The sequence below is a fragment of the Paucilactobacillus oligofermentans DSM 15707 = LMG 22743 genome (genome assembly GCF_001434315.1).
Classification (GTDB): domain Bacteria; phylum Bacillota; class Bacilli; order Lactobacillales; family Lactobacillaceae; genus Paucilactobacillus; species Paucilactobacillus oligofermentans.
On the sequence record NZ_AZFE01000031.1, the window covers coordinates 485793 to 543463 of the forward strand.

The window sequence follows — 57671 nt, forward strand, 5'->3', positions numbered from 1 at the left end:
TCACTGTATAGTGGCGTGCATTTTAATTTACTTAAAAAGTTTACGATACTCACTAAAGCCAGCATCATCTAATTCATTTACGGGGACAAATCTTAAGGCAGCCGAATTAATACAATACCTCAGCCCACCTTTATCCTTAGGGCCATCATCAAAAACATGACCCAAATGAGAATTAGCTTCTGTACTTCGAACCTCAACTCGTTCCATTCCTAATGACGAATCACGAATTTCTTCTAATGGCATAATTGGTTTAGTAAATGACGGCCATCCACAACCAGCATCATATTTATCGGTTGAAGAAAATAGCGGTTCACCGCTTACCACATCCACATAAATCCCTTCACGATCAAATTGATCATACTCACCTGAGAACGGCGCTTCGGTGGCGGCATTTTGTGTAACTTCATAGGCTTCTGGCGTTAATTTTGCTTTCAAATATTGTTCATCCATCATGATCACCTCTACTTACAGCATATTCGGAAAGTTATTAAAAAGCCATTTAGTTGCTCAATATGTTCTCTTCATTTATTAAACATGCTCAAACTCACAACTTCCTAACATATAACAAAAATTCACCAACGATAGAAAATAACTATCATCGGTGAATCTTCGTTATCTCATGGACGCTAAACGCGAGTTTTCGCACTCTTTTTTCTAAACACCCAGTTTTCTGCTTGCCATCCATTTAATCATCTCAGGATCAGCATGTGAGAAGAATTGGCTTTCACCATCATTTAAAGTCGCAATTTGTTTTTTATCTTCTTCAGTCAATTCAAAATTAAACACGTCCAAATTTTGTTGCATTCTTTCTGGTTTCGTCGATTTAGCTAAAACAACAATATCTCGTTCAACTAACCAGCGCAAAATAACTTGAGCAATTGATTTGTTATATTTTTTACCAATCGAACCTAAGATTTCATTGTGGAAAATATCATTCTTACCTTCCGCAAATGGTGCCCATGCCTCAACCATAATTCCTTCTGCCTTCAATGCGTCAACATTAGTTACTTGTTGTTGGAATGGATTAATTTCAATCTGGTTCATTTGTGGGGTCACGTCATTAAATTCTGCTAAATCAACTGCCCGATCAACACCAAAATTAGAAACACCAATTGCTCGAACCTTACCATCTTTTTGAAGTTCTTCCATTGCTCGCCAAGCACCATAAACATCACTATATGGTTGATGAATTAATAGTAAGTCAATGTAGTCCAATCCCAAACGAGTTAATGATCGTTCAAAAGATGCTTTAACCCCATCATAACTAACATTTTCAACCCAAATTTTGGTAGTTACAAAAAGATCCTTACGGTCAACGCCTGAAGTAGCAATTCCCTTACCAACGGCTTCCTCATTTAGATAACTTTGTGCAGTATCAATATGACGATATCCAGCTTGGATTGCATCTCTCACCGCATTCTCTGCTTCGACTAGATCGGTAATTTGAAAAGTACCAAATCCTAAAATTGGAACTTCAACACCATTACTTAATTTAACTGTTTTCATTTTTCTTGCCTCCATTTATTATTTCTCCGTTAGTGTAAACCTTGAAGTGAGCTTCAAGGCAAGGGCTTTATAAATTTTCTTTCCAAAGTGGATCTGGCATAGTTTTTCCGTCTGCAAACAACGCTAAATGTTCATCATAAGTATCAATTTTAAAGCTTAATAATTTACGCGTATCATTGAGTTCTTGGATTTTTTGGTCAATTACTTCTAGTTGATCATTTAAAATTGTTTTTTGTGCTGCTTGCACATCTTGAGTTCGATCCATTTGGGCCAGGGTTGCAAATTCAATTAACGACTCAATCGTTAATCCCGCATCTCGTAATTTTTTAACTAAATAAATCCAATTCAAATCACGCACTTGATAATCACGGTAACCACTTTGATTTCTCGTAACTGGTGGCATAACGCCAATTCTTTCATAATATCTTAGAGTATCAGCCGTTAAATCAAACTTTGTAGCAGCTTCTTTTATATTCATACTTTACTCCTCCTATTGTTCACAAGTATAAACCTTATAGTTAACTCCAAGGCAAGAATATGTTTTCTGAAACTCGTTTAACAAGCCATTTCAATCGCCTTCCACATTTTCTGAAACGTGTGAAAGTAATCAAATTACTTACCTAACGCAAATAATCGCAGTACCCAAAAATCGAAGTTTCCCGAAACGTGTTCAACGATCCAGTTCCGTTGCCTAACGCAAAATAATCCTAATCTGAAGTTCCAGATTAGGATTATTTTTTTGTTAGTGCTCTCGAACTAAACAGCCCGTTTCACACTCTAATTATTTACCAAATTTTCACTCGTTGATCCTCAGCTAAAAACATTGCATCCCCAGATTTAACATTAAAAGTTGAATAGAACTCATCTAAATTTTTAACTTGGATGTTAGCTCGTAACTTGGCTGGTGCATGAACATCTACTGACAATAGTAATTGCATATATTGTTCCGTCGCTTTCATCCGCCAAATCGTTGTCCAATTAACGAAAAAGGCCGCGATATCTACGTCTGATTCTGCTTTTGCCGCTTCTAAAGCACAACTCAAGCCACCAGCATCCGCAATATTTTCTGAGACGGTAAGCTTTCCATTCACTTTTTGACCGGCAAATTCAATCCCATCAAATTGATCAATCATTTGTTGGGCCTTATTTTTAAACTGATTGGAATCTTCTTTAGTCCACCAATTATTCAAGTTACCATATTCATCAAACAACGAGCCATTATTATCAAACGCATGGGAAATCTCGTGTGCAATCACCGCCCCAATGCCACCATAATTTTCACTACTGCTTTGTTTTATGCTATAAAATGGTGCCTGTAAAATGGCAGCTGGGAATACAATAATATTTTTAAATGGATGATAGTAAGCATTAACCGTCGCTGCACTCATTTCCCAACGATCACGTTCAACTGGTTGATTCCAACGGCTGAATACGTCTTCCGTTTCAATCTTAGTAAAGGCTAATAAATTCGTCAATAATGGTTTGGTTTCATCAACCATTAATCGATCATATAATGAATCTACCTTATCTGGATAACCAACTTGAATACCTAGTTTACTTAATTTTAAAACTGCTTTTTCTCGGGTTGCTGGACTGAGCCAAGTATTATTAGTTAATCGTGATTGATAAACACTAATCATCTTTTCAACCATTTGATGAACATCATTTTTCGCCGTTTCGCCAAAATACTTGCGGCCATAATAGTCACCAACAACTTGGTCAAATTCACCCTTTGCCAAATAATAAGCATACTTACGTTGATTCATTGGTTCTTGACTACCAGATAACGTCCGACTATATTCGCCACCGATGCCACGTAACTCATCCGTCAAATAACCAGCTAAACCACTCACTGTTTTAGCAATCATCCAACCCTTAAACTCAGCAAAATGACTCGCCGTCAAAATATCACTAATGGCTTCAAAATATTTTGGCTCGGTAACAATTATTTTTTCAGGTTCTGCACTAATAATTCCTTTAACAACTATTCCTAAATCGATTGCTTGTGTATGTGCGGTAAATTCAGTAAACGTTTGTGGATTATACATTTTACTATAATCCGCTGATTCTTCCGCACTCTTCACATTCGGTACTAACAAGGCATCAAAAGCCACGGCCTGATCAATAATTTCAGTCGCTTTCGTTGCATCATAACCCACCCCTTGTAATAGTTTTTCCATCATCGAGCGATAAACTTGTAACAGCGATTCTTTTTGCGGATTATCCGATTCATAGTACGTTTTATCAGGCAAAATCAGTCCCGGAGCCGCAGCAAACAACGCATTCATCGTGGCATTTTTCATATCTGCATCAATATCAAAACTAATTGGACTTGGCAATCCACTTAAAATAAAATCAGCCCAGTTATTTTGATAATCAACAAACGAAGTTAAGGATTCAATTCGTGATAACACTGATTTTAATGGTGCGGATCCTTCATTTTCACGACGGTTAAAGTCAGCCGCTAATTGATATAATTTTACTGATTGTCCAAGCGCACCAGTTGCTGATTTTTGCTCTACAAAGCCATCAAAATCATTCATCATTAACTGATCAATTTCATCAACTAAATCATTAAAGCCACCAGTTGCTGGTTTATCAGCAGGGATTTTGGCAGTCTTAATCCACTCACCATTTACCGCTTTATATAAGTCATCTTTAATTTGTTCTTGTTTGACTGTCATTTAAATTCCTCCATCGTTATTTTGTTATCTATTATACCCGTGGCCACGATTTTCGTATATTAATAACCACAATTTAAGCGTTACTACTTGACACTTTAAAAGTAACAGGCTATATTAACCATACAAGTTATTTAAAAAGTAACAGGAAAGAAGGATCTTTATTATGACAACATATGCAATCACAGGTACCACTGGTAAATTCGGTCAAGCCGCTCTTAAAACTCTAGTTTCACTCGTTCCAGCAAGCGACATTATCGCTCTTGCTCGTAACACTGAAAAGGCCGCAGCCATTGTTCCAACAGGTGTTAGCGTTCGTAAGGGTGATTATACTGATCAAGTATCATTAACTGCTTCACTGCAAGGAGTCGATAAATTGCTCTTCATTTCATCACAACCCGGTGCTGAGGTTTCTCGGGAACAACAGCACGCTAACGTTGTCGCAGCTGCTAAAGATGCTGGCGTAAAGTACATTGCTTACACTAGTTTTCCAGATACTCCACATGCTACAACGCCATTAGCATTAGATCATGCCTTTACGGAGCAAGCTATTATTGACGCCGGAATTACCCATTCATTTCTCCGTAATAACTGGTATTTAGAAAACGAACTTAGCACCATTGATGGTTCAATTGCTGGCAACCCATTCGTTTATGCTGCCGGTGATGGCAAAGCTGGTTGGTCACTTGAAAGCAATTATGCGGAAGCTGCCGCAAAAGTATTAGCTAACGACCAGCCTAAAGATATTTATGAATTCAGCGGTAATCTAATTACTTATGCTGACCTTGCTGATGCAGTTAAATCCGTATCTGGTAAAGAATTCGAAGTAATCTCTACTGATGACCAGTCATATACTAACGGCTTAAAAGCAGCAGGTTTAGATGATGACACGGCTGAACTTGTTACTATGTTCCAAACCTTAATTCACGATGGCAATCTTAACGTTCCATCAACTGACTTAGCTGATATCCTGGGTCGACCATTAAATTCAGTAGCCGATGAGCTTAAATCAATTATCTAAATCATGCAAAATGTAATACAATGGGATTATAAATAAACCGAGGTATTAATCATGAAGTATTCCCACAAATTAAGTGACGCTGTGCATATCTTATCGTATGTCAAAATCTATCACGACGCTGACTTATCCAGCAATGCGATTGCCCTTAGTATTGAATCCAACGCTAGTCTAATTCGTCGATTAATGGCCTCGCTTGTTCGTGGTGGCTTATTAGAAACTCGACCAGGTTCAGTTTCACCCAAACTCACCCGACCAGCAAATGAGATAACTTTGTTAGATGTCTACAATGCAATTGAAGTTGATCATAACTTCTTACATGTTGATGAAAAAACTAACCCCAATTGTATCGTTGGTGGTAATATTCAAACCGCTTTAAATAAAGCATACAGTCAAGTTCAAACTGATGCTGAACGCAGTATGCAAAGAATCACCTTAGCCTCGATCATTGATGATATTCTCATTCATAATAAATAAGTTCTACTAAAAAATCGGCCTACAATTTGTAGGTCGATTTCTTTGATTACATTTAAAATTAATTATTATTTTTAGCCATTTACATTTAAAATCCACATAAAGCCAACAAAGACAAAAAATAAGACATACATTAATGGATGAACTTCTTTGCCACGTTTAGCAGCAATCATGGTAATTGGATACATAATAAATCCAAGCGCAATTCCATCGGAAATACTATAAGTTAGCGGCATCCCCAATACAATCAAGAATGCTGGAATCGCAATTTCTAACTTAGTCCATGAAATATTTTTCAATGATTGCGCCATTAATACCCCTACAATAATCAAAGCTGGAGCAGTTACTTGCGTAGTGACCACTGTCAATAATGGCGAGAAGAAAATTCCTAAGACAAACAAGATTCCCGTGGTAATTGCTGTAATTCCCGAACGACCACCCACTGCAATCCCAGCTGATGATTCCACATATGCGCCAACTGGTGAAGTTCCTAATACCGAGCCGGCTAACATTGCTGTTGAATCTGATAACAATGCTTTACCAACCCGTGGCATCTTGTTATCTTTCATAAACCCAGCTTGTTGCGCCAAACCAACTAAGGTTCCAGCCGTATCAAAGAAGGTTACCAATAGGAACGTCAACACCACGACCGCCAATTGTAAGGTATTAATATCACCAATATGCATCACTCCGACACCAAAGGTTGGTTTCAAACTAGGTGCACTAGCAACTAAGCTGGATGGTAAATCAATTAATCCGGTTACAATTCCCAATAATGAGGTCAAAACCATTCCAATAAAAATGGCTCCCGGAGTCTTACGAACCATTAAAATGGCTGTCACAATTAGGCCAAAGACAGTGAGCCAGGTTGTTCCCACACTTAACGATCCTAAACCAACGACCGTTGATTTATTAGCAACAATTAAGCCACCATCATTAAGACCTAGAAAGGCAATAAACAAGCCAATTCCACTTGAAATCGCAAATTTTAAATCCGTTGGAATCGCATCAATAATTAACTCTCGTAATTTAAAAATCGTAATTAGCAAGAAAATTAACGAAGCAACAAATACGCCAGCTAATGCCGTTTGCCATGGAACTTTCATGCCAATAACAACTGAATATGCAAAGAAGGCATTAATTCCCAACGCTGGTGCCGTTGCAATTGGATAACGAGCTAAGACACCCATTAAAATACAACCAATTGCACTAGCTAAGGCAGTTGCCGTAAAGACCGCTCCCTTATCCATTCCCGCAGCACCTAAAACACTCGGATTAACAAATAAAATATACGCCATTGAAATAAACGTCGTAAACCCGGCCAAAATTTCTCTCTTATAGTTAGTATGTAACTCATCTAACTGAAAATACTTCGTAATTGCTGACAAACCAATTCCCTACTTTCAAATAATATTAAAAATTAATTATACATTTAAAATCCACATAAAACCGATAAAAACAAAGAACAATACATACATTAATGGATGAACTTCTTTACCCCGTTTAGCAGCCAGCATTGTAAGTGGGTAAACGATACACCCAATCGCAATTCCATCAGCTATACTATAAGTCAGTGGCATTCCAATCAAAATTAAGAACGATGGAATGGCAATTTCTAATTCACTCCAATTAATTTTAGCCATTGATTGAGCCATCAACACACCCACAATAATCAAAGCTGGAGCCGTTACTTGGGTAGTGACCACTGACAATAGTGGCGAAAAGAACATCCCAAAAATAAATAACACACCAGTAGTAACGGCGGTTAATCCCGAACGACCACCAACTGCAATCCCAGCCGATGATTCAACATAGGCACCCACTGGTGAAGTTCCTAAAATCGAGCCAGCTAACATCGCCGTTGAATCTGACATCAATGCCTTACCAACACGCGGCATCTTGTTATCTTTCATAAACCCTGCTTGTTGTGCTAAACCGACTAAAGTTCCAGCGGTATCAAAGAAGGTTACTAATAAGAAGGTTAAAACAACTACCCCTAATTGCAACGTATTAATGTCGCCAATATGTGCTAATGCAACCCCAAAAGTCGGCTTCAAACTTGGAGCTCCTGCAACCACACTGGAAGGTAAATCAATTAATCCAGTAAAGATTCCTAATAACGCTGTTAGGAACATTCCGACAAAAATGGCACCCGGAATCTTTTTAACCATTAAAATTGCGGTAACTAATAATCCAAAAATGGTTAACCATGTGGTACCCACATTCAACGTACCTAAACCAACGACCGTTGACTTATTGGCGACAATCAAACCACCACCATGTAACCCAATAAAAGCAATAAACAGACCAATTCCACTTGAAATCGCGAATTTTAAATCGCTGGGAATCGCATCAATGATCATTTCTCGTAATTTAAAAATCGTAATTAGTAGGAAAATAATAGCGGCAATAAATACACCAGCTAATGCAGTTTGCCAAGGAATTCCCATTCCGATGACCACTGAATAAGCAAAAAATGCATTCACGCCTAACCCAGGAGCGGTTGCAATTGGATACTTAGCTAACACACCCATCAAAATGCAGCCAATTGCACTTGCGATGGCGGTTGCGGTAAAAACCGCACCCTTGTCCATTCCCGTTTGCCCAAGCACACTCGGATTAACAAATAAAATATAGGCCATTGAGATAAATGTAGTACAACCGGCTAAAATTTCGCGCCGGAAATTAGTCTTTAATTCATCTAATTGAAAATAATTTTTGATTGCTGACAAGTCAATTCCCTACTTTCTTAATTAAATACGAACAATAACACTAATTTATTTTATATCATTCGTAATTTGATTACAAGGAATCTTTCACGATTTGTCCAATTATCTCAAAAAAATTGTAAATTGTTCACCGCCTTTACATTTAATAGTGCTTTATACATATATTTAAAGTACAATTAAATCCGTTAACCACGCAAAATTTAATTGGAGTCGAACATAACTTATGAAAATCAAAGTACTATTAATCGCGTTAATGGGCATTGTTATCGCGTTTGGAATATTTGCCATTTCTTCGCACGCAAGTGCAGTCAAGCAGGCTAGTGAATCATCAAGCCGCAATCGTACCAAACAAAACTCAAAAAAAGCCGCTAGTCAGTCTATTAAAAAAGCTGCCGCTAGTAGCTCAACAGCTGAATCAGAAAAACAAAATGATAATATCATCTATCTCACTTTTGATGATGGTCCTGATGACGCGACAACCCCACAACTACTTTCAATTCTAAAAGAAGAAAAGATTCACGCTACTTTCTTCGTTACTGGTCACGGTTCTAATCAATTAATTAAACAAGAATGTGCTGACGGTCATAAAATCGGCTTGCACACGATGACACATGATTATGGATCCGTTTATGCCTCACCAGCTGCTTACTTTACTGATTTACAACAAATTAGTGATCGTGTCTTTCGCTTAACTGGCCAACGTTCAATGATGGTTCGTGTTCCTGGTGGCAGTGCAAACCAGGTCAGCCATGGCTTAATGCCCCAAATTTTACCGCAACTAGTTCATACTGGTTATAAGTATTTTGATTGGAACGTTTCTTCTGGTGATGGTGGCTTTGAAGCTACTCCTGAAGAACCTTATCAACACGTTACTACGACCTTAGTTCCCCATTCTAAAAACGTGGTCCTAATGCATGACACCAAACAAAACTCCATCGATGCCGTCAAACGAATTATCGAATTTGGTAAAGCCAATAATTATAAATTTGAAACTTTAAACATGGATAGCTGGGCACCACAACAGATTGTCGTTAACTAAATTAAAATGCGATTGTCGTTTATGCCGCTAAAGACGAACAATATAGTCAGAGCTATTTTAAAAGGAGCCTAAAACGTTAATCGTTTTAGACTCCTTTTACCATTGGGATGGATTCCACATTCGCCCATCTAATTCACCTTGTAATTGTTCAATTCGTTGATACTGCTCAATAAATAATTGCTTTAATTCGCGATAAAATGCTTGATCAGGATATGTTTTGCTTTCACTTATCAACACATCTAATTCATGCTCAACCCATAATTGTGTATCCATATCAATCCTCATCTTGCTTAAATTGTTCCACATTCCAACTTAAATCGTGACGTTGCTCTTCATTTTCTTCTAACACTGATAATAATTTAGCTACTTCAGGATTATCTGCGACTCGTTCATTTAAACCCTTAACAAACCAATTAACTTGACCGTTAAACGATGCAAACTGTTCATTAGTAACATATTGCTGATATCGTACTAATAATTGCTGCTTATCAGTTTCTTTTAAATAAGCAAACTGGTGAATTACGACTGGAGTTAAGTACTTCATCCCCATCCGATTAGCTAACATTTCATATGGTCGTAAAACTTCTGACATGGCATATTTTTCCGTTCCACCAGCTTGAAAATCCTTGGACGGTGATCCAGTGGAAACAACTAGTCCTAGTTCTTTACCACTTAAATCAAGCTGATTAACAGAAAATACTTCGTCCAACCATTGCTTTAGGATTGCCGGGGCACTATACCAATAAAGTGGGAACTGAAAAACAATTCGATCAGCCTTGATTAACAGCAATCGTTCTGATGCTACTTCAAATTCTTGTTTAATCTCATGCCATTCATAATTATCAAACCCAGCTAGTCCTTCTTTAAAGAACTGTTGCGTGGTTGAATTATCAATTTCTGGATGAGCTACGATCACTAAAGTCTTCATTTATTAAACCTCTGGAAAAATCAATTCAATTTGGCCCTTACGGGTTGCGAAATTAACCCGTAAGATATCTTGTTTCAAAATTTTTTCATACTCACTCAACACATCAGCAGGTAGCGGGGTTCGTTCCGCAAAAATAGCAACCAATTCTTCGACGGAAATAACATCAGCAATATTAATAAAAATATTAATACTACTAATGACATCTCGCAATAAATCAGTTAACAGACTATTGGGTTTTCCAGCTTGGTCAGTGACCACAATTTGCGAGTTACTAATATGATGATGATTAACACTAAACATTTTAAGCATTCCAAAAACATTAAACATACTTTCACCTCTAAATATCGTTGAAAATAATATACCATTAACTGTATAAAAATGCTTAATTATCGTTGCTATAAATTTTTAATCCCTGTGCCAATAGTTCTTCAGTCGCAAATTCACTCGTAAATCGCTGTAACGGAACTTCGGCATGACGATCCTTAAATGCCATTTTTTCTTCCGCCACAATCATGACCATCAAATTATTTTCGGTTAATAATAGCTGACCAGGCTGCTTAAATTTACCCTTAGTATGCTTACCAGTTAGCCACGTGTGAATTTTAACATCACCATGATCATCAACTTTTAATTGATATGCACCAGAATTATCTGTATTTACTGGAATACCAAAATATTTATTGACGTCGTATTTATCCTTCATTTTGTTTCGCCAATAGTGCCCTGGTTACTTGATATAAAAAGCCTTCTTGTAATGCCCGTGCCCAACTACCTTCGTCCACTTCTTCAGAGGTTACGATGAGCGTCAACATTGCCTTCAAGATATCAATTGTATCAATTGCTAATACTTGATCAACAATTTTTTGATTCATTTTGATTCTGATTTTTTGTGCTTTTAACGTTTTTTTATACTGCTTATCAAAATCATCACTTGTTTTAAACTCACGAATAAAAGTTAAGATGGTTTGATCGTAGATTGGATAACCCATCTGTAAATTGCCATCCTCGGTATTGGTTGAGGTCCAGCGAAACTCTTTGTTTTGCATATTTTTAAAATATTCAAGATATTCATTCAAATTCATCAACGTCACCACTTTCCGTTATAAAACTCACTTATTGCGCTTATTATAACATTTGTTACACATTAGATTGATGATTTGAACTATAATAGTGGCAAATGTTTCCAATTAATAATTTGGAGGGCTTACCATGATAAAATCATTAACAACTAAAGAACTTAAGGAATTAGATAAATTTACAATTCAAAAAATCGGTATTCCATCATTAGTTCTCATGGAACGTGCCTCACTAGCCATTCGTGATATCACTTTAGCGCAGCATTATGACTTGTCTAAAGTTGTAATTGTGGCCGGTTATGGTAATAATGGTGGCGATGGTTTGGCCGTCGCTCGCTTATTAAAGATAAAAGGAGTTAACGTTTCCATAATTAATGTCGGTAACGCAAAACACGAAAGTTCTGAACACGCTACTCAAAGTAAAATTTGTGACTACTATAAGATTCCTACAACTAGCCGTTTAGCTTCATTGTCTTCGGCTACGCTAGTCATTGATGCTATTTTTGGTGTTGGCATCGACCGTCCTGTTACTGGTGAATATCTAACCGCAATCCAAGCAATTAATCACTCAGCTACTACGGTCAGCATCGACGTCCCTTCTGGCCTAAATTCTGATACTGGGATTCCGCTAAATGAAGCCGTCCACGCCGATTTAACCATTGCTATCGCCTTTAACAAATTAGGCTTTAATACCAATTCTGGCAAAGAATATACCGGTAAAGTAATTGTTGCCGACGATATGGGGATTTATTACTTCTAACTTAAATAATCACTGTAACCTTTCATAACAGGCTACAGTGATTATTTTTTTATTGCATTTAAACTTTTCGATTCATTTTGCTATTCATTTTAACTTCGTAATATCTTAAAATTCTGGTAATTACAAAGGTTAAAATAAAGTACAAGATCATTGTGATTACAATCGGAATCACACCACGATAAGTATCAGCTTGAACAATCTTCAATTGATAAATCATATCTGAAACCCCGATAATTGAAACAATTGATGTTTCCTTAATCAAGGAAACAAATTCATTCCCTAAGGCTGGCCAAATATTACGAATTGCTTGTGGTAATACCACACTAAACATCGTATCGTTCGAGTTCAAGCCAAGGCTCCGAGCGGCTTCATCTTGACCCTTATCAATTGAGAGAATCCCCCCACGGATTACTTCACAGATATAAGCCCCACTATTTAATGAGACCGCAATAATCCCTGAAATTACCGCTGGAATATTTACAATTACACCCAATCCAAAGTAGACAAACAAAATTTGAACCATTAATGGTGTGCCACGAACAAATTCAACATACGCGGTTCCAATCCATTTGAAAAGTTTAACTTTCGACAACCGCATGAAGGCTAATAGCACCCCAATTAAGAAACCAAGCACAACTGAAATTGCACTAATTCCGATTGTATATTTGATTCCTAAAGCAAAGTACTTCCAATAGTGCCACATCGAAGTGTTAGCTGTATTGGTGTCCATATATGAGCCAGCCGTTTTCAAGTAACCAGAAATCAAATCATTTGATTTAATATCAGTAATTGATTTATTAATTTCGTTAGTTAAACTAGTTGACCCTTTAGCAACTGCGACCACATCATTAGTTTCATCTGAACCTAAATCAAATTGACCGTCAACCGCAACAATACTCGAATCATTTGCCGCATAAGCTTTCGCAGTTGGTTCATCAAGTACAACTCCTTCGACTTTATGTGACTTCAATGCAATCACTAAGTCTGAAACAGTATCCATGCCTTTAACCGTTGCACCTTTACTATGCGATTTAGCTAAATTATATGGTAATGAACCAGTTTGAGCACCTAACTGTTTGCCACTAAATGAGTTTCGATTTTTATAAACCCCTTTATCTGATTTATTAATCAAAATATATTGACCGGCTTTATAGTATGATTTTGAAAAATCAACACTTTTAGCCCGCTTAGCCGTTGGGTTAACCCCTGAAATCACAATATCAACTTTACCAGTTTGCAAAGCGACTAGTAGTGAATCAAACGACATCTTTTTAATTACTAACTTCACGCCCATATCTTTGGCAATCTTTTTAGCAATTTCAACATCCATCCCAACAACTTTACCCTTAGCCATAAATTCATATGGTGGATAATCAGGACTGGTTCCTAGAACAATTTCACCCTTGGCTTTGATTTTTGCCAATGAATCATCACTTACAGTGGTTGTAGCTGAAGATGAACTACTTGTAGTTGTAGTATCAGCTGCTTGAGCCACACTGGTAAAGGCAGGCGTTAATACCATTAACATTGCCATCACTGTAAATATTAGTTTATAAATCTTCTTCATTATTTATACCTCCATTTTAAAATCCAACGTTGTTAAGTATACATAAAAAAACGCATCTATTCAACTAAATGAATAAATACGCATTAATTATGAATTTTTAATTAGTTTTATAATTTACTTTTTACGATTATTTAACTGCGCCAACTGTCCTTGGAACTCTTTACGGAATGTATCAACTTCTGAATCTACCGTTTCTGAAATTGTATAATCAGCGCGTTCCCCATGTTCGCTAAAGTCTAACCCGATTCGTTCTTCTTGTTTCGAAACTCGCATTACAGTCATTTTCTTAAGTCCTAAGGTAATGATGGTCACCATGATCGCTACAAATACCACGGTGAAGCCCGTTGCAAATAATTGTGTGCCCAACAATTTAAAACCGCCACCATAAAACAAACCATTATGAGTGACCGCAGTATTAACTGATTTCGTCGCAAACAAACCAGTGGCAACACTGCCGATAATCCCACTAACTCCATGTGCGCCAAACGCATCCAACGTATCATCAACACCAAATTTTATTTTCAAATAATTAATAAAGAAATAACTGGCGCAAGTTCCAGCAATTCCAATAAAGAAGGCCCCAGTAATCGTGACATACCCGCAAGCTGGCGTAATCGCAACTAAACCACATAATGTCCCCGTACAAACGCCAACCAAAGTTGGTTTACCAGTTCTAAAAACATCGATCATCATATATGAAATCATTGCCGAAGCAGCAGCAACAGTTGTCGTCATCGTTGCCTGTACTGCCACCGTTGAAATTCCAAACGCACTACCTGCATTAAATCCATACCAACCAATCCACAAAATCGTTGTTCCTAACAGAACCCAGGGTAAATTATAATGTTCTGGCTCGTGGTAGTCAGTACGTTTTCCTAAGAAAATTGAAAGCACTAAGGCCGTAATTCCCGCATTGATATGAACCACGGTTCCACCTGCAAAATCCAGCGTGCCCAGTTTAAATAAAATACCATTAGCGCTCCAAACCATATGAACCATTGGATAATAAACTAAAATTGACCAACCTATAATGAATAAGAATAAAAACTTGAATTTCATCCTTCCCACCACTGCACCAACAAATAGTGCTGGGGTGATAATCGCAAACATCATTTCAAACAATGAATATAAACCATTGGGAATTTTAGTCGTCGTTGTCGTCATCTTCGTCATATCAAAATTTTGGTGAAAAAATTGATGGAAATTACCAATAATTCCAAAATGATCACCACTAAACGACAAACTATAACCACAAATAATCCAAAGTAAGATAGCTAGTCCAGTAATAAAAAATACGGAAAGCATGGTATTGACAACATTTCGTTTTGAAACTAGACCTCCATAAAAAAAGGCTAATCCCGGAGTCATAAACAATACTAAAATACTTGCTAAAACTAAAAACGCTGTATTGGCTTCATTCAAATGCTTATCTCCCTTACCATTAATTTAAAAACATTGTTGATGTCATGAAATATAACATCACTCCCGTTCATAGTCAACAACATTCAGTTAAATAATCGTAAAAAGTCAATATTTAAGAATTTAACCCGCTTTTAATCCCACAACCATGTAATATCTTATAACATAAGAATGATATATGTTCACTTTTTCTAATTACAAAAAAATATCGCCACTCGAATTGAGTTAGCGATATTTTTTTAAATTGCACATGATGTAGACGTTCATATACAATATTTTATTAATTTAGAATCCCATAATATGTGAGAATGCTGGAACAACCAAGTCCACAACAACCCCGATAATAACAACGGCGATTGAAGCCATTGATCCTTCAACAGAACCGATTTGGATAGCTTTAGCTGAACCAACAGCGTGTCCGGCAGTACCTAAACCAAGTCCAGTACCAATACGTGATTTGCCAAGACGGAAGGCCTTGATCAAGAAGTCACCTAAGGCATAGATGATAACGGCGTTCAAGATAACAGCCATAGCTGTAACTGAAGCATTACCACCAATAGCAGTAGAGATTGGAAGTGCGATAGCAGTTGTAGCTGCTTGTGGCAACATAGCGGCAACGGCAGAGTGATCTAATCCAAACAATGTTGAAATTCCTAAGATACAGAATAATGAAATTGTTGAACCAATAACCAATGCTAAGATAATTTCTAACCAATATTTTTTAACAATATCGTTACGTTTGTACAAAGGAATGGCAAACGCGATTGTAGCTGGGTTTAGGAACCAGAAAATGATATCCCCACCTGGCTTGTAAAATTTAGTATAGACATCAATGGTTGATTTGCCCATGGCCATCCCCATTAATACAAGGACGAAAATACCAAGGACCATACCAACGAACAATGGTTGGAATAAGAAGAAGCCCTTACCAATTTTAAATAGCCATTGGCCGAAAAGATAAACCATCAATGAGATAAAGATACCAGTAAATGGTAATGCTAATGCAACATCCATGTTATTTCGCCCCTTTCTGTGCTTCTGCTTCGAATTCTTCTTCACTGATTGGGTTTTTACTGATCTTGTTTTTTAAACCAATTAAAAGCCATGCAGTGTAGGCTGTAATAACTAACATTAGTACTGTTGAAATTATAACCACGATAACAATTTGAACCCCTTGCTTAGCCATCAAATCAAGACTAGTTGCTAATGAGATTCCAGAAGGTACGAACATGAAACCAATCAAACTAATCATTAAGCTTCCAAAATTATCTACCCATTCGAGTTTGATAATTTTTGTTGATAATAAAACATATAAAATAACTAAACCTAAAACTGGTGTTGGTACAGGAAAACTTGGAATCGCTGTAGCAAGCCAATTAGAAATTAAACTAGAAATAAATAAAATTGCGGCGAAGATACCCATTTGGGTAAGAATTGGTGCTGACTTCTTTTCTTGTTGCTTGTCTGCCATGTTAATAACCTCCTCTAATTTGTTTGTTAACACTTGTTAACATTTACAAACACATTATATAAAAAAAGAGCTGAAATCGGTGATTTCAGCTCTTAAATAGCACATTTCAAGTGCAAAATACCCTGACAGCATTTCAGAATACCTCGGTTGTGTTTAATTTCACATACTTAATGCTCTTTTCATTTCTGCAATAAACGATCGACTCACCGGAATCTTACTACCATCATTCATAGTAAGTTCATAGGTATGATTGAAACTAGGCTCTACCGACGCAATTTTATCAAGGTTCACTAAATAACTCCGATGCACTTGCAAAAAATGTTCTCGGTCTAAGCTCTCAGCAAATTTAACTAATGTTTGCTTAGTTCTGAACAATCTTTGCGTAGTATTCACAATAAGATCTCCATTTTCGACATATGCGGCAATAATGTCGTTTTTAAGAATAACTGCCGTCTTCTCATCTTCAGTAATCGAAATGCGCGGATTAGTAATTCTGGTTAAATCACGAACGGGTTCAATTTCACTAACTTTATCAATGGCTTCATTAATTCGTTCTTGTTCAAATGGCTTCAACACATAATCAACCGCACTGGCATTGAATGCGTCCAGTGCATATTGATCGTATGCCGTTGCAAAAATAATCTTAGGGGCATTCTTCCGTTCCTTGAGATCATCGGCTAAATCAAAACCATTTTCATTACCTAATTGAATATCTAAAAATAGTAAGTCAATTTTAAACTCACTAATGATTCGAAATGCTGAATCTATTGTATCAGCTTCATGAACTGATGAAATTTTCACGTTATCTTTAACTAAAAAAACTAGTTCTTCGCGCGCCAAGGCTTCATCATCAACGATTAAGACGTTCATCACTCATCCTCCCCTTCTTTAAATGGAATCCACGTTGTCACGCTTGTTCCAGTTGGTGTTGAATTAAATTGCAACGAACTTGCCTTACCATATAGGCCAACTAATCGTTGATTTAAATTCTGCAAGGCGGTTCCACTACCATGAGCGGAATCAACTGCTTCAACTCCTAATAATGATAATTTAGCTGGATCAATCCCGCTCCCATTATCAGTGACTTGAATTTTTAACTTATCTGATTCTGGAGCAATTAAAATTTCAACTAAATTCCCATTTTTACGATTTGAAAACGCATGTTTAATGGCGTTTTCTACTAATACTTGAAGCGTAAACGGTGGTAGCTTCACTTTATTAGAAACTAATATTTTTTGATGAACTTCAAATTTATCTGGAAACCGTGTTTGCTCTAAGGACAAATATGCTTGAACATGTCGTTGTTCTTGCACTAACGTAATTTCGGTTTCTCTAACCCCCATCAAATTCGAACGAAAATATGTGCTTAACTGTAATAATAAACTACGCGCTTGTTCGCTATCTTTGCGCATCATTGCCGAAATTGTATTAATCGCATTAAAGAAAAAGTGTGGATTAATTTGAGCTTGTAATGATTTGATTTCAGCATCCTTAACTAATTTAGACTGAGTTTCAGCAGCTCCTAGCGCTAATTGACTTGAGAAAATCGAGCCTAAACCAACCGCTAGTTGTTCTTCAACCGCAGTCATCATTTGCGCATTCGTATAATACATTTTTAAGGTTCCCGCAACTTCATCATTGATCCACAACGGAATAATCACAGCTGCTTCTAATGGACATTTAGGATAAGCACAACCAATTTCTTTTTTACTATACGCAATTTCCAACTCACCAGTACGAATTGAACGCATCGATAATTTAGTAATCATTGGCTCACCTGCCAGATGATGATCACTACCCGCACCCACATGTGCCAAAATCATATTCGTGGTGGTCAAACTAATGGCCGAAAAATTGGTATAATCTAAAATAATTTCAGCAACTTTTTGAGCAGAGGCCGAATTTAGCCCCGTACGGAAATACGGCAGCGTTTTATCGGCCAGTTCCAAAACTGCATGCGTTTGAATCGCTCGAGCCTCTTGTTCTTGGTTTAACGACGTTTGAATAATCGATAAAAAGATATACGTTCCCACTGAATTAACAATAATCATTGGTCCTGCAATAAACTTAACCAATTCCCAGCCAGCTGGACTAAAAAAGGCAATAAACATCATTTGAATTACTTCCATAAATAAGCCCACAAAAATGCCTTGTGATGGCGTAATGAAATCGATGTGCCCCTTTGACATGGTACTTTTAAATAAGAATCCCGATGAAAAGCCAATTACTGCGGAACTGACAATATAAAACCAGCCAGTTGACCCGCCTTGAATCACTCGATGAATTCCGGCCACAATTCCAACCACGGTCCCAACTTCGGGACCACCAATAATTCCGGCAACCGTAATTGCCAAAATTCGTGTATTCGCGATTGAAAAGGTTTCTGGTAAATTAGTTAGAATGGCTGACGACACCACGTTATTATTGGCATCAATCTTAACGCCGGTTAAATTTGAGATAATTGCAAATAATGAAAAAATAACAATTAATTGAATTTTAGCCGACCAATCTTTTCGTTCATATAATAATTTTCGAAACGGGCGAACATTGACCAAGATAAAAGCGAGAATAATCACAATTCCCACCCGTTCTAATAATAGTAATGATAAATTAAGCATTAACGTGCCCCTATTGATAAAAATAGGGCTGCGACAATTGTCACGAACCCTTAAAATTTAGTTTATTTTGAAGTTTTTGAATAAATAAAATCAGCTGATGGTACTCGGATTAATGTATAATAGCCAACCGCGTGACCACTACGAACACCAAGGCCATTTAAAAATGTCTTTTTATATTTAATCGTCATTTCAGCACTGAAAGCATGTGCGGTCTGCGCATCAAACTCTGTAAGCTTTTCCTTGTTCCAAGGATACACCGATGCATCAATATTGACTGGATCAGTTCCGCGCGAAATAGTTCCATTGCGGCTACTAATCGTGGTTTCGCTACCTTCTGATAAATACGTATATGACACAATTGGTTGTGCCCCATTTTTACTTTTTTGTGCAGTTACATAATAATAGCCATCTTTAACTTGTTTCAATTCTAAGCGATTATATTTAGTGGTAATATCAACATCGGTTTGATTAGTCATATCGACTGGTCTAAAGAAACTCAGCCATGACATCACTCCAATAAATAGGAATGATAAAATTAACAATCCTACATACTTCACAAATAGCCTTTTATCAAATGATTTGTGTGTACTAATAATCAGCATTAGCTGTTTAACTCGAATAAAGTGAATTATCCAAACAAAAAAGCAAATTGCGACAATCCATAATAATATTCCGACCCAATTCCAACCCATGAACATATTCATTTCCCCTATCTCGTATATTCTTCTTATATTATGCCATAGACTGACGATAAAATCTTGTATCGCTTATCCCTATTACCAAATTTAATAATTTAATTTAGCCTTCACTTCTTTAACTTGTTTATTTTTAAATAAAAGCGCTACAATATTCCATAACAAGTAGCTATCAATTAATAGGAGCGTAGACAAATTATGAGTAATGAATTAAGTGATTTTGCAGAACAAATTATCCAATTCGAAAAAAAGAAACACCTTGCCGATAATGACATAGCTTTTAGCACTCAAATCTCAGTGGAACAAATTCATAACATTAAATCAATGAAAACTCAGCCCACTAAAGACGAAGTCAATGCTCTAACTAAATTTATGCGCAATTACAAGTAATTACTACACTAATAAAATCCACTATAGTTCGTTGTCGCGTACTGACAATGAACTATTTTAATTTAAGGAGTATCCTCATTTATGGAAATATCATTCCCTTTTGCGACCCAAAACGACTTACCAAAAATCGTTCAAATATATAATCAAGCCGTTCCGACCCGCCAATCAACGGCCGATTTGGAACCAGTTACGGTCGCAGATCGACAAGCTTGGTTTGATTCACATAACCAACAACATCGGCCTTTATGGTTAATTAAAGCTGATGGTAACACGGTCGGCTGGATTAGTCTTGCTGATTTTTATGGTCGCATTGCCTATGATCACACTGTTGAAATTAGCATCTATCTCGATACTGATTATCGTGGCCATCACCTTGGAACCCAAGCGCTTAAATTCGTCGAAAGCCAAACTGGTAACTTTGAAATCAAAACCATTCTCGCTTATGTTTTTGGTCATAATCACCCTAGTCAAAAATTGTTCAAACAATTTAATTACGAACAATGGGCTTTTTTACCAGAAATTGCCGAAATGGATGGTATCAATCGTGATTTAGTTATTTTAGGTAAAAAGTTCTAACATTTTTCATGTACCAGTAATTATCAACTTTGACTAAGTTGATTTTTATTTATTTTTTAATAAACAGGATATAAAAGTAACTGTCTGTGATGTTAAATTTTAAACGATTATCGAATTACCGATAAATTAGGTTTTACCACTAACCCAAATTACACTTTCCGTCACATTCATCTATACTATTCAAACTAGTTTGTACCATACAAATAGTTGACACAGAGCCATATTGCGTGCTACATTTAATTCACTGATAACCTTAAGAATTCCTTAATCAATTTTATTCTTTCTTAGGTTATTCCGAAATCTAGTACTTAATGGATTTTACGTTCAATTTAACAAAAAGGGAGAGGTTAATTATGAAATCTGAAACAGAACAAGATTTACATTATAAGATGTATAAACAAGGTCGCAAATGGGCTTTTGCTGGTGTTGCTGCTTTATCAGTTGGCTTGGGGGCCACGGGTGTTGCTGCTCATGCTGATACAACAACCCCTCCTACTAACAATGATACCGAATCTACTTCAAATGATGATGAAAACATTACTAATAGCAACGTTACTGTCTTAGGCACCACAACTGATGATGATATCACTACCGTCGCAAGTACTAGCGATTCTGACGCAACTATCTCTAACGCTGCTGCTGAATCTAATGCAGCTGTTTCTAGTGCAGCTTTAGAAAGTACCGCAGCCACAATTTCAGAAGTTGCAGCTACAACTGCCACTGCAATTAGTGATACTCCAATCACTGCAGCCACCGCTGAAACTTACAGTACAGTTGCATCAAGTGCAGTTGCTCCAGAAACACCTGCTAATTCTGAAGTTGCATCAAGCGCTTCACAAGCAGATTCTAATAGCACCACCGAAATAACCAGTGAAGCTACTTCATCAGCAGCTGAAATCCCTGCCGTTGAAGATTCTAATGTCGTTACTGAAGCTATTGCTCCACAAGCTGATATAACTACAGTCACTAATAATCAACCCACTTTTAGCAACAACGATCGTTTACAAAACTTTATTGAAAGTGTTCAAACTGGGGCCATTTCTGGTTGGGATAAATACGGCGTCTTACCTTCAGTCACCGTTGCTCAAGCAATTTTAGAAAGCGGCTGGGGCCAATCCGACTTATCAACCCAAGCGCATAATCTATTTGGAATCAAGGGTTCATATAACGGTAATTCTGTTAATTATCCAACTCAAGAATATATTAACGGCGCCTACGTTACGATTTATGATTTGTTCCGGGCCTATGAAAATAATTCCCAAAGCGTTGAAGATCATGGTGCTTTCTTATCTGAAAACTCTCGTTATAACAACTTACTTGGTGACCAAGATTATGCTTCATTTGCTTCAAAATTACAGGCCGATGGTTATGCAACCGATCCAAATTACGCTTCATCACTGATTAGCTTAATTAAAATGTATAATCTAACTCAACTTGATACAATTGCTTTTTCAAATTCGTCAATTAATGGTTCAACTTCAGGCTCTTCAAGTACCAACGATTCTGCAAACTATGAAAACACTTCAACCGGTGCAAATAATAATAGTTCAGATTACTACACGGTTAGACAAGGAGATACCTTATCTGGTATCGCTAATAGCCATGGCACCACAACAAGTAAGCTAGCTTCATTAAATAACATCAGTAATCCAAACTTAATTTACGTTGGCCAAGCCTTACTAGTTACTTCTACTTCAACAAATATTGAAACCAATAATTCAACGAGCTCAACCGATATGAAGTATATCGTTCAAAGTGGCGATACTTTATCTAGCATTGCAGCCGATAACAACGTCTCAGTTACTAATCTTGTCACATTAAACAATATCGAAAATGCTAACTTGATTCATATCGGTGACGTTTTAACGATTAAAACCGCTAACGCTACGACCAGCAATACTTCCACCACTAAAAGTGGAACTTATACCGTTCAAAACGGCGATTCACTTTCAGCAATTGCAGCTAAGTATGGTATTAGCGTCGCTACGCTAGCCTCATTAAATAATATTACGGATACTAATCTAATTTTAACGGGACAAGTACTAACATTAGGTAACGTTGCAACTGATCTGTCATCTACAACTAATAACAATTCATATACCGTTCAAAGTGGCGATAATTTATATAGCATTGCGGCCGATCACGGAACAACCGTTGCAAATTTGGCAGCTATCAATGGTATTTCTAACATTAACTTGATTACAGTTGGACAAACGATTAATTTTAGTAATAAAACATCGTCAATTAATTTATCAAGTAGCACTGCCAGCTATACCGTCGTTAGTGGCGATTCACTATATACAGTCGCTCAAACTAATGGATTAAATTGGTCAGAATTAGCTTCTAAGAACAACATTGTAAGTCCATACATCATTTATCCTGGACAAACATTATCACTATAATTACCTACAAAAATAAAAACGCAAATTCTCGATTGAGAATTTGCGTTTTTTAATTAATAATATTTTTAATTGACCTTAACTTCACCACTATTAACGTTTTTAATAAAGAATGCGATCACAAACGACATAATCATAAAGACAATTACAACTAAATATGGCAAATGATAATTCATATCAAGTAACGCACCTGAAACTAATGGCCCAATCACATTTCCGACACTTGTAAGTGACATATTCATCCCATTAATCAACCCTTGATCAGAAGTACTCATCTTGGTCAACAACGTCGTAATCGATGGCCGTAAAATATCATAAGCCGTAAAGACAATTAACGTTGCGATGACAACTTCCCATTTCGAATGGGCAAGGATAATCCAGGCAATCCCGATGATACTGAAAAAGAAACAGGCACGAATGATTCGTGCTTCCTTAAACCAAACCACCAGTCGATCAAAGAATAACACTTGAATAATAATGGAAATTATTCCGTTAAGCGTTAAAACTAACGCGATGTTGCTCATCGTAAACTTAAAGACTTCATTTACATACAAACTATAGATGCTTTCAAACCCTTGTAGTCCAAATGCCGATACCAAAATCATTGCAAATAGCACTAACATTGGGACGGTCATCGTTTTTAAAAAGACATTAACTGATTTATGTTTCTCTTCAGGTGCGTCATCCTCATGCATCGCCATGGATTTATCACTTGGCAAAAATGCCCACAATGATAATGTTCCTAATAGCCCCAGCAATGCAGATAGCCAAAATGGCGTTTTAAGACTGATATTAGCTAAGATTCCACCTATCCCAGGCCCTAAGATTAATCCCGCACTAAAGGCCGCAGATAACCAGCCAATCACTTTAGCACGTTCTCGTTTAGTCGTAATATCTGCGGCTAATGCCATCGAAGTTGGTACATACATTGCAGCTGAAAGTCCCCCAACAGCTCGTGAGATATCAAACATCAATAAATTATTAGTTACCGCAAATAAAATTTCAGATAACATATACAGCAGTGAACCAATCACTAAGATTTTTTTACGACCGATTCGATCTGAAATTCGACCAACAATCGGTGAAGCAACGAATTGAACCAACGCAAATAACGAGGTCATTACACCCATATCAAAAGCCGTAAGATGTAAACTAGTTTTCAAGAACGGCATAACCGGTATGACTAAACTAATTCCTAGACATACTAAAAATTCACTGACCAGCAAAACTAAGATTGCTCGTTTTGTTTGTTTCTTCATTTCTTCACCTCAATTAATAATTTAAACACGTACAGAATAGTCTATCAAATAACATCTAATAATGTAAACCATTATGCCTATATATTAAGGTTTAATGGGCAAACATTAAAGACTTAATATTAAATCTTTAAAACTACGCATTTTGTTTGTGAAATTTCGCTTTTCATGGTTTAATGTAAGCGATTACAAAATAAATATATTGGGGAGTTTATTATGACAGAATTAAATGGAAAAGTTGCATTTGTTACCGGTGGAGCTCAAGGAATCGGAGAAGCAATTTCTAAACGACTTTCAAATGATGGTTTTGCAATTGCCGTTGCTGATTTAAAGGTTGAAACGGCAGCCAAAGTTGCAACCGAAATAAACAACAATGGCGGAAAAGCCATCAGCGTTCAATTAGATGTTGCTGATCGCGATAACTTCTTTGCTGGAATTAAGCAAACCGTTGCCGAATTAGGTCGGTTAGATGTTCTTGTTAATAACGCTGGACTCGGACCAACCACTCCATTAGAAACCATTACTCCTGAACAATTTGATCAGGTTTACCATGTTAACGTTGCTGGTGATATTTGGGGAATGCAAGCAGCCATTGAGCAATTCCTAAAACAAGGTGACGGTGGTAAAATCATCAACGCAACTTCACAAGCCGGGGTAGTTGGTAACCCTAACCTAACCCTATACAGTGGTACTAAGTTCGCCGTTCGTGGGATTACTCAAGTAGTTGCTCGTGATTATGCTGATCAAGGAATCACAGTGAATGCTTATGCTCCTGGGATTGTTAAAACACCAATGATGATGGACATTGCACATCAAGTTGGTAAAAATGCTGGTAAAGATGACGAATGGGGGATGCAAACATTCGCCAAAGATATCGCGATGAAACGTCTTTCAGAACCAGAAGATGTTGCAGCTGGAGTTGCATTCTTAGCTGGTCCAGATTCAAACTACATTACCGGACAAACCCTTGAAGTTGATGGTGGAATGCAATTCCACTAGTAACTAGTTAATTAATTTAATATTTAAAAAGGCTCAAATTCAGTTAATGAATTTGGGCTTTTATTTGGTAATATTTTATTAATCACGACCATACAAATCTGGTGTAATCACTAACGATTCTGCTAGTAAAACTTCCTTATAAATATCAAACACATAACTTTGATATTTAGCTTCGCGTTGTGAAATCATATCAAGATATTTTCGTTCTTGTAAAAAAGCATTCATAAATGCCCGCATTTCAAGTTCTTGCTCATCTTCATTAAAATCAGAGCGATGAACCGCTTCTAGCCAAGCATGTACAAAATCGCGTGTTTTCGTTCGTTCATTTTGTGTTGATAAATCAAATTTAACCGAACGTTTAACATTTTTAGGTAAATACATATTATCCACCGAAGCGAGGGCTCGTTGGACCATTTCTTTTCGAATTAAACTAACTTCAGCCAAAATTTCGGTTTGTGATGCCGTTTTATCTAAAATAAATCGGAAGGCAATCGTTGGAATAAGCATACTCAAAACAATAAACACGCAGGCCGACATAATTACTAAATTAAACTCACTACTTTTAATATGCATTTCTGCAACGGTAAATGCTAATGATAAAGTCACCGCCCCATGAACCCCGGCTAAGGCAAAAATCAAAGCATCTTTTCGCAACATCTTCATTCGAAAACGACTATATACGTAGCGCGTCATCGTATTTAACAGATAAAAAGTAACCCCCACCATTAACCAACCACCAGCATGATTCATAATGGCACCATCATTAATAATGCTAATAAACATGAACCCTAAAATTACGAACACCACACTATTGAAAATTTCCGTGATTAATGAAATTAAATCAAAGCCCAAGCGAATTTGGGGTGGATTAACTAATCGGCTTCGCTGTGCTTCAGCATTATGAACTAGGCCTGCACTAACAACAGCAATAATCCCTGAAACATGAATTGCTTCTGCGGCAAAATATAATAAAAATGGCGTAATTACATATAATACATTTTGGGCATTCAACGAATTAAATGAAGTTCGTAATAATTCTTGCCGAAATAAAATTATTATCCACGCCGTCACCATCCCAAACAGGACTCCGCCACCGGCTGAATAGATAAAATTGATAATTGTTTCACCAACATTAATATGCCCATTGGTGTACCATAACGCTGCCATATTCAATAAAATAATTCCTGAAGCATCATTAAATAGCGATTCTAATTTTAGTAGCGTAAATTCTTTTTTAGGTGTTTGTAGTCCATTAGTCACTGATTCCAATGCGGTTGCATCGGTTGGCGTACTAATCGCAGCCAACATAAATGCTAATGCAATATTGATATGTGTTAGTTGCCAAACACCAAAACCACCAACTAGCATCGTAATAATTACCAAGCTAACCGTTACTTGTAAAATCCGTTTTAGCTTTTTACTAACTAAATTAAGGCGCATCGCTTGGCCTTCAAAAAATAACAGCGGTGCAATAATTAGTCCCATAAAAATTTCTGAATTAAAACTATCCAAACTGCCCACGGCTGCCGGAATTAAAAATAATAATCCACCAATGATCATACTAATATAATTAACTGATATTTTAGGTATTAGTTGTGCAATTAAGATACTAACAATTGATGCCAGGAGTAATACAAAAACTAAAATCATTACGTTCATAGTAATTATGTTAATGGCGTCTATCCGTTGTTAATTGGCCATCACCTTTCGCTTACTTAGTCTCAAATATCTTACTTTTTTTAACGACGGACTGTCAAGAATCTGCCCTTGATAGTTAGCTTAATTTCACGCGACTTAACTAGTAGTATTCCATTATTTTTACCTAAACAAAAAACCGCAATTACCTAAAACCCACTAATACTAGGTTCAGTTAATTACGATTAAAATTTTTTTACTACCAGCCAATTTCATCTGCATTAGCCGGCAAGCTAAGTTTTCCTTGGTATAACTCTTCAAATGCTTGATCAAAAATATGAAAAGTTTTATTCAATTGTGCTTCTGTAATTACTAGCGGCGGTTGAAAACGTAGTACATTACCACGTAAACTTATAATAATAGCTCCCAGCTCAAAGACTCGATAAATCAACTTAGTAGTTGCTTCATCATCGCCCTTACCAGTTTCTGGACTAATAATATCAATTCCACCATCTAAACCATACATCCGAACATCACCGATAAAATTATATTTCTTTTGAGCACTTTCAAAATATTCTTTAGCCAAAGCACCTAATTTAACTGACCGTTCAAGTAGATGTTCATCTTCAATCACGTCAATTGTGGCCAAAGCGGCAGCCGTTGTTACCGGATTACCCGCCGTCGTAAATGTATGTGCTGGTGACCCAAGCGAGTTCATGATCTCATCTTTTCCAATTACTGCACTGAGTGGTAATCCCGAAGCTAGTGACTTACCAACTGACATCAAGTCGGGTTCAATTCCAAAATGCTCAATTGACCACCATTTTCCAGTTCGACCCATTCCTTGATTAACTTCATCAACGGCAAATAAAATTCCATTTGCTTTAGCAAAATTATAAATTTTTTTCATATATGCAGTTGGTGCTTTGATGATACCACCGTCACCTTGGATTGGTTCAATTAAAATTACAGCTACTTCATCAGCCGGTAGGTAAGTCTCAAATGGTTGCTTAAAAGCTGCAAACATCCGATCAACAAACTCATCATTAGATTCACCACTTAATCGTTGCCATGGATCTGGATAGGGCACCTTCACAACACCAGGTAAAAGTGGCCCAATTTTTCGGCTCATATTCAAGCTAACGGCTGAAACTGAAATTGCACCATACGTTGAGCCATGATATGCACCCGTAAAACTCACAATATTTTGGCGACCAGTATAGGCGCGAGCAAATTTAATGATTGCATCGTTAGCATCAGATCCAGAGTTCCCCCATGCTAGTGCCACATCACCACTAATCGGAGCCAAAGCAGCCAATCGTGGTGCTAATTCAGCTTCTGGAGCACTGGCAAAATACGCTGGAGTATATTGAATTAATTTAGCAGCTTGTTCTTGAATCGCTTGAACTATATGTGGATGCGAATGCCCTGTATTAGTAGACGAGGCACTAGCTAATAAATCAATATAAACGTTACCATCTACATCAGTTATTTCAGCCCCAGAGCCACTTTCAATCACAATATCATAATACTTAACTCGGGCAGCTTTTGATAAAACAGCTGTTTCTTTAGCTAATAATTGCTGACTATTCTTTTGTTGCCCCACTATCTACATCTTCTTTCTGTTTTGAAAGATATGAATGGTTAGCTCCATAAGCAAAATAAATAATTAAGCCTACTAGGAACCAAATTCCTGCATATATCTTGGCATCGTTTCCTAATCCCCAGAAAACAAATAATGATCCAATAAATCCTAGGGCTGGCATAACCGGATAAAATGGCATTTTAAATCCTGGTTCTGGAATGTCTTTTCCTTCACGTTGACGCAGACGATAAATTCCTAACGAAACAAACATAAAAGCAATTAACGTCCCAGCAGAAATCAATTGTGCTAAGAATGCAAATGGCAACAATGATCCTACAACGACTCCGATAACTGTTAATGTGAATAGCGCATGATTCGGACGGTTCTTTTTGTCCAGTTTACCCATCCATTTTGGTAACATTCCATCTCGACCAAATGAGTATAGCAAACGAGAGCCTGCCATCGTCATTCCAATTAGGGCTGTAAACATCCCTAATACAGAAATTGACTGTACTACAGCCGCAACTACTGGATGACCAGCATGGCGGAGTGCCCAGCCAACTGGTTCAGCGTTATTTGCATAATTAGAATACTTAAACATCCCAACCAATACTAACGAAACACCAACAAACAAAGCAGCCGCAATCGCTAGTGAGCCTAGGATTCCACGAGGCATGGTTTTTGAAGGATTTTTAGCTTCGGCAGAATTAGCAGCAATTGCATCAAATCCGATATACGCTAAGAAAATTTCTGATACACCAGCATAAATTCCTTGCCAGCCCCCAAAAGCACCGTCACTTGTTTCATGATATTTAGGAATAAATGGTACATAATTGCTGGCCTTAATTGCTGTTGCGCCAACAATCAAAAATAAAATAATTGCTCCGACCTTTAAAATAACTAATCCATTTTCAATTCGTGCAGCTGAACTGACCCCACGAGAAAGTAATAATGCGACCAAGATAATTGCGACAGCTGCCACAATATCAATCACCCCACCATTTGTTCCAAATGCATTTGAAATTGCTTTAGGCAAAGTAATCCCTAGCGGCGCAATTAAGCCACGAAAATTAGCTGACAATCCTGATCCAACGAAAGCGACGGCAATAAAGTATTCTGCCAATAAAGCCCAGCCAGCGATCCAACCAAAACATTCACCAAAAATAACATTAATCCATGAATATGCAGAACCCGCAAATGGCATTGCAGAAGCCATTTCAGCATATGCAAAGGCCACTAAACCTGCGACAATTGCTGCGACTAGAAAAGATAAAACTACGGATGGACCCGCATGTTGTGCAGCCACAACTCCCGGTAATGTAAAGATTGCTGTTGAAACAATTGTTCCAACCCCCAACGCAATAAAATCACGCACTCGTAATGATCGTACCAAGTGAGAATCTTTAGTTTTATAAACTGACGGATCTTCTTTACGGAAAATCTTTTCTTTCAAGCTAGCCATGTCATTCCTCCTACTGAATAATGTAATTAAATAAAACTATGTTTATGAATATATTTTAAATATATGTAAATACCAAATTAAATTAAAATCCGATTAATTTAGTTTAACAAATTGATATTAAATGTCAATGAAACATTATTTCAAACTGCGGATAACAAGCCTGTAATGGATATTTATTAGCCAAAATGTTTTTCTCATCTTATTTTAATCGTTTTAAAAAAGCCGCAATGCAAAGGTTATTTTTACATCACGGTTATGGAAGATTTTTTAATTAAGTTTAACAATTTTAGTTCCATGTACTTCACTAATCATTAATTTTTTAACGACTTCATCAACATTTTGATAGTTAATTCCACCGCCTGGCAAAATTACAATTCGTTGATCAGCATAATTAATTAACGTTTTTAGCCATTCATAATGTGCTTCAATCGGTTTGTTCATTGCCCCACCATGCGTCAATATTCTTGTAACACCTTGAGCAGCTAACCAATCAACCGCTTCAAATTGGCGTTCAAGTGGGATTAAATCAAAGGCCATGTGAAACGTAATCTGGATTTCACCTGCAGCAGCAATCAATTGTATCATTGCTTTTTCATCTATCCAATTGTCAGTTGTCAAACAGCCTACGACAATTCCATCAGCCCCAAACCGCTTAGCTTTTATTATCGTTGAACGCATACGTCTAATTTCAGCGTCATCATAAATAAAGTTACCTGCACTTAGGCGAATCATCGTCATCACTTTGACATCAAATTGATGAGCATGTTGTACAGCCAATTTAATCACATCATCTTTTGGCGTAATTCCCCCAACTGACAAATCATCACAAAGTTCAATTCGATTAGCCCCATTTGCGATTGCCACGGGTACATTATTAAAATTTTCAGCACAAAATTCTTTAATCATGATTTATTCCTTTTTATAAATTTCATCTGTAAACAAGTATAAATTAATCTCACTCATATTTCGAATTATATGTTGGCTTCAACGCCTAAGTACTAAATTTAATTGCATTTTTATGTAACTTATTCCCCATAATAAATTAGTTTCGTTTCGCACACTTTTTGAGTTCAACCAGCTCTAAAATAGAATAAAAAATGAGAAAACACAACTAATGTCATGTCTTCTCATTTTTTAAATATCTAGCTAATTTATTTAACTTAACTAACAACGTGCTTTTTTAAATTTTTATCTGCCGTTGCTAACATTAACCGAATTCGATTTAATTGATTAACAATTGATGTTCCCGGATCATAATCAATGGGAGCAATATTAGCGCCAGGAAACTGGCGACGAAGTTCCTTGACCATCCCCTTGCCAACAATATGATTAGGCAAACAGCCAAACGGTTGCATACAAATGATATTAGGCACATTATTTTTTAATAATTCAATCATTTCACCAGTTAAGAACCACCCTTCACCAGTCTGATTTCCTAATGATAAAATTTTACTAGCATCATCTGCGACGGATTTTATACCTGCCATCCCATCAAAACGAGTTGACGCAGCCAGTGCTTTTTGCATTGGCTGTTCGCACCATTCAATCATTTTTAAGACGGTTTCCGCAAAAATTCGTGCCTTCGCAGAAGCTCCTAATTTTTGATAACGATAAATTTGATTATACAATGAGTAGTTCATAAACCCAACAATATCTGGAACTACCACTTCAGCCCCTTCATTTTCTAGTAGATGAACAATATCATTATTAGCAATTGGCGAATATTTAACTAGAATTTCACCAACTAGTCCAACTTTAGGCTTGATAACTTCGTTTAATGGCACTGTATCAAAATCTTTCACGATTTGTGCAACATTCTGCTTAAACTCAGAGAAACTACCTTTTTCAACACTGGGACGAACTAATTCCAGCCAATTTTCGTGCATTTTGTCAATAATTCCTGGTTCTTTTTCATAAGGACGCGTCCGATATACAACTTTTTCAAATAAATCGCCATATAAGAAGCCAATTGCGACTCGTTTCAATAATGGTAAAGTCATTTTAAATCCTGAAGTGTGTTCAACCCCTTGATTTCCCATCGACATTGAAACTACTGGCACTTGTGAAAATCCAGCATCTTTTAACGCTTTACGAATAAGCGGAATATAATTAGTAGCTCGGCAACCACCACCAGTTTGAGTCATCATAACCGCAGTTTTATTTAAATCATATTTACCACTTTGAAGAGCTTCCAACATTTGACCAATTGAAATAATTGCTGGATAGCAAGCATCGTTGTTCACAAATTTTTGACCAACATCAATTGCTTGATGATCTTCCATAGGTAAATTAACTACTTTGTATCCAGATGCTTGTAAGGCAACATCGACTAATCCATGCTGATGAACTGGTGACATCATCGGCATCAACAAAGTATATCCAGCCTGTTGCATTTCTGGAGTAAAACTAATCGGCGTATCCAATTCGTGTTGCTTTTCAGGTAAAACATGAAGCCGATTACGCTCAGTAACAGCCGCTTTCAATGAACGTAGACGAATTTTGACAGCGCCCATATTAGTCCCTTCGTCAATTTTTAGTACTGTATAAAGACGATTATATTGTTCCATTATTTCTTCAATTTGATCTGTATCAATTGCATCTAACCCACAACCAAATGAATTCATTTGAACGAATTCAAGTTGTGGATTTTTAGCAGCAATACGAGCGGCGGCATAAAGTCGCGAATGGTAAACCCATTGATTTACGACTCGTAATCCCTTTACATCACCTAAATGAGCAATTGAGTCTTCTGTTAAAACATGAAACCCTTCTGCGGTCATCAATTGTGAAATTCCATGATTAATTTGTGGATCCAAGTGATATGGACGTCCCGCAAGTACAATTGCCTTTTCATTTTTATCATGTAGCATTCGCATAACATCTTCACCACGATTGCGAATTTTTAATTTAAAATCTTCAAGCGCCGCATAACCAGCATCTAACCCTACAATAATTTCCTTTTTCGTAATCCCTAAGTGTTTGAACGCCTTATATAAGTTATTTGCGGTCGATTTTCTATCAGCTAAATTAAGATATGGATCAATATAATCAATATCCCCATTACGAATTTCATCGACATTATTTTTAATTACATCCGGATAAGATTGCACGATTGGACAATTAAAATGATTTTGCGCATCACTATTTTCATTCACTTCATATACTACTGCCGGATAAAAAATCCGTTCATAGCCATCTTCAATTAACTTAGCAATATGTCCATGAACCTGCTTAGCTGGATAACAAACTGTATCACTCGGGATTGTTTCCATACCTTTTTCGTATTGAGCTTCATTTCCCTTATGCGATAACTCTGCTCGAATACCAATTTGATTAAAAAATGTCTGCCATAATGGATAATTTTCATACATATTTAAAACCCGTGGTAACCCAATTCGACCATGAACAGCTTGCTTTTTCTTCAATGGACGATAGCTAAACAATAATTTATATTTTTCTTCAACTAAATTAATCTTACCGTTATCTTTATGTGTTCGGAGTTTCAGGCCTCGTTCTTCCCCACGTTCACATCGATTACCCGTAACAAAACGACGTCCATCATTGAAAACGGTAATTGTTAACTCACAATTATTTTCACAACCACCACAGTGCATATATTCTTTCGTAGCAGTTAAATTATCCATTTGCTCTGGATGAAGCAACGTTGTTTCATCCCCTGCTTGATAATTTTCTTCTGCAATCAGCGCTGCCCCATAAGCACCCATTAGTCCCGCAATATTAGGACGAATAACTTCCCGCCCGGAGATCTTTTCGAAGGCTCGCAATACCGCTTCATTGTAAAAAGTACCTCCTTGACAGACAATATGTTCGCCTAAATCTTCAGGACGTTTAATTTTGATAACTTTATAAAGTGCATTTTTAATAATCGACATCGATAAACCGGCTGCAATATCACCAATAGATGCCCCTTCTTTTTGGACTTGTTTCACTTTGGAATTCATAAACACTGTACATCGTGAACCTAAATCAGAGGGATATTTAGCTAAAAGAGCAGCCTGTGCAAAATCTTTGATATCATACTTCAACGAACTTGCAAAGGTTTCTAAAAATGAGCCACAGCCAGATGAACACGCCTCATTCAATTTAATCGTTGATAGTGAATTATTTTTAATCGTCATGGCCTTCATATCTTGACCACCTATATCCAAAATAAAATCAACATTAGGTTGGAAAAATTGAGCAGCTTTATAATGAGCCACCGTTTCAACCTCGCCAACATCAACCATCAAAGCATTCTTAATTAAATGTTCACCATAACCAGTAACCGTTGTTTTTCCTATTCGAACACCTTCAGGTAATTTAGCATACATATCTTTCAAAATTGCCTTTGTTTTTGCTAATGGGTCACCATCATTACTATCATAGTAAGTATAAAGTAACTTATGATCTGTACTCATTAAAGCTACTTTGGTTGTGGTTGAGCCTGCGTCAATTCCTAGGAATGCCGTCCCTTGATAAGTACTTAAATCACGCTTTTCAACTTGTGCTTTCCCGTGGCGTTGTCGAAATTGCTGCAATTCTTCGTCATCCACAAATAGAGGATCCAAATGATGCGTCGGTTGCATCACTGAATGATCCCCATTAATTAATAACTCTAATAAATCAGCTAAGGTTGTGGCTTTCTCATCTACCGCATACAAAGCCGCTCCTTTAGCAACAAATAATTGCGGATCCTCTGGAAAAATTACCTGCTCTGGTGGTAACTGCAAGGTCGTAATAAACCGATATCGTAATTGATCCATAAAGTACAAAGGTCCACCTAAGAAAGCAACGTTACCTTTAATTTTGTGTCCCGCAGCTAAGCCCGAAATTGTCTGATTAACCACTGCTTGAAAAATACTAGCCGCAATATCTTCTTTATGAGCCCCATCATTAATCAATGGTTGCACATCTGTCTTTGCAAATACACCACAACGAGAAGCAATCGGATAAATTTTTTCAGCATTTTGCGCCATCACATTCAAACCATTGGCGTCAGTTTTTAGCAAAGATGCCATCTGATCAATAAATGCCCCGGTTCCACCAGCACAACTACCATTCATCCGCTGTTCCAACGAAGCACCAAAAAATGTTATCTTAGCATCTTCACCGCCCAGTTCAATACTGACATCGGTTTCTGGAATTAATTCTTCAACCGTTTTCGTACAAGCGATTACTTCTTGAACAAATTCCAATTTGAGTAAATTAGCCAACCCAATCCCACCGGAACCAGTAATCGTAAATGAAATTGGTTCTTTACCATCTAATTCTTCAAGTGCTTCCTTGATCACCCGTTCACTAGCTGCGCGTACATCAGAAAAATGACGTTCATATCGTGAAAATAACGTCTTCCGTGTTTCACTATCCATTACAACTAACTTGACCGTCGTTGACCCGACATCAATACCACCAATCAATTTTCGGTTACTCATACCAATCTCCCTATCACTTAAAATTATTTGATTAAATCAATTATTTTAAAAGCTCAATATTTTAAATTAGCATTTAGACAATATTCAAGTCGCTAACTGTTCTCCAACAACAGCCAAGATATACAACAACTTGTCTATTAAAATTAAACCTAGTTTAATCCCTTATGGATTGTGTTTCAATGAACAATATTTTTAAAAATGTATTTTATTTAACATAACTATTGATTTTGTCGGTTATTAATTAAATTTTCTGGTAAACTGAGATTAAATTTGAAAAGTAGGTAACTAATTCATGGTCAAACACGAGGATTTGCGTGTCATTCGAACTAAAAAAATGGTCTTTACTGCGCTTATTAAACTAGTTAATACAAAAGGGTTTGATAATTTAACAGTACAAGAAATTGCTGATGAAGCCATGATTAATCGGGCTACTTTTTATGCTCATTTCAAAGATAAACAAGACTTATTTGATCAAAGCTTTAATACCGTATTAAGTTACTTCGATGAATTTAAGCATGCTGAAATTTTTCTTGATAAAAACACCGTCAGCTTGCCAGCATTAGAGCACACCTTGGCTAATATCTTCCAAAATATCGATAATAATCGAGCACTATTTTTTTTAATTGTGGATAGTTCAATGCGTAATCAATTAATTGAAAGCCTTGAAAACTTAATTCGTGACACTACTACTGGCTTCCTTGATCATCTTAAAATCACCCAAAATGGCAATATTATCCCAAATGAATTCGTCTTTTCTTACATGACTTCAACTTTCATGGGAACCCTTAATTGGTGGTTAAAATCTGATGAAAAATTCGACCCCGAAACTCTTGCGCACTTCATAATTCAATTAATCGAAAACAGCCATTTAACTGTCTTGGGTGTGAAATTAATTCAAGATTAAAAAGATTGAATACCTATTAATACAGGCATTCAATCTTTTTTAATTTATCTAGTTACGCTGATTCACCATATTTAGCTGCAAATGGATCAATAATTTCATTAATCAAAGCTCGATTAATAATTTTACTAGACCATTTAATTGGAATTTTAATTTCTGGCGTTTGACTAGCAACCATTGCACCAACAATTGATGCAATGGTGTCAGTATCATCGCCCAAATTAACTGCCGCAATGACCGCTTCTTCAAAATCAGAATGATTAAATAGTACCCATATTGCCGCTTCTAAAGTATCAACTACATAGCCAGTACTTTTAATTTCATCGGCTGGTAAATCTTTGAATCCACCATCAAAAATTCGTTCATAATATTTAAATTCATTTAAGTATAATTGATCCAAACTCGAATTAGTAAGTTCATCTTGCACTTTCATCAAGGCATCTGCTAATTCAGACCCCATCATTAATTCTCGTAAAATTTCAACATAAATCAAGCTACCCACAATCGCACGTGGATGGCGATGAGTTAAGGAAGTGTACTCCATAATCATTCCAAAACGTGTATCTAAATCTGCTTGATTTAATAACTCAATTGCCAACGGTGCAAGTCGCATGATTGCTCCATTACCATTAGCTTTTTCATCATCTAATCCACATTCAAGTGGTGCAAAATCATGGCGTTCATAATTTTGGACGGCTTGATTCGTTGTATTACCAATATCAAACGGTTCACCACCTGGTGTATATTTTCCATCGTAAACATAACTCGCAAATTTAATCATTAAATCTTGATAGTCGCCATCTTCAGTTAAATTTTTAACTAATGCCAAGGTCATTGAACTATCATCTGACCACGAACCGGCCGGCTGATCCCATGTACCATCACCAGTCATTTCGTCAATAAAGTAAGTATCACGCTGACTAAATTCAACTGGCACGCCCAATGCATCCCCAATAATTCCAGCATTTAGGATATTTTTAATTTGTTGTTGCTTCATAATTTCACCCCATTATCCCCAGCAATAATTATAATACAAGTTTTATCTATAAAGAAAGTAATGTTCCCCTAAATCGATAAAAATTTAGTACCAATTGCCTGAGTAAAAATATTATCATGGTCAACAACTATCATCGTCGGCTGATAATCATCAATTAATGCTTCTATTTCTTGGCGTGCAATTACATCTAAATAATTTAGTGGCTCATCCCAAATATAAATATTAGCCGCTTCACACATTGACCTCGCTAATGATATCTTGCGCTGCTGACCCATACTCATATCCTGTAGTAACACATTGAAAGTTTCACGTTCAAATCCTAGTTTTCGTAACATATTTAATATTTCCGATAATTCAATCTGATAGAAATTAGCATAGTCTTTTAGAGTACCCGCTAAATCATCAAACGTTTGGCTAACATAAGAAACTTTCACATTAGTGGTCCAATTGACTTGACCCTTGCTCCTTAAAGTTGGCTGATCCAAAATCGCATGTAAAATTGTTGATTTACCACTACCATTTACTCCTTGTAAAATAATGCGTTGACCAGGTTCAATTGAGATATCAAACGGTGTTTTTAATAACGTTCGATTATCACGTTTTATTTGCAGTTGTTGCACCGTCAAAATAGTTTTTCGACAGGCCATATAGTTCATTGATAACGCATTAATCGTCTCAACATTTTTTAAAAGTTCCTCTTTTTCAGCAATTCCGGCTTCTGTTCGCTTTAACGTGTTCCGTGCTTTTTTCATTACTTTGGCTGCTTTATGACTAATAAATCCCTTATCTAAGTTAACTTGTTGATTTTGATGATTACTTTTATTTTTACTTTTTTCAGCATTTTCAGCCCACGACTTTGTTTGCGCCGCAGATTGTTGTAGTTGTTTTACTTCACGTTCAATTTTAATTTTTTGATTAGCTTCATTTAAATTATTCTGATCAAACACTGTTTTCCAAGTATCATAATTACCCTTTAGTAATTGTATTTGCTGGCGATCAATTGAAATCACGTGATCAATCACCAGATTTAAGAATTCTCGATCATGACTAATAATAATAAACCCGGTTTTTTGTTGTAAATATTTAGCCACCACTTGCCGTCCAGCCGCATCTAAATGATTCGTTGGCTCGTCAATCAAAGCAAATTGATCTGGCTGACTAAAACAAACGGCTAATAATAATTTTGTTTGTTGACCTGGGCTTAACTCAGAAAATGGTTTCCACAAAACATCATCAGTCAAACCTAATTGATCCATTTCAATTTGGACTTTCCATAATTCTGATTCATCAATCTGTAAAGATTGCAGCACCAGCGTCTGCGTGACTTCATTTAAATTATCAACTTGTGCTGGAAAATAATTAAACTGTAAATTGGCTTCTACCAAACCTTGATATGCCAATTGTCCACGTAAAATTCTCAGCAACGTTGTTTTCCCACGACCATTGCGGCCAATTAAGCCTAATTTCCATGTTCCATCAATTGATAAATTCACATTTGAAAATATTTTTTCTTTTGCACCGTCATAGCTAAATGACATTTGTTGTATTTTTATGGTTCCCATCTATTTCACCTCATTGGCTCAATAAAAGAATTATTCTATTGGTTTTACTCCGTATTCATAATAAAATACGTTATTAAATAATTTAAGTTATCAATGTAATCGCCACGAATAATCCCCACTCATTGAGTACAGATTTATATTCTTAATTAACGAATTACATTTTCAACTTAAATCACATCCTTTTCTGTTTAGAAATTGAGTATAGCTAAAATCACAGCAAGATTCAACTAACCAGTCGTAATTATCATTATTATATAGTATACTGAAGACAGGTTGCCAAAACTCACCAGATTGAAATACATCTGGTTGCGTGTTTAACACGCCACACTCTAATACTGAGTGTTTAATTGCGATCACCCTCGACTAAATACGGTGGTCGTTTTTTTGTGCAATAAATTATGTAAATAACTTTTAAATTATGTTTAGCATTATTTAAAAAGTAGAATTCATATTTTATTCACATATTATTGTTATTCTAATTATAGATTAATTGTTATCAACCCAAGGAGGAAACTATTATGAACCCCGAAGGAAATGCAACTAACCTTAAAGTATTTAAAAGAATTCGTAAATTATTATATATTAGCTTTATTACATGTGGCCTAACCATCTTTTTCTTAACTATTTTCACAAACCAATTAACAATCTTTAGTAAATCAGTCGATAGTAGCTCATCCACCTATTCTTCAACAAATAGAAATATAGTTTCTAATAGTTCGCTGCCACATCCTATTATTTCAACTGCCCCATCTACTATTTATGAAGATGATAGTTTAGCGGCCTTTGGAATTCCATTGGATCATAATAATGCATTAGGTGCAGTTCCATCAAAATTTCATATTTTTTCTAAGAGTACTACCCTCTCAGCTGATACTAACGGTAACATTGCTACATCAAGCTTTCATGGTCAGACAGATTTTGGTACTCGCAATTACAATTCCGATTTGTTTTATATTAAAAATATTAATTCCCCAATTTTGCCCAACGCATTTCGTGCTAACAAAAGTAAAGTTGTCCTTTGTTCTTTAACTAATGTTTTAAATAACAATAATAACGTGTCAATCAATGACGTAACTATGACGAATATTTCAAGCACACATGTTAATCAAGATGCTGTTGGTAATGAATACATTGACATGGATTATGAATTCAAACAACTCATACAGCGATCCACTACTTATGCATCTAGACCTGATAACTCAGAAGTAATTTATAATTTTAATGATATGAACAAACGAACTATTGATGTTTCAAAAATTGTTAAAAGTAATGCAAGTGTTGCTTACATTTCAATTCCTTTTTCATATTTAACAGATCCACAATCGATTTATATTCGTGGCTTAGCTGAAACTAATAATCCAACTATAATTATCAATGTAACCGATGTCCCCAAAAATGGTGAGTATTGGTTACCAACCAAAACAGAATTATTTTATGGAGAAAACATTTCTGCCTTACCTAATGCTGAACGAACAGATTTTGGGCTTTCTAACTTATTGTTTAATTTCGGTAACACATCTAGTACTTTAAACTTTTCTGGCCGTTTTATGGGGAGTATTCTCGCTCCGTCATCAATTATTAATGCTCATGCGAACATCGACGGTAACATAATTGCTAATACTGTCAATGTAGTTGGCGGCGAAACCCATAAATGGGATTTGCAACCACCAATTGATAAAGATTGGGACTGGGACGACGAACCAGATCCAAATCCTGTCCCTGAACCAGATCCTACTCCTGAACCAGATCCTACTCCCGAACCAGATCCTACTCCCGAACCAGATCTTGATTTAAATCTAAACCCCAATATTAATTTAGATAATGTTTTTAATATAACTTCTAAAGAATTAACAACATCTATTAAAAGCCCATTACCAAGCCTATATAATTTACCAACAGAAAGTTCAAATAAAAAAAACATTAATAAAAATCACACTTCTGATTCAGACCTTCTACCAAAAACTGATGAAAAAATTTTTTATCTTTCTTTATGGATCATCTTGTTACCAGTAACCTTACTACTGATAACTTATATAATTTATCGTAAAATTAAATTAAAAAATAAATAGTAACAATTTCGTATATACTATTTGAACGAATCAGATAATTAATACTGATTATTCCAAACATGTGAAACATCATCCTTAACATCAAGGATGGTGTTTTTTATCTACGCTTACTCTAGTAGTGATATACTACCTATATTAACTACTTAAAGGAGTCCGCAAATGAATAACTCATCAGAAAAAATTCGTATTCGGGATTTAATTGCATTTATTCTCGGATCAGCCTTATACGCTTGGTCACTAATTAACGTTAATATTCCTAATAATTTAGCTGAAGGCGGCATCTCCGGTATTACCTTAATTCTGAGAGCTTTATTTGGTTTAAACCCAGCCTACACAACTTTAATATTGAATATTCCATTATTAATTATCGGCTATAAGCTTCTAGGTCGTCGTTCAATTATTTATACATTGTTTGGTACCATTAGTTTGTCATTTTGGTTATGGTTTTGGCAAATTGTTCCGATGAACCCACCCTTGCATCATGATGCCTTAATTGCTGCCATTATTGCCGGTATTCTTGGTGGCCTCGGGCTCGGAATCATTATGAGATTCGGTGGCACTACCGGTGGATCTGATGTTATCGCCTTGGTATTAGAACGCAAATTAAATCTTCCAATGGGAAGAACCATTTTCGCTTTAGATGCATCAGTGTTAGTACTATCCCTAGTTTATCTAGACATCGTTCATATGATGTACACCTTAATTATGGCCTTTGTATTTGCGCAAGTGCTTAACTTCACTCAAAAAGATGGTTACTCCGCACGAGCCTTTTTAATTTTCTCAGCTAAATCAGTCGAAATTTCCGATGCTATTATGGCAAAATTAGAACGTGGAACTTCCCTATTCGATGCACAAGGTGGTTATACCAAAAATCAACAACAAGTTGTTTACACCGTTGTCGATCCATCTGAAGTTTCAACCATGTACGAATTAATCAAAGAAATCGATCCATCAGCGTTTATTACTGTAAGTGATACTTCCGAAACTCTAGGTGAAGGATTCTCATTTAGTAAACCAGATAAAAGCTTATGGAAGAAAATTATGGGTTAAATATCCCAAACAAAATGAGCTGCGATTTAATATCGCAACTCATTTTTAATTTCATCTAATAAATCATTACCTCAGCAACTAAAATTCCACCACCAAAGATTAATAAGAAGACTACAACTGGCCAAACGAATCTGAACCAGTGAGAATATTTCATATCAAGCATTTGTAATGTCGCCATTACTAAACCAGTTGGAGCTAGGAATAACATTGCATACTGACCAATTTGATAAGCTGTAACGACAACGAATCGAGGAATATCAACTGTGTCAGCTAATGGTGCCAAAATTGGCATTGATAGCACTGCTAAACCTGATGAAGATGGTACGATAAAGCCAAGAATAAAGAAGATAAACATCATTACAATGATAAAGATTGGTCCACTCATGCCCTTAACTAAGGTCGATGAAAATTGTAACATCGTATCTGAAATCATTCCTTCATTCAAGACAATGTTAATCCCACGAGCAAGTCCAATAATCAATGATACTCCAACTAAACTTGAAGCACCTTCAACAAAGGCATCAACGACCCCTTTTTCACCGATACCCATTTTACCAGTTCCAGTAAGGATCATAATTAAAATAGCAAACGTTAAGAATGAGGCCGCCATGGTTGGGAACCACCAACCTTGAGACATAACGCCCCAAACCATTAGTGGGAAGGTAATCACGAATAATACCAAGATGATCTTCTTCCGAACTGTAAAGACCGCATTTTCACCATCATCTGATACCACCGACCACATTTTGTCAAAAGATGCATGATCTTCATATGAGTATGAGGATTTTGGATCGGCTTTAATTTTTTTAGTATACCAATGGAGGTAGAAAATAACGAACATCGCAGCAATTGCGCAACCAAAGATCCGCCAATTAAGTCCCTGTGTAAAGTCAATCCCCGCAGCATTTGACGCAATTACAACTGAGAACGGATTAATCGTAGAGAATGCCGTCCCAATTGAACTTGCCAAGAAGATTGCCCCCACACAGACTATGGAGTCGTACCCCATCGCAATGAAAACCGGCACCAAAATCGGATAGAAGGCAACTGCTTCTTCTTCAATCCCACAAAGGGTTCCGCCTAACACCATTAAAACTGAAACAAAGAAAATTAGTGCAAATTCATGACCCTTAGTTTTTCGAGTTAAAGCAATCAATCCTGATTCAAACGCACCACTAGCCTTAACAACCCCAATTAAACCACCTAGAACAAAGATAAATACCATGATATCAACGGCTTCAATTGTTCCTCGAACCATACTGTTAGGGACAGCAGCTGCACTCGCAGGACGTTGTTTCAAACGTTGATACGTATTAGGAATGGAAATCGGATCTGTAATTCCACCAGACGTAAATTGCTTAATATCAATTTTAACGCCTAATTTATCTAACTGTTGCTGAGTTGCTGGAACTTTTTCAGTTTTTCCACCTGGATTTTTAATTTGTAATTCTGAAGTTGGTTTATTATAGGTCAACTTAGAATAACTACCAGCCGGAATTAGCCACGTTGCTGCCACGGCTACAATCGTCAAAACAAACAAAATGACGAATGCGCCTGGCATTTTAAACTTAAATCTTTTTTTCTTTCTGACCTCGGTCATGATTTTCACCCCTAATTAATATTTATTTAAACCATAAAACGTGACCCTAAAGAAGCAGGTTAAAATAAGCATCTCTAGCATCACGTTTATGTCACGTTATATTATTATTTAACTAACGCACCAGTTTTAGTGATTAGTGTTCCTACTTTTCCAGCTAAAGCCTCATCAAGATGATCGAGTGAAGTAATGAGTGCTGAACGATTATCTCCTGCATTAACAAAGCCCATGCATGCTTCAATTTTAGGCAGCATACTGCCTGCTGCAAATTGACCTTCGTCGATATAATTTTGCGCTTCTTGAATACTTAAGTCACGTAAAACTTTTTGATCTGTTTGGCCGTAATTAATATAAACATCATCCACTGTGGTTAGAATAATTAATTGATCGGCGTCTAAATCACTCGCTAGTAATGCACTCGAACGATCCTTATCAATTACCGCTGGGACTCCTTTTAAACAACCATCCGTTTTGACGACTGGCACACCGCCACCACCACCAGCAATTACCAGATTATCATTTTCAAATAACTCACTAATGCTATTTAATTCGATAATTGATTTTGGTAATGGTGAAGGAACTACCTGACGATAGCCACGCCCAGCATCTTCTTTAAAAACATAACCTTTTTCATGTTCGATACGTTGGGCGTCTTCTTTACTGTAGAAACTTCCAACTGGCTTAGTTGGATTTTGGAAAGCGGGATCAGTTGGATCAACTTCAACTTGCGTCACTAATGACACAACATCTTTATTCATCCACCGCTGATGAAGTTCATTTTGCAAACTTTGTTGTAAATGATAGCCAATATAACCTTGGCTCATCGCTCCACATTCTGGAAATGGAAACGCTGCGGTTTGATCATGTTCAGCGGCAAAATTCATCCCCAAGTTAATTGCCCCAACTTGAGGCCCGTTTCCATGACTGACGACAATTTTATGACCCTCAACAACTAATCCAATCAATGAAGTTGCCGTATGTTTAACTAATTCTAATTGCTCTTCTGGTGATTTGCCTAATGCATTACCACCTAGGGCAACAACTATTTTTGACATTTAATTCACCGCCTATTTTATTCGCCTAAAGTTGCAACCATTACTGCTTTAATGGTGTGCATCCGGTTTTCAGCTTCTTGGAATACTACGGAAGCATCACTTTCAAAGACTTCATCAGAAACTTCCATTTCAGTTAGGCCGTATTTTTCAGCAATTTCTTGGCCAACTTTAGTTTCTGAATTATGGAAAGCTGGTAAACAATGTTCAAAAATTGCATTAGGGTTACCAGTCTTGTCCATCATGGCTTGATTAATTTGATATGGCTTCAATAATTTGATTCGTTCTTCCCAAATGCTATCAGCTTCACCCATTGAAACCCAAACATCGGTATATAACACATCTGAATCTTTAACCCCTTTATCAATATCATCAGTTACCATAATTTTAGCACCGGTTCTAGCAGCACGAGCATTAACTTTTTCCATTAGTTCAGGCGTTGGATCAAGTTCTTTGGGACAAACTAAGTGGAAAGTCATACCCATAGTAGCGGCACCAATCATCAAAGCATTCGCAACGTTATTGCGACCATCACCGACATAAGTAAAGTGAATGTCACGGTAGTTTTTCTTTAATACTTCTTTAGCAGTTAAAAAGTCGGCCAACACTTGAGTGGGATGATCTTCATCAGTTAAACCATTCCAAACCGGTACACCTGAGTAATCAGCTAAAGTTTCCACCGTTCGTTGTGAAAAACCACGATATTCAATTCCATCAAACATTCCACCTAAGACACGTGCAGTATCTGCAGCAGTTTCTTTTTTACCCATGTGCGAGCCACTAGGTCCAAGATAGGTTACATGAGCACCTTGATCATATGCAGCAACTTCAAAGGCACAGCGAGTACGAGTTGAACTCTTTTCAAAAATTAAGGCAATATTTTTGCCAGCCAATTTTTGTTGTTCTGTTCCAGCGTACTTAGCCTTCTTCAAATCTTCAGATAATTGCAATAATAATTCCATTTCCTTTGGTGAATAGTCCATTAGAGTTAAAAAACTCCGATTACGTAGATTTAACATTGTGTTGTCCTCCTTTTTTATTTACAATTATCATTATAGTAAGCGGTTTCAAATTACTTCATAAAACTTCACGTTCTTGCTCAAATAATTACAAATAGATTTAAACCCTAATTCAAAGGAGGAATTTTTTTGCTTAAACCAACTCGTTTCATCAACTATGGTCGTTGGCGTCGGATCTTAATTGCGACCGTTTGTATTGCCCTCGCTTCACAAGTGAACTTTCAAGTAATCACCCCAGGCTTTATTTTCGCCTTTTCACCGCTAATTATGTCAGTTTTCCTATATTTCAACGCAGACCTAAATCCGATTCAGTTGATGCTATCTATTGCAGTCGTTTCGCCAATTTTTCGCGGAATCTTACTATTCATTAGCCACGACAATGCCGGCGACAAAATAGTTACATTTATCCTAGCCGATATTGCCTTTTACCTCTGCTATGGTGCAATTTATTACATTATGTATTGGCATCGTGGACAACTACATAACAGTTCATTTTTCTTAACGATTATTATTTGTGACTATGTATCAAATCTTTTAGAGGTGAGTTTACTAAATCACTTTTCTCATTATAGTTACCGTTTATTCCAGCTATTATTCATCGCGGCTTTAATCAGAAGCATCATTAGTTGCGTCTTAACCTTCTCATATCATCATTTCACTTTGATGATGCGTGAAGACAGTCATGAACAACGTTATTATCACTTTATGTGGATTGCTGCCTCAGTTAAAAGTGAAGTTTATTTTATGAAAAAGAACATTAGTGAAATCGAAAACGTAATGAAGAATGCCTACTTACTAAATCAAAATTTGCAAGGAACTAATGCTGATCCACAGAATCAGGTCATGGCTTTATCAATTGCTCACGATGTCCATGAAATAAAAAAAGATTATCAAAATGTGATTCGCGGTTTAGGTGATTATTTTGATGACGGCAATGACTCCGCCATGAAGTTTTCTGATATTTTGCGAGTTGTAACTAGTTATATTCGCGGTACCATTAAAGAACGCAAACAAAACATCGTCATCACCTGTCAAAATCAAGTTGAACTCGTTGTTCCTAATCACTACTATGTTGTTTCAATTTTGTCTAACTTAATTTTCAATAGTATTGATGCGTTAAAAGGAAGATTCAACGGCGTTATCACTGTTACCGTTGAAGATGCGAGTGATCACATTATTATTAACATCGGAGATAACGGTAGTGGAATGGACGAAAAAACGATTAGTATGATTTTTCAGCCCGGCTTTACCACCAAATTTAACGAAACTACTGGTGATGTTTACCGTGGAATTGGCTTATCCCATGTTCGAACGATTGTGGAAGAACAGTTTAACGGTACAATTGAAATAACTTCCAAACTGAATGAAGGCACTAATACTAAAATAACTCTCAGCAAACGACGCTTACTTCAGGAGGTCACAGCATGAATTTCTATATCGTAGATGATGATCCATCAATCCCCATGAACTTACAGCGCATATTAGAAGAAAACCCAGCTAACACCGTTGTCGGTACAGCTAACGATGCTAAACAAGGTATAGCTGAAATTATGATGCTCAACGTTGATATTGTTTTAGTCGATCTCTTGATGCCTGAAATTTCTGGCATCGATCTGATTAAACGACTGAACCAATTAAAACATCAATTGCGGTTTATCATGATTTCCCAAGTTCGTGATAGTGATTTACGATCCCAAGCCTATGAAGCTGGAATAGAATTTTTTATTGATAAACCGATTAATCTGATTGAAGTTAAAACTGTAACCGAACGAGTCACTCAAAATATTCAAATGGCTAATAAATTAAATAATATTCAATCACTAGTCGGCGGGCAATCACCCGTAGCTAACGCACCAACGCCTGAAAAGCATGAAATTGAAAAAGAAAAAATGTTAGCCATCTTACGGTTTCTTGGGATTACCTCTGAAAATGGTTCTTCCGACATTTTAGCCATTACTCAAATCATGGTTAATCAAGAAATTGCCTTTCGCGAAATCAATTTTGAAACCCAATATAATATCAACGCTTGCGAGAAAAAAATTCTCTTTCAACGAATTAGACGAGCAATTAAGACCGGACTTACAAACCTGGCTGAACTATTTTTAGATGATATGGGGGATGAATTAGTCGTTGAATATGCTAATTCACTTTATGAATATCGAAATGTAAGAACTGAAGCACAATATTTAAAAGGCGATCGTGCTTCTGGCGGAAAAGTATCCTTAAAACATTTCTTTGATGGACTAGCACAAGAAAGCCAAGCACCCGCTTAAAAATTTATAACTAATTCTTGGGGGATTATTATGAAATATCTAATTTTCAGTGCAGAAATCATTGCGATTGCTGCCGTTGCCTTTATTAGCAGTTTTTCGATACTCAAAAAAATCGTTGGCATTTTAATTATCATTGCACTTTCGCAAATTTGCCACCGCTTATTTAAAGCACGTTAAGTAGTCCCAATCATTGGACTACTTTTTAATTTCATCGTAATTATGGACGTAATAAAACTTTACCAGCACTATTACCAGCTTCTAAAAATTCATAGGCCGCTTTTCCATCTGCCAAAGAAAATATTTTCGGTGATTTTACAATGATTTCACCATCTTTTACATATTTAAATAATCGATTACTCCGATATTTCCGTGATTCATAATCAGTTAAATAATGCCACAAGTCGCCTGTCATAATACTTTTAGATTGATTCAATAGTTCAATTGGATCAATTTTTGGTGGATTACCACCTGCCATTCCATAAAAAATAACTCGTCCTTTTAGTTTTAACACCTTTAGACTTTGATTTAGCGAAACTCCGGCACCATCATAAACTGCATCAAATATATCTACATAATCATTATCCCAATCAGAACTTCTTATAAATACTTTTTTAGCACCTAAATTCATCGCTTGTTTTTGTTTGCTAACGCTTGAAGCAACACCGAACACCTTAACTTTATCCGCTGTTAATATTTGAGTTAAAAGCTGGCCTAAGCCACCACTAATCCCTTGAATTAATACTTGATCACCAGGCTTATTTTTTGCCAAATCATGTGCAAGAAAATCAGCCGTTAACCCTTGTAGTCCAATGCTAGCTGCAGTTTCATCGGTAATTTCATCTGGAACTTTAATTGCGTGTTCCCAATTCATTTTGACTAATTCTGCATTGGCAAATGGTACATCCGCAAAAATAATTCGATCACCAGATTTAAATTGTGTCACGTTTTTGCCAGTATCAATAATTATTCCCATTCCTTCATAACCATTAATCATGGGATTACGAGCTTCAATATGATAGTCCCCACGTCGTCGATATATATCTGCAAAATTAAGTCCAATTAGCTTAGTTTTTACCAATACCTCATCCTGATTAATCACAGGATCAATAACGTCACCATAATTTAGCACTTCTGATGTGCCAAAATCATTAAAATATAATGCCTTCATTTTTTCATCTTCATTCTATTTTTATTTATCGTGCAGTTAGTGTACACCTTAACTAATTTCAGCCAAACAAAAAAGCACCATCTTTTTAACCATATTAAATGGCCATTAAAGATAATGCTTTTTAATAATTACTATTAATCAATTTCAGGTGCTGAATTTAATTCTGCTTGAATCATCCAGAGACGCTTTTCAGTGGCCGTTTTAAAGCCAATGAAAATATCCTGTGTACTAAAATCTTTTTCAACATCACTAACTTCAATTCCATGTTGATAAACACCAGCTAAGTAACGATAATCTTTAGCTAAAATTGCTAAACGTTCAGGAGTTGTCTTAGCAAAACTACCCTTTTCATCACTGATTCCAGTTTGTTCAGCCATTTCAGTTAAAGTTGAATATGGAGAACCATCCAGTGTAATTAATCGTTCAGAAATCTCATCTAGTTGATCATTCAAATCGTCCATCCATTCATCCATTAGTGGATGTAACTTTAAAAAGTTAGTACCACGCATGTACCAATGAGTCTGGTGTACTACCATTGCTAATTGACTTAAATCAGCCACTAATTGATTTAATACTTCTTTTGTTTTACCGTATTTCATGATATCTTCTCCATTCCATTCTTTAGATTGTAATTCTGAAACAAACGTTATTGAAATCGTTTACACATATAGTGTAATTCATCGTTCCTAGTTATTCAACTAAAATAACTATTAGTTTTTATTAATGTGTTTGGGCATATCGATCAACCGCAACAAACGCATCAGCAACGTCACTTGCTGTTACTTCAAATGGCATTTGATGAATAGTTTCGCTTGGAATAGTAGCTTGCTGCCCAACTTTTAAGAGTTCCTCATAGCTAATATTTTCAATTTTTAGATCTTTAAAAGTGGTTGGTAAACCAAATTGACGATTAAAGTTTAAAAATTTATCAAATTCTGCTTCTGGCACATTATCTAGCATTAATTCGCAAAGATAACCAAATGCGACTTTTTCACCGTGCATTAATGATTCAATTTCACCAGTTAAAACTGTCATTCCATTATAAATAGCATGGGCAGCCGCCAATCCAGCACTTTCAAAACCCAATCCACTAAGAAGCGTATTTGATTCAACAATTGTTTCCAGTGCAGGAGTGACAACTTTACCTTCTGCCGCGGCAACTGCTGCTGAAGCATGTGCAAACAAATTATCCGCACAAGTTTGTGCAATTGCTAATGAAGCTAAAGTTTGTTTACCACCCAGCATTGAATTGTTAAAGCCTCGAGCAACATCTTGTGCTTCAATGTTGGTTGCCATCGCATCCCCAATCCCGGCAATTAGCATTCTAACTGGTGCCTTCGCAATTACTTCTGTATCCATTAAAACCAAATCAGGATTCTTTGAATAAAACGCATAATTTTTAAATTGGCCTTCTGGAGTGTACATTACTGATAGTGCTGATGTTGGTGCATCAGTTGAAGCAATGGTTGGTAAAATAGCCACTGGAATATCTAATTTATCAGCAATATTCTTAGCTGTATCTAACGCTTTCCCACCACCAAGCCCAATAATAAAGTCGGATTCAGTTGCTTTACCAATTGAAACAACTCGTTCACTTTCTTCATCAGAAGATTCACCATTGAAGTCAACTTTGGTAACGGTAAATCCTACGGTTGTTAATGCGGTATTTAATGTTTGTCCTGCTACGCGCCATGCTGTTGCACCAGTTAATAATAGTGGTCTCTTTCCTAATGATTCCATGTACTTTTCTGGTTCATTAAAGACACCTTTTCCTTGTACATAATGAGCTGGGCTTGCAAATAAACGGGCCATTTTGGTACCTCCAAATTTTAATTGTGAAATAGTTAACGAGATACATTTTAGGCTTATTTGATGTTTGGTTCAAGTGGGATAATAAAAACCCTTAAAGTTTAAGTATTTCTGCTTTAACTCTAAGGGTAATGCTCAATTTATTTAAATTTTTATCTATTTATCTACAACTAATTTTGCTTTAGTTAATAATTCTAAAATAAAATCATGAGCTTGATGCATTAACATAACAGAATTATTACTTTTTTCAGACCACATTTCTACTGTTAACGTTCCGTTATATCCAATACGATGTAATGTTTTAAAAAGTCCAAAGAACTCTACATCACCTTCGCCAAATGGAACATTTTTAAATTTCCCCGGATTATTGTCTGTAACCTTAATAGTATCTTTTACATGAACCGATACAATATTTTCTAATCCTTCAGCCAAATCTTGACTTGGTATATTTTCTGGCCAAGCTGAAATATTACCCAAATCTGGATATGCTTGCAGCCAGGGAGATGAAATATCTTTTTTAACCTCTCTAACCTTAGCAATTGAATTTATAAACTTATCATCCATTGTTTCAATGGCTATCATAACTTGATTTTCAGCTGCAAAATTTACTACCCTTCTTAAATTTTCAATGAAATTTTCTCTAGTTAATAACGATTTTTTTTCATAGTATTCATCATATCCTGCAATTTGAATATTTCTTATTCCTAAATCTTTAGCTAATAAAATAGCTTTTTTACAAATTTCAAAAGATTTTTCATAAACATCTTCGTCTTCTGATCCTAATGGAAACTTTCGTAATGCAGATAACATCATAGTATCAATTGGTACACCACTTTTAAAAACATCCTGAACTAAATTAAGCCTCTGTTCTTTATTCCAATCTAATCGTTTCATTCTAGCGTCAGTCTCATCAATTGATAATTCAACAAATGAAAATCCGCAAGATTTCGCACAATTTAATTTATCAAACCAGTTTAAATCAAATGGTAAAGATTTTTCGTTAATCCCAATTTTAACCATAACCACTACCAGTATTTCTTTATTTCAGACTGAAACGCTTCAGCAGCAGCTTTAGGATCAGATTGTCCAGTAATGGCTCTACCCGCAATGAAGGTATAAACAGGTACACCTTCAAATAATTTGATAGTATCAATGTTCAATCCACCAGTAACTGAAACTTTAAAACCTAAATCAATAAACCCACGAACAATATCTAAATCCTTTTTTCCCCATACCTCACCAGCTAGTAATGCATCGCGGCTTTGGTGATATATGACTTGCTTAATACCTATTTTTTTCCACTCTTTTGCTAATTCCCAATTCCATGCACTGTAAAGTTCAACCTGTATTCCATCTAATACTGATAGCGCTGACTTCATCGTTGGAATTGTAGCAGAATCAATCACTGTCATTAAATCTGCTCCGGCATCTTTTGAATTCTTAGCTACTGTAGAACCCGCATCCGCACATTTAGTATCAGAAGCAATAATTTTATCAGGAAACATAGATCTTAATACACTAATAGATTGTTGACCTGCTTGTAATTCAAGAATTGTCCCAACTTCAACTATATCAACTACAGGTCCAGCTAAATGTGCAATTCTTGCGGCCTCAGCTAAAGTATTTTGATCTAATGCGATTTGTAAATTTGGCTTTGTCATTTTTAGGACCTCACTTTTTATATTTTTCTTCAAAATCAGTTTCTTCTTGAATTCGTTTTGTAATTTCAGGTTCACTCATAACGTTTTTTACACCAACAATTTTAACGCCTTTTTCTTCAGCATCTGCAAACATATCCATAAAATTTAATGGCGTAAATACTGCGTCATATTGAGCAGCCGTTGATTTACCTTCAGAAATACTTGTATGATTAATTTCTGAAATTGGTATTCCTAGTTTCTTCATTGATTTTTGTACACTCTTCATCATCATTAAACTAGTCCCTGATCCATTGGCACAAGATACTAATATTCTCATTTTAATTAACCCCTATCTTTAATTTTAATTATTATTTCTTCTTTTTCTTTGAATCTTTGTAGGCTTCATAATCTTCAACCATTAAAAAATAATTCTTTGGATCTTTTCGATATTCTATTTGTGGAATAACAACTAAAATCAGCGCTACAACAACTATACCGAAATATCCTAGATACTTGAGAATAACCGTAAATACAGGCCACAGTGTATCCCAATCAAACATTCCAAGATACCCCCCATATTTTGACATACCGATCCACGTTGAAATAAGTGCTGCACCACAAACTTGAATTATTCCAGATAAAAATGGTAATATCATTGCTGCTTTTGCACCCGCTCTATTATTTGCTATAACTCCAAAAACGGCATTATCAAAAAATAGTGGAATAAATCCTGCAATTATAATGGTTGGTGAGTGAAATAGAATCAAAGCTCCAATAGCTAAAAATTGTCCTAATGCCCCAAATAAGAATCCAATAGTAACGGCATTTTGTTCACCAAACGCAAACGTTGCTGCAACATCAATACCAGGTACTGAATTAGGTAAAATAGTATCACTAATACCTGTGAAACTTTCGGTAAGTTCACCAACGAAAGTCCTAACACCTAATTGTAGAATTGCTAAATTAACTGCAAAACCTAAAGAAGTAGTAAGAATATAGAAGAAGAAACTAGCCTTAGGTGCCAATCCTGATAATCCATCTGTTGCTGTATATACTCCATTAAAGTAATTTCTTCCCAGAACAACCATAATTATCCCAAAAAACAAGAACATTAAGATAGCTGTCGCAACCATATTTTCGTTAAATATTTTAAGAAATCCTGGTAATTCGACGTCTTCCAAGCGTTTTGCCTGTTTTTTGCCTTTTACATTAGATTTACTATTAAATTTATCTGAAATCCAAGCTACTAAGGCAATCCCAAACATCTGTTGATGAGCTACAGCGAATCCTCCACCATCAGTTAATTGCTGTACTGGTTTAATAGTTAAATTTGATCCAACTGCCCAATATAATCCTAATAGAACTCCCATAACGAGTAGAACTTCAATCCTATTCAGACTTGGAATTGCAAATAATAGAATCCAAAAACCTGTTGCAGCTTGTTGGACTTGTACATTACCCGTTGTAAATACTGCTCGCATTTTAGTATATTTAGAAAAACGAACTAATAAAATATTAAAGACAAAAGCAATTAATAACAAAATCATAACGTCACCGAAAGATCGCCCAAAGGTTTTCATTACACCATCAGTTACAGCATTTTGCCCAAAGTAAGGATCAATAACGGTGGCCGTTAAATGGAATCTATCTTTTAAACCTGTCAGAATCGGTCTAAAGCTTGTAACCAAGCCATTCGAACCAACCATTAAAATCATATAACCAATGGTTGCCTTTAAAAATCCAGCTAAACAGTCATATATAGGTTTCTTTTCCAGTAGATATCCAATTAATACGATGAATCCAATCATATAAGCAGGTTGGGTTAATATATTACTTGCGAAATAACTCCAAACTGTAAATATACCATCAATTACAACTTTCATTTTTAACACCTCAATTTTAGTTAGCTTATAACGGCTTAAAATTCATTCATTATTTTTAAATAATCTTCCATTGAATCTATATTTGATAGCTTTTCTATAATGTCATCTTTTAATAGCAAATCCATTAAATTTTGAATATTTTTTAAATGCTGATTTTCATCTTTAGCAGCTAAAGTAAAAAATAGTTTGCCTTGCTTTTCGTCATTATCACTTTCAAAATATATAGGATTTTTAAATTTTGAAAAACTAATTCCTGTATCGTAAACGTTTGAACTAGTAGCTAGTGCATGCGGCATTACAACGCCTGGTACAATCACTATATACGCACCATTAGCTTCTACATTACTAATAATTTCATCAACATATTTATTACCAATAATTTTCTTACTTACTAAATTTTCACTAGAAATCTTTAACGCTTCTCGCCAATCTTTAGGGTCTTCTTCGTATATTCTAACTAGGTCATTATCATAAAAATAATTTAGCATACTCATTTCTTTATCTCCGTATCATTTTTTATTATAAGAAAGAATTAAACGGCACATCATTTTCATGTAAGAAAACATCTTTGAATCCTCGATTATAATGAAATTGGATTTTATCTCTATCCTGTGGAAACGTATATTCACCTCCTACTTTCCAAATAAATGGATGAAATTTATATTCTAAAATATCCTTTTTCATTTCCCAAAGTTTAACTATTTCTTGAGGATCAGCATCAAAATTTGACCAAATATCGTAATGAACTGGAATAACAACCTTAGCTTTTAAGTCTTCCGCAGATCTTAATACGTCAATCGATGTAACTTTGTCAGTAATCCCACGTGGATTTTCTCCATAATTAATAATTTCAACATCAATTTCATTTTCATTTCCATGTTTTGCAAACATGTTTGACATATGCGAATCTGCTGCATGGTACAAATTGCCACCTGACGTCTTAAATAAATAATTAACAGCAATTTCATTCATATCTTGCGGTAAACTTCCTTCTATCTTTTCTTCATTAGATACTGTTAATAATGCGGTTCTATCAAATGCCTCTAAAGCCTTAATTGTTACAGATTTAATCTTAACTTCATCACCAGGATGTACAACAATTGTTCTATTATCTGGGACTCCCCAGCTTTTCCAAATATCGACCACAGCTTGAGGTCCAATAAACTTTGTATCTGGACCGCTATTTTGTAACACTGCTGCAGCAGTATTTATATCTAAATGATCAGAATGTATATGTGTAACCAATAACGCGTCTACATCACTAACAGCATAAGGATCAATCACAAATGGTTGCATACGAAGATTCGGTTGCATTTCTTTTACACCACTCATCCGCATCATTTGATGGCCATCTTTCATAAGACCATTACCATGTGTCTGCTTGCCAGTACCATTCCATAAATCAACTAAAATATTAGTATTTTCATATGTTTTTAACCAAACACCATTGTTAGCTAACCACCACATTCTGAAATTATTTTCTGGAACAACTGATTCAGATATTTCTTCATTAAGCCATGTTCCCCATTCCGGAAACGTACTTTGAATCCAATTTTCTCTAGTTGCTTCTTTTATATTTTTCGGTTTGCTCATGATTTGATTACCACCCTTATCCAGTTTTCGCCAGCTGATGTATACGCTTACATATATTGACGTAACCTCATCATATTCCCTGATAAAATAAAAAAACAGTACCATTGTTCCGCTTAGTTAACCGTTTAATGAGACTGTAAAAGAAAACGATTTCAATGTATAATAAAATTAGGTATCGGCTCAAAAAGGAGTTTTTATGCAGTCATCCAGTTTAAATTATTCAAAATTCATCAAATATCTATCTTCTCGCTCAATTTTGCCAAACGTTGAATCAATTGCAAATGAACTTGGATTGCCCAAAAGGTCAATATATTCATCATTACAACGAGCAAATAACGAGTTACGTTTAGTTCATCAAAATTTCTTATTTCCAAATGAAAAAGTCAATGCAGATCAAATAAATTTATTAACAACTGAATTATCAACTTATGATGATTATATTTTGTCCTCCGAACGTCAATTGTTAATGGATATATTAATATCGCTCCCGTCTCAAAAATGGACATTAGCAAAGTTTCAAGAATTATTTGGTATGTCTAGAAATACTATCTTACGAGATATATCTGAATTAAAAAATCGACAGCAATTTAAGCCTGTATTTTCAAAAAAAATAGGCTTCCAATTCCAAGAGCCATTATACGATCGTCTGGTTCATCTATATAAAGTCTTAAATTCAATGCAATACAATTCAAATTTACTAACTTATTTTTTAAAAGCACAAAATGTTAAATTTTCAGATTCAAAACTATTTTTAGTGAGTAATAAACTTAAAGAGCTTTACAATAGTTATCTATCAAAAGAAATTTCATCCTATGATTCAATTGCGCTTACTTTATTTTCAATTTCATCTGCACTTTTTGATAGTTATATCTTACAAGAAAAACAACAACTTTTTTCAGCTCAGGATTCAGCAAAATTTATGCTTAGAAAGGAATACTTTGTAATTGAAAAATTCTCACAAATATTATCAATTAATTTTGATTTTAACGTATCAATAGACTCAAAATTATTTTTAACTTTACAACTACTTAGTGTTTCAAAAGAAAGCGATGCACATTTTAATGCTGATGATTTTAAAGATTTACTAATCCTAAGTCAAAAAATTGTCCATAAAGTTTTATTTTTATCAAAAATAGATGCTAATAAATATGAAATTGAAAATTTGATAAAAGAAATACAGACACAACTAAAACCATTTTGGTATGCAGTCAATTATAAATCAATTTCTAACTATGATTATTTGTATCAAAGTGAACCATTTGAAAAATATGTATCTAAATCATTGGATGACTTAGATACGCTTTCATTATTTAGTCACTTATTTCCTTTTGGTTTACTACCAG

Annotated in this window: 53 protein-coding genes (1 of these 53 only partly in view); 15 read left to right on the forward strand and 38 right to left on the reverse strand. The window is 35.9% G+C overall.

Annotation, left to right across the window (positions count from 1 at the left end):
- Positions 1–27 precede the first annotated feature (27 nt).
- From msrB to FC70_RS05935, 4 genes are all read right to left on the reverse strand, one after another.
- Positions 28–453, reverse strand: a complete 426-nt coding sequence (msrB, locus tag FC70_RS05920; RefSeq protein ID WP_172457051.1) for a peptide-methionine (R)-S-oxide reductase MsrB — start codon at positions 451–453, stop codon at positions 28–30.
- Positions 454–654: 201 nt separating this feature from the next.
- Positions 655–1506: an aldo/keto reductase gene (locus tag FC70_RS05925; RefSeq protein ID WP_057890076.1), complete on the reverse strand. Its 852-nt coding sequence runs from the start codon at positions 1504–1506 to the stop codon at positions 655–657.
- Positions 1507–1573: 67 nt separating this feature from the next.
- Positions 1574–1984, reverse strand: coding sequence for a MerR family transcriptional regulator (locus FC70_RS05930; RefSeq protein WP_057890077.1), 411 nt, complete (start codon positions 1982–1984; stop codon positions 1574–1576).
- 307 nt (positions 1985–2291) lie between these two features.
- Positions 2292–4190: a M13 family metallopeptidase gene (locus FC70_RS05935; protein WP_057890078.1), complete on the reverse strand. Its 1899-nt coding sequence runs from the start codon at positions 4188–4190 to the stop codon at positions 2292–2294.
- Positions 4191–4353: 163 nt separating this feature from the next.
- On the opposite strand from FC70_RS05935, the gene FC70_RS05940 reads away from it, so the two are divergent.
- Both FC70_RS05940 and FC70_RS05945 read left to right on the forward strand, forming a co-directional pair.
- On the forward strand, positions 4354–5208 hold the full coding sequence (locus FC70_RS05940; protein ID WP_057890079.1) for an NmrA family NAD(P)-binding protein: 855 nt from the start codon (positions 4354–4356) through the stop codon (positions 5206–5208).
- A gap of 51 nt (positions 5209–5259) precedes the next feature.
- Positions 5260–5682 carry an Rrf2 family transcriptional regulator gene (locus FC70_RS05945; RefSeq protein WP_057890080.1) on the forward strand — a complete coding sequence of 141 codons (423 nt, stop codon included), beginning with the start codon at positions 5260–5262 and terminating at the stop codon, positions 5680–5682.
- 71 nt (positions 5683–5753) lie between these two features.
- On the opposite strand, the gene FC70_RS05950 is transcribed toward FC70_RS05945, so the two are convergent.
- Positions 5754–7067 carry an NCS2 family permease gene (locus FC70_RS05950; RefSeq protein ID WP_057890081.1) on the reverse strand — a complete coding sequence of 438 codons (1314 nt, stop codon included), beginning with the start codon at positions 7065–7067 and terminating at the stop codon, positions 5754–5756.
- Positions 7068–7103: 36 nt separating this feature from the next.
- Positions 7104–8411, reverse strand: coding sequence for an NCS2 family permease (locus FC70_RS05955; RefSeq protein WP_057890082.1), 1308 nt, complete (start codon positions 8409–8411; stop codon positions 7104–7106).
- A 220-nt stretch (positions 8412–8631) separates the two neighbouring features.
- Between FC70_RS05955 and FC70_RS05960 the strand changes: the two genes are divergently transcribed.
- The gene (locus FC70_RS05960; RefSeq protein WP_057890083.1) at positions 8632–9447 is read left to right on the forward strand and encodes a polysaccharide deacetylase family protein; all 816 of its coding nucleotides are present in this window, start codon (positions 8632–8634) and stop codon (positions 9445–9447) included.
- Positions 9448–9543: 96 nt separating this feature from the next.
- Here FC70_RS05960 and FC70_RS09390 read toward each other — a convergent pair whose 3' ends face one another.
- From FC70_RS09390 to FC70_RS05980, 5 genes are read right to left on the reverse strand one after another with little or no spacing between them, the layout of a single operon-like run.
- Entirely contained in the window at positions 9544–9720 is a 177-nt protein-coding gene (locus FC70_RS09390; RefSeq protein WP_169787474.1) for a hypothetical protein, read from the reverse strand.
- A gap of 1 nt (position 9721) precedes the next feature.
- Positions 9722–10375 (reverse strand): NAD(P)H-dependent oxidoreductase, encoded by a 654-nt coding sequence (locus tag FC70_RS05965; RefSeq protein ID WP_057890084.1) that lies wholly within the window; start codon positions 10373–10375, stop codon positions 9722–9724.
- A 3-nt stretch (positions 10376–10378) separates the two neighbouring features.
- Positions 10379–10702 carry a hypothetical protein gene (locus tag FC70_RS05970; protein WP_057890085.1) on the reverse strand — a complete coding sequence of 108 codons (324 nt, stop codon included), beginning with the start codon at positions 10700–10702 and terminating at the stop codon, positions 10379–10381.
- Positions 10703–10757: 55 nt separating this feature from the next.
- Positions 10758–11078, reverse strand: coding sequence for a DUF7671 family protein (locus tag FC70_RS05975; protein WP_057890086.1), 321 nt, complete (start codon positions 11076–11078; stop codon positions 10758–10760).
- Complete coding sequence (locus tag FC70_RS05980) at positions 11068–11457, reverse strand: DUF6508 domain-containing protein (RefSeq protein ID WP_057890087.1); 390 nt, start codon at positions 11455–11457, stop codon at positions 11068–11070. The genes FC70_RS05975 and FC70_RS05980 overlap by 11 nt, the downstream gene beginning before the upstream one ends.
- 127 nt (positions 11458–11584) lie before the next feature.
- Between FC70_RS05980 and FC70_RS05985 the strand changes: the two genes are divergently transcribed.
- On the forward strand, positions 11585–12211 hold the full coding sequence (locus FC70_RS05985; RefSeq protein ID WP_057890088.1) for an NAD(P)H-hydrate epimerase: 627 nt from the start codon (positions 11585–11587) through the stop codon (positions 12209–12211).
- A 58-nt stretch (positions 12212–12269) separates the two neighbouring features.
- Here the strand turns inward: FC70_RS05985 and FC70_RS05990 are convergent, their stop codons facing one another.
- The 7 genes from FC70_RS05990 to FC70_RS06020 all read right to left on the reverse strand — a co-directional run bounded on the left by FC70_RS05990 (position 12270) and on the right by FC70_RS06020 (position 19990).
- A complete protein-coding gene (locus FC70_RS05990; protein WP_057890089.1) occupies positions 12270–13778 on the reverse strand; it encodes an ABC transporter substrate-binding protein/permease in 1509 nt (502 codons plus the stop codon).
- Positions 13779–13892: 114 nt separating this feature from the next.
- Positions 13893–15200, reverse strand: a complete 1308-nt coding sequence (locus FC70_RS05995) for an ammonium transporter (RefSeq protein WP_057890090.1) — start codon at positions 15198–15200, stop codon at positions 13893–13895.
- A 282-nt stretch (positions 15201–15482) separates the two neighbouring features.
- The gene (gene lrgB, locus FC70_RS06000; RefSeq protein ID WP_057890091.1) at positions 15483–16211 is read right to left on the reverse strand and encodes an antiholin-like protein LrgB; all 729 of its coding nucleotides are present in this window, start codon (positions 16209–16211) and stop codon (positions 15483–15485) included.
- Between the two features lies 1 nt (position 16212).
- Positions 16213–16668: a CidA/LrgA family protein gene (locus tag FC70_RS06005; protein WP_057890092.1), complete on the reverse strand. Its 456-nt coding sequence runs from the start codon at positions 16666–16668 to the stop codon at positions 16213–16215.
- Positions 16669–16827: 159 nt separating this feature from the next.
- On the reverse strand, positions 16828–17538 hold the full coding sequence (locus tag FC70_RS06010) for a LytR/AlgR family response regulator transcription factor (RefSeq protein WP_057890093.1): 711 nt from the start codon (positions 17536–17538) through the stop codon (positions 16828–16830).
- Positions 17538–19286, reverse strand: a complete 1749-nt coding sequence (locus FC70_RS06015) for a sensor histidine kinase (protein ID WP_057890094.1) — start codon at positions 19284–19286, stop codon at positions 17538–17540. Before FC70_RS06015 ends, FC70_RS06010 begins: the two co-directional genes overlap by 1 nt.
- A 62-nt stretch (positions 19287–19348) precedes the next feature.
- Entirely contained in the window at positions 19349–19990 is a 642-nt protein-coding gene (locus FC70_RS06020; protein WP_123827731.1) for an LVIS_2131 family protein, read from the reverse strand.
- 189 nt (positions 19991–20179) lie between these two features.
- Between FC70_RS06020 and FC70_RS06025 the strand changes: the two genes are divergently transcribed.
- The 3 genes from FC70_RS06025 to FC70_RS06035 all read left to right on the forward strand — a co-directional run bounded on the left by FC70_RS06025 (position 20180) and on the right by FC70_RS06035 (position 23349).
- Positions 20180–20371, forward strand: a complete 192-nt coding sequence (locus tag FC70_RS06025; protein WP_057890096.1) for an LBP_cg2779 family protein — start codon at positions 20180–20182, stop codon at positions 20369–20371.
- Between the two features lie 81 nt (positions 20372–20452).
- Complete coding sequence (locus FC70_RS06030; protein ID WP_057890097.1) at positions 20453–20947, forward strand: GNAT family N-acetyltransferase; 495 nt, start codon at positions 20453–20455, stop codon at positions 20945–20947.
- 353 nt (positions 20948–21300) lie between these two features.
- A complete protein-coding gene (locus FC70_RS06035; protein WP_083478656.1) occupies positions 21301–23349 on the forward strand; it encodes a LysM peptidoglycan-binding domain-containing protein in 2049 nt (682 codons plus the stop codon).
- Positions 23350–23414: 65 nt separating this feature from the next.
- Here FC70_RS06035 and FC70_RS06040 read toward each other — a convergent pair whose 3' ends face one another.
- Positions 23415–24605, reverse strand: coding sequence for an MFS transporter (locus FC70_RS06040; protein WP_057890098.1), 1191 nt, complete (start codon positions 24603–24605; stop codon positions 23415–23417).
- Positions 24606–24818: 213 nt separating this feature from the next.
- On the opposite strand from FC70_RS06040, the gene FC70_RS06045 reads away from it, so the two are divergent.
- On the forward strand, positions 24819–25601 hold the full coding sequence (locus FC70_RS06045) for a (S)-acetoin forming diacetyl reductase (RefSeq protein WP_057890099.1): 783 nt from the start codon (positions 24819–24821) through the stop codon (positions 25599–25601).
- Positions 25602–25679: 78 nt separating this feature from the next.
- Here the strand turns inward: FC70_RS06045 and FC70_RS06050 are convergent, their stop codons facing one another.
- The 5 genes from FC70_RS06050 to FC70_RS06070 all read right to left on the reverse strand — a co-directional run bounded on the left by FC70_RS06050 (position 25680) and on the right by FC70_RS06070 (position 35715).
- Positions 25680–27260 carry a cation:proton antiporter gene (locus FC70_RS06050; RefSeq protein WP_057890100.1) on the reverse strand — a complete coding sequence of 527 codons (1581 nt, stop codon included), beginning with the start codon at positions 27258–27260 and terminating at the stop codon, positions 25680–25682.
- Positions 27261–27495: 235 nt separating this feature from the next.
- Positions 27496–28842 carry an aspartate aminotransferase family protein gene (locus FC70_RS06055; RefSeq protein ID WP_057890101.1) on the reverse strand — a complete coding sequence of 449 codons (1347 nt, stop codon included), beginning with the start codon at positions 28840–28842 and terminating at the stop codon, positions 27496–27498.
- Positions 28823–30283, reverse strand: coding sequence for an APC family permease (locus FC70_RS06060; RefSeq protein ID WP_057890102.1), 1461 nt, complete (start codon positions 30281–30283; stop codon positions 28823–28825). The genes FC70_RS06055 and FC70_RS06060 overlap by 20 nt, the downstream gene beginning before the upstream one ends.
- Positions 30284–30550: 267 nt before the next feature.
- Positions 30551–31189, reverse strand: coding sequence for a copper homeostasis protein CutC (locus FC70_RS06065; RefSeq protein WP_057890103.1), 639 nt, complete (start codon positions 31187–31189; stop codon positions 30551–30553).
- Positions 31190–31443: 254 nt separating this feature from the next.
- Positions 31444–35715: a 2-hydroxyacyl-CoA dehydratase gene (locus tag FC70_RS06070; protein WP_057890104.1), complete on the reverse strand. Its 4272-nt coding sequence runs from the start codon at positions 35713–35715 to the stop codon at positions 31444–31446.
- 292 nt (positions 35716–36007) lie between these two features.
- On the opposite strand from FC70_RS06070, the gene FC70_RS06075 reads away from it, so the two are divergent.
- Positions 36008–36619 carry a TetR/AcrR family transcriptional regulator gene (locus FC70_RS06075; protein ID WP_057890105.1) on the forward strand — a complete coding sequence of 204 codons (612 nt, stop codon included), beginning with the start codon at positions 36008–36010 and terminating at the stop codon, positions 36617–36619.
- A gap of 52 nt (positions 36620–36671) precedes the next feature.
- On the opposite strand, the gene FC70_RS06080 is transcribed toward FC70_RS06075, so the two are convergent.
- The gene (locus FC70_RS06080) at positions 36672–37613 is read right to left on the reverse strand and encodes an ADP-ribosylglycohydrolase family protein (RefSeq protein ID WP_057890106.1); all 942 of its coding nucleotides are present in this window, start codon (positions 37611–37613) and stop codon (positions 36672–36674) included.
- 68 nt (positions 37614–37681) lie between these two features.
- Positions 37682–39175 (reverse strand): ribosomal protection-like ABC-F family protein, encoded by a 1494-nt coding sequence (gene abc-f / locus FC70_RS06085; RefSeq protein WP_057890107.1) that lies wholly within the window; start codon positions 39173–39175, stop codon positions 37682–37684.
- Between the two features lie 518 nt (positions 39176–39693).
- Between abc-f and FC70_RS06090 the strand changes: the two genes are divergently transcribed.
- Both FC70_RS06090 and FC70_RS06095 read left to right on the forward strand, forming a co-directional pair.
- Positions 39694–41244, forward strand: a complete 1551-nt coding sequence (locus tag FC70_RS06090) for a choice-of-anchor A family protein (RefSeq protein ID WP_057890108.1) — start codon at positions 39694–39696, stop codon at positions 41242–41244.
- A 159-nt stretch (positions 41245–41403) separates the two neighbouring features.
- Positions 41404–42294: a YitT family protein gene (locus tag FC70_RS06095; RefSeq protein WP_057890109.1), complete on the forward strand. Its 891-nt coding sequence runs from the start codon at positions 41404–41406 to the stop codon at positions 42292–42294.
- Positions 42295–42349: 55 nt separating this feature from the next.
- On the opposite strand, the gene FC70_RS06100 is transcribed toward FC70_RS06095, so the two are convergent.
- From FC70_RS06100 to argF, 3 genes are all read right to left on the reverse strand, one after another.
- A complete protein-coding gene (locus FC70_RS06100) occupies positions 42350–43894 on the reverse strand; it encodes a YfcC family protein (protein ID WP_057890110.1) in 1545 nt (514 codons plus the stop codon).
- A gap of 104 nt (positions 43895–43998) precedes the next feature.
- Entirely contained in the window at positions 43999–44946 is a 948-nt protein-coding gene (gene arcC / locus FC70_RS06105) for a carbamate kinase (RefSeq protein WP_057890111.1), read from the reverse strand.
- A gap of 17 nt (positions 44947–44963) precedes the next feature.
- On the reverse strand, positions 44964–45962 hold the full coding sequence (gene argF / locus FC70_RS06110) for an ornithine carbamoyltransferase (RefSeq protein ID WP_057890112.1): 999 nt from the start codon (positions 45960–45962) through the stop codon (positions 44964–44966).
- A 129-nt stretch (positions 45963–46091) separates the two neighbouring features.
- Here argF and FC70_RS06115 point away from each other — a divergent pair, with 129 nt between their 5' ends.
- The 3 genes from FC70_RS06115 to FC70_RS09260 are packed head-to-tail and all read left to right on the forward strand — an operon-like array spanning position 46092 to position 48412.
- On the forward strand, positions 46092–47390 hold the full coding sequence (locus FC70_RS06115; RefSeq protein WP_057890113.1) for an ATP-binding protein: 1299 nt from the start codon (positions 46092–46094) through the stop codon (positions 47388–47390).
- On the forward strand, positions 47387–48235 hold the full coding sequence (locus tag FC70_RS06120) for a DNA-binding domain-containing protein (protein WP_057890114.1): 849 nt from the start codon (positions 47387–47389) through the stop codon (positions 48233–48235). The genes FC70_RS06115 and FC70_RS06120 overlap by 4 nt, the downstream gene beginning before the upstream one ends.
- Positions 48236–48265: 30 nt before the next feature.
- Positions 48266–48412, forward strand: coding sequence for a hypothetical protein (locus FC70_RS09260; protein ID WP_157045251.1), 147 nt, complete (start codon positions 48266–48268; stop codon positions 48410–48412).
- Between the two features lie 40 nt (positions 48413–48452).
- On the opposite strand, the gene FC70_RS06125 is transcribed toward FC70_RS09260, so the two are convergent.
- The 9 genes from FC70_RS06125 to ulaG form a co-directional block, all read right to left on the reverse strand.
- Complete coding sequence (locus FC70_RS06125; protein WP_057890115.1) at positions 48453–49403, reverse strand: alcohol dehydrogenase catalytic domain-containing protein; 951 nt, start codon at positions 49401–49403, stop codon at positions 48453–48455.
- Positions 49404–49537: 134 nt separating this feature from the next.
- Positions 49538–50002 (reverse strand): Dps family protein, encoded by a 465-nt coding sequence (locus FC70_RS06130; RefSeq protein ID WP_057890116.1) that lies wholly within the window; start codon positions 50000–50002, stop codon positions 49538–49540.
- Positions 50003–50123: 121 nt separating this feature from the next.
- Complete coding sequence (locus FC70_RS06135) at positions 50124–51215, reverse strand: glycerol dehydrogenase (RefSeq protein ID WP_057890117.1); 1092 nt, start codon at positions 51213–51215, stop codon at positions 50124–50126.
- Positions 51216–51368: 153 nt separating this feature from the next.
- A complete protein-coding gene (locus tag FC70_RS06140; RefSeq protein WP_057890295.1) occupies positions 51369–52232 on the reverse strand; it encodes an L-ribulose-5-phosphate 3-epimerase in 864 nt (287 codons plus the stop codon).
- A 5-nt stretch (positions 52233–52237) separates the two neighbouring features.
- Positions 52238–52873 carry a 3-keto-L-gulonate-6-phosphate decarboxylase UlaD gene (locus FC70_RS06145; protein ID WP_057890118.1) on the reverse strand — a complete coding sequence of 212 codons (636 nt, stop codon included), beginning with the start codon at positions 52871–52873 and terminating at the stop codon, positions 52238–52240.
- Between the two features lie 10 nt (positions 52874–52883).
- The gene (locus FC70_RS06150; protein WP_057890119.1) at positions 52884–53189 is read right to left on the reverse strand and encodes a PTS sugar transporter subunit IIB; all 306 of its coding nucleotides are present in this window, start codon (positions 53187–53189) and stop codon (positions 52884–52886) included.
- A 31-nt stretch (positions 53190–53220) separates the two neighbouring features.
- A complete protein-coding gene (locus tag FC70_RS06155) occupies positions 53221–54735 on the reverse strand; it encodes a PTS ascorbate transporter subunit IIC (protein WP_057890120.1) in 1515 nt (504 codons plus the stop codon).
- 35 nt (positions 54736–54770) lie between these two features.
- Complete coding sequence (locus FC70_RS06160) at positions 54771–55229, reverse strand: PTS sugar transporter subunit IIA (protein ID WP_057890121.1); 459 nt, start codon at positions 55227–55229, stop codon at positions 54771–54773.
- Positions 55230–55254: 25 nt separating this feature from the next.
- Positions 55255–56328, reverse strand: coding sequence for an L-ascorbate 6-phosphate lactonase (gene ulaG / locus FC70_RS06165; RefSeq protein WP_057890122.1), 1074 nt, complete (start codon positions 56326–56328; stop codon positions 55255–55257).
- 196 nt (positions 56329–56524) lie between these two features.
- Here ulaG and FC70_RS06170 point away from each other — a divergent pair, with 196 nt between their 5' ends.
- Positions 56525–57671, forward strand: partial view of a BglG family transcription antiterminator gene (locus tag FC70_RS06170; protein WP_057890123.1) — the 5' portion only. The gene runs 347 nt beyond the window's last position; 1147 of the gene's 1494 nt are visible here — the first part of the coding sequence; it begins with the start codon at positions 56525–56527; its stop codon lies off the right edge, out of view.

Coding starts and splice junctions, on each gene's coding strand:
- FC70_RS06075 (WP_057890105.1), top strand. CDS start 36,008: ATGGTCAAACACGAGGATTTGCGTGTCATTCGAACTAAAAAAATGGTC.
- FC70_RS06130 (WP_057890116.1), bottom strand. CDS start 50,002: ATGAAATACGGTAAAACAAAAGAAGTATTAAATCAATTAGTGGCTGAT.
- FC70_RS05925 (WP_057890076.1), bottom strand. CDS start 1,506: ATGAAAACAGTTAAATTAAGTAATGGTGTTGAAGTTCCAATTTTAGGA.
- FC70_RS06065 (WP_057890103.1), bottom strand. CDS start 31,189: ATGATTAAAGAATTTTGTGCTGAAAATTTTAATAATGTACCCGTGGCA.
- FC70_RS05930 (WP_057890077.1), bottom strand. CDS start 1,984: ATGAATATAAAAGAAGCTGCTACAAAGTTTGATTTAACGGCTGATACT.
- FC70_RS06045 (WP_057890099.1), top strand. CDS start 24,819: ATGACAGAATTAAATGGAAAAGTTGCATTTGTTACCGGTGGAGCTCAA.
- FC70_RS06090 (WP_057890108.1), top strand. CDS start 39,694: ATGAACCCCGAAGGAAATGCAACTAACCTTAAAGTATTTAAAAGAATT.
- FC70_RS06040 (WP_057890098.1), bottom strand. CDS start 24,605: ATGAAGAAACAAACAAAACGAGCAATCTTAGTTTTGCTGGTCAGTGAA.
- abc-f (WP_057890107.1), bottom strand. CDS start 39,175: ATGGGAACCATAAAAATACAACAAATGTCATTTAGCTATGACGGTGCA.
- arcC (WP_057890111.1), bottom strand. CDS start 44,946: ATGTCAAAAATAGTTGTTGCCCTAGGTGGTAATGCATTAGGCAAATCA.
- FC70_RS06150 (WP_057890119.1), bottom strand. CDS start 53,189: ATGAGAATATTAGTATCTTGTGCCAATGGATCAGGGACTAGTTTAATG.
- FC70_RS06120 (WP_057890114.1), top strand. CDS start 47,387: ATGAATTTCTATATCGTAGATGATGATCCATCAATCCCCATGAACTTA.
- FC70_RS06145 (WP_057890118.1), bottom strand. CDS start 52,873: ATGACAAAGCCAAATTTACAAATCGCATTAGATCAAAATACTTTAGCT.
- FC70_RS05990 (WP_057890089.1), bottom strand. CDS start 13,778: ATGAAGAAGATTTATAAACTAATATTTACAGTGATGGCAATGTTAATG.
- FC70_RS05935 (WP_057890078.1), bottom strand. CDS start 4,190: ATGACAGTCAAACAAGAACAAATTAAAGATGACTTATATAAAGCGGTA.
- FC70_RS05940 (WP_057890079.1), top strand. CDS start 4,354: ATGACAACATATGCAATCACAGGTACCACTGGTAAATTCGGTCAAGCC.
- ulaG (WP_057890122.1), bottom strand. CDS start 56,328: ATGAGCAAACCGAAAAATATAAAAGAAGCAACTAGAGAAAATTGGATT.
- FC70_RS05970 (WP_057890085.1), bottom strand. CDS start 10,702: ATGTTTAATGTTTTTGGAATGCTTAAAATGTTTAGTGTTAATCATCAT.
- FC70_RS06080 (WP_057890106.1), bottom strand. CDS start 37,613: ATGAAGCAACAACAAATTAAAAATATCCTAAATGCTGGAATTATTGGG.
- FC70_RS05945 (WP_057890080.1), top strand. CDS start 5,260: ATGAAGTATTCCCACAAATTAAGTGACGCTGTGCATATCTTATCGTAT.
- FC70_RS06050 (WP_057890100.1), bottom strand. CDS start 27,260: ATGAACGTAATGATTTTAGTTTTTGTATTACTCCTGGCATCAATTGTT.
- FC70_RS05985 (WP_057890088.1), top strand. CDS start 11,585: ATGATAAAATCATTAACAACTAAAGAACTTAAGGAATTAGATAAATTT.
- FC70_RS05980 (WP_057890087.1), bottom strand. CDS start 11,457: ATGAATTTGAATGAATATCTTGAATATTTTAAAAATATGCAAAACAAA.
- FC70_RS05965 (WP_057890084.1), bottom strand. CDS start 10,375: ATGAAGACTTTAGTGATCGTAGCTCATCCAGAAATTGATAATTCAACC.
- FC70_RS05975 (WP_057890086.1), bottom strand. CDS start 11,078: ATGAAGGATAAATACGACGTCAATAAATATTTTGGTATTCCAGTAAAT.
- FC70_RS06010 (WP_057890093.1), bottom strand. CDS start 17,538: ATGAACGTCTTAATCGTTGATGATGAAGCCTTGGCGCGCGAAGAACTA.
- FC70_RS05960 (WP_057890083.1), top strand. CDS start 8,632: ATGAAAATCAAAGTACTATTAATCGCGTTAATGGGCATTGTTATCGCG.
- FC70_RS06140 (WP_057890295.1), bottom strand. CDS start 52,232: ATGGTTAAAATTGGGATTAACGAAAAATCTTTACCATTTGATTTAAAC.
- FC70_RS06005 (WP_057890092.1), bottom strand. CDS start 16,668: ATGGCAGACAAGCAACAAGAAAAGAAGTCAGCACCAATTCTTACCCAA.
- FC70_RS06070 (WP_057890104.1), bottom strand. CDS start 35,715: ATGAGTAACCGAAAATTGATTGGTGGTATTGATGTCGGGTCAACGACG.
- FC70_RS09260 (WP_157045251.1), top strand. CDS start 48,266: ATGAAATATCTAATTTTCAGTGCAGAAATCATTGCGATTGCTGCCGTT.
- argF (WP_057890112.1), bottom strand. CDS start 45,962: ATGTTAAATCTACGTAATCGGAGTTTTTTAACTCTAATGGACTATTCA.
- FC70_RS06125 (WP_057890115.1), bottom strand. CDS start 49,403: ATGAAGGCATTATATTTTAATGATTTTGGCACATCAGAAGTGCTAAAT.
- FC70_RS06100 (WP_057890110.1), bottom strand. CDS start 43,894: ATGACCGAGGTCAGAAAGAAAAAAAGATTTAAGTTTAAAATGCCAGGC.
- FC70_RS06095 (WP_057890109.1), top strand. CDS start 41,404: ATGAATAACTCATCAGAAAAAATTCGTATTCGGGATTTAATTGCATTT.
- FC70_RS06015 (WP_057890094.1), bottom strand. CDS start 19,286: ATGCTTAATTTATCATTACTATTATTAGAACGGGTGGGAATTGTGATT.
- lrgB (WP_057890091.1), bottom strand. CDS start 16,211: ATGGATGTTGCATTAGCATTACCATTTACTGGTATCTTTATCTCATTG.
- FC70_RS06135 (WP_057890117.1), bottom strand. CDS start 51,215: ATGGCCCGTTTATTTGCAAGCCCAGCTCATTATGTACAAGGAAAAGGT.
- FC70_RS06025 (WP_057890096.1), top strand. CDS start 20,180: ATGAGTAATGAATTAAGTGATTTTGCAGAACAAATTATCCAATTCGAA.
- FC70_RS06060 (WP_057890102.1), bottom strand. CDS start 30,283: ATGGCTAGCTTGAAAGAAAAGATTTTCCGTAAAGAAGATCCGTCAGTT.
- FC70_RS06155 (WP_057890120.1), bottom strand. CDS start 54,735: ATGAAAGTTGTAATTGATGGTATATTTACAGTTTGGAGTTATTTCGCA.
- FC70_RS06030 (WP_057890097.1), top strand. CDS start 20,453: ATGGAAATATCATTCCCTTTTGCGACCCAAAACGACTTACCAAAAATC.
- msrB (WP_172457051.1), bottom strand. CDS start 453: ATGATGGATGAACAATATTTGAAAGCAAAATTAACGCCAGAAGCCTAT.
- FC70_RS06020 (WP_123827731.1), bottom strand. CDS start 19,990: ATGAATATGTTCATGGGTTGGAATTGGGTCGGAATATTATTATGGATT.
- FC70_RS06035 (WP_083478656.1), top strand. CDS start 21,301: ATGAAATCTGAAACAGAACAAGATTTACATTATAAGATGTATAAACAA.
- FC70_RS06160 (WP_057890121.1), bottom strand. CDS start 55,229: ATGAGTATGCTAAATTATTTTTATGATAATGACCTAGTTAGAATATAC.
- FC70_RS09390 (WP_169787474.1), bottom strand. CDS start 9,720: ATGGATACACAATTATGGGTTGAGCATGAATTAGATGTGTTGATAAGT.